Source organism: Halalkalibacter sp. HAAS-P014, assembly GCF_056619965.1.
Genome location: NZ_JBWQTV010000011.1, coordinates 57,672 through 115,342, shown reverse-complemented (window position 1 = coordinate 115,342; position 57,671 = coordinate 57,672). Strand labels below are relative to the sequence as shown.

General features: G+C 36.9%; 51 protein-coding genes and 3 riboswitches (2 of these 54 cut by a window edge). Of the genes, 35 read left to right on the top strand and 16 right to left on the bottom strand.

From position 1 onward, the window contains the following. Positions 1-412, bottom strand: partial view of a LysR family transcriptional regulator gene (locus AC1FXZ_RS09195; protein ID WP_480052793.1) — the 5' portion only. The gene continues 464 nt to the left of window position 1, outside the view; the window shows 412 of its 876 coding nt (coding positions 1-412); the start codon lies at positions 410-412; the stop codon falls past the left edge of the window. Positions 413-549: 137 nt separating this feature from the next. Between AC1FXZ_RS09195 and AC1FXZ_RS09190 the strand changes: the two genes are divergently transcribed. From AC1FXZ_RS09190 to brnQ, 4 genes are all read left to right on the top strand, one after another. Continuing rightward, a complete protein-coding gene (locus AC1FXZ_RS09190; protein ID WP_480052791.1) occupies positions 550-1,737 on the top strand; it encodes an acetyl-CoA C-acetyltransferase in 1,188 nt (395 codons plus the stop codon). A gap of 17 nt (positions 1,738-1,754) precedes the next feature. After that, entirely contained in the window at positions 1,755-2,453 is a 699-nt protein-coding gene (locus AC1FXZ_RS09185; protein WP_480052789.1) for a CoA transferase subunit A, read from the top strand. Between the two features lie 14 nt (positions 2,454-2,467). Beyond that, positions 2,468-3,118 carry a CoA transferase subunit B gene (locus AC1FXZ_RS09180; protein ID WP_480052787.1) on the top strand — a complete coding sequence of 217 codons (651 nt, stop codon included), beginning with the start codon at positions 2,468-2,470 and terminating at the stop codon, positions 3,116-3,118. Positions 3,119-3,485: 367 nt separating this feature from the next. After that, the gene (gene brnQ, locus AC1FXZ_RS09175; RefSeq protein WP_480052785.1) at positions 3,486-4,826 is read left to right on the top strand and encodes a branched-chain amino acid transport system II carrier protein; all 1,341 of its coding nucleotides are present in this window, start codon (positions 3,486-3,488) and stop codon (positions 4,824-4,826) included. 91 nt (positions 4,827-4,917) lie between these two features. Here the strand turns inward: brnQ and AC1FXZ_RS09170 are convergent, their stop codons facing one another. Beyond that, positions 4,918-5,841: a LysR family transcriptional regulator gene (locus AC1FXZ_RS09170; protein ID WP_480052783.1), complete on the bottom strand. Its 924-nt coding sequence runs from the start codon at positions 5,839-5,841 to the stop codon at positions 4,918-4,920. 572 nt (positions 5,842-6,413) lie between these two features. Here AC1FXZ_RS09170 and AC1FXZ_RS09165 point away from each other — a divergent pair. The 8 genes from AC1FXZ_RS09165 (at position 6,414) to AC1FXZ_RS09130 (ending at position 15,956) form a co-directional block, all read left to right on the top strand. Further along, a complete protein-coding gene (locus tag AC1FXZ_RS09165) occupies positions 6,414-7,424 on the top strand; it encodes a tripartite tricarboxylate transporter substrate binding protein (RefSeq protein ID WP_480052781.1) in 1,011 nt (336 codons plus the stop codon). A gap of 165 nt (positions 7,425-7,589) precedes the next feature. After that, the gene (locus tag AC1FXZ_RS09160; RefSeq protein WP_480052779.1) at positions 7,590-9,134 is read left to right on the top strand and encodes a tripartite tricarboxylate transporter permease; all 1,545 of its coding nucleotides are present in this window, start codon (positions 7,590-7,592) and stop codon (positions 9,132-9,134) included. Then, positions 9,131-9,616, top strand: coding sequence for a tripartite tricarboxylate transporter TctB family protein (locus tag AC1FXZ_RS09155; RefSeq protein WP_480052777.1), 486 nt, complete (start codon positions 9,131-9,133; stop codon positions 9,614-9,616). Before AC1FXZ_RS09160 ends, AC1FXZ_RS09155 begins: the two co-directional genes overlap by 4 nt. Before the next feature lie 115 nt (positions 9,617-9,731). Beyond that, a complete protein-coding gene (locus tag AC1FXZ_RS09150) occupies positions 9,732-10,694 on the top strand; it encodes an NAD-dependent epimerase/dehydratase family protein (RefSeq protein ID WP_480052775.1) in 963 nt (320 codons plus the stop codon). A gap of 232 nt (positions 10,695-10,926) precedes the next feature. Continuing rightward, positions 10,927-12,462: a M29 family metallopeptidase gene (locus AC1FXZ_RS09145; protein WP_480052773.1), complete on the top strand. Its 1,536-nt coding sequence runs from the start codon at positions 10,927-10,929 to the stop codon at positions 12,460-12,462. Positions 12,463-12,693: 231 nt separating this feature from the next. Next, positions 12,694-13,293 (top strand): hypothetical protein, encoded by a 600-nt coding sequence (locus tag AC1FXZ_RS09140; protein WP_480052771.1) that lies wholly within the window; start codon positions 12,694-12,696, stop codon positions 13,291-13,293. 445 nt (positions 13,294-13,738) lie between these two features. Beyond that, positions 13,739-14,632 (top strand): acyl-ACP desaturase, encoded by an 894-nt coding sequence (locus AC1FXZ_RS09135; protein ID WP_480052769.1) that lies wholly within the window; start codon positions 13,739-13,741, stop codon positions 14,630-14,632. Positions 14,633-14,993: 361 nt separating this feature from the next. Then, positions 14,994-15,956: an alpha/beta hydrolase gene (locus AC1FXZ_RS09130; protein WP_480052767.1), complete on the top strand. Its 963-nt coding sequence runs from the start codon at positions 14,994-14,996 to the stop codon at positions 15,954-15,956. Between the two features lie 441 nt (positions 15,957-16,397). Here the strand turns inward: AC1FXZ_RS09130 and AC1FXZ_RS09125 are convergent, their stop codons facing one another. Together AC1FXZ_RS09125 and AC1FXZ_RS09120 are read right to left on the bottom strand one after the other, a co-directional pair. Then, complete coding sequence (locus AC1FXZ_RS09125; RefSeq protein WP_480052765.1) at positions 16,398-17,465, bottom strand: SDR family oxidoreductase; 1,068 nt, start codon at positions 17,463-17,465, stop codon at positions 16,398-16,400. 24 nt (positions 17,466-17,489) lie between these two features. Next, a complete protein-coding gene (locus AC1FXZ_RS09120; protein ID WP_480052763.1) occupies positions 17,490-18,287 on the bottom strand; it encodes an alpha/beta fold hydrolase in 798 nt (265 codons plus the stop codon). A 321-nt stretch (positions 18,288-18,608) separates the two neighbouring features. Between AC1FXZ_RS09120 and AC1FXZ_RS09115 the strand changes: the two genes are divergently transcribed. After that, a complete protein-coding gene (locus AC1FXZ_RS09115) occupies positions 18,609-19,295 on the top strand; it encodes a phosphoribosylaminoimidazolesuccinocarboxamide synthase (RefSeq protein WP_480052761.1) in 687 nt (228 codons plus the stop codon). Positions 19,296-19,413: 118 nt separating this feature from the next. Here the strand turns inward: AC1FXZ_RS09115 and AC1FXZ_RS09110 are convergent, their stop codons facing one another. After that, entirely contained in the window at positions 19,414-20,316 is a 903-nt protein-coding gene (locus AC1FXZ_RS09110; protein WP_480052759.1) for a DMT family transporter, read from the bottom strand. A gap of 166 nt (positions 20,317-20,482) precedes the next feature. Here AC1FXZ_RS09110 and pdxR point away from each other — a divergent pair, with 166 nt between their 5' ends. The 3 genes from pdxR (at position 20,483) to AC1FXZ_RS09095 (ending at position 24,564) form a co-directional block, all read left to right on the top strand. Further along, a complete protein-coding gene (gene pdxR, locus AC1FXZ_RS09105; protein WP_480052757.1) occupies positions 20,483-21,895 on the top strand; it encodes a MocR-like pyridoxine biosynthesis transcription factor PdxR in 1,413 nt (470 codons plus the stop codon). 154 nt (positions 21,896-22,049) lie between these two features. Beyond that, positions 22,050-23,879 carry a MotA/TolQ/ExbB proton channel family protein gene (locus AC1FXZ_RS09100; RefSeq protein WP_480052755.1) on the top strand — a complete coding sequence of 610 codons (1,830 nt, stop codon included), beginning with the start codon at positions 22,050-22,052 and terminating at the stop codon, positions 23,877-23,879. Then, a complete protein-coding gene (locus tag AC1FXZ_RS09095) occupies positions 23,869-24,564 on the top strand; it encodes an OmpA family protein (RefSeq protein WP_480052753.1) in 696 nt (231 codons plus the stop codon). The genes AC1FXZ_RS09100 and AC1FXZ_RS09095 overlap by 11 nt, the downstream gene beginning before the upstream one ends. 137 nt (positions 24,565-24,701) lie before the next feature. On the opposite strand, the gene AC1FXZ_RS09090 is transcribed toward AC1FXZ_RS09095, so the two are convergent. Both AC1FXZ_RS09090 and AC1FXZ_RS09085 read right to left on the bottom strand, forming a co-directional pair. After that, positions 24,702-25,913: an MFS transporter gene (locus AC1FXZ_RS09090; RefSeq protein ID WP_480052751.1), complete on the bottom strand. Its 1,212-nt coding sequence runs from the start codon at positions 25,911-25,913 to the stop codon at positions 24,702-24,704. A 171-nt stretch (positions 25,914-26,084) separates the two neighbouring features. Then, the gene (locus AC1FXZ_RS09085; RefSeq protein ID WP_480052749.1) at positions 26,085-26,651 is read right to left on the bottom strand and encodes a thioredoxin family protein; all 567 of its coding nucleotides are present in this window, start codon (positions 26,649-26,651) and stop codon (positions 26,085-26,087) included. Positions 26,652-26,878: 227 nt separating this feature from the next. On the opposite strand from AC1FXZ_RS09085, the gene AC1FXZ_RS09080 reads away from it, so the two are divergent. After that, positions 26,879-27,907: an AbrB family transcriptional regulator gene (locus AC1FXZ_RS09080; protein WP_480052747.1), complete on the top strand. Its 1,029-nt coding sequence runs from the start codon at positions 26,879-26,881 to the stop codon at positions 27,905-27,907. A 140-nt stretch (positions 27,908-28,047) separates the two neighbouring features. Here AC1FXZ_RS09080 and AC1FXZ_RS09075 read toward each other — a convergent pair whose 3' ends face one another. Beyond that, positions 28,048-28,170 carry a hypothetical protein gene (locus AC1FXZ_RS09075; RefSeq protein ID WP_480052745.1) on the bottom strand — a complete coding sequence of 41 codons (123 nt, stop codon included), beginning with the start codon at positions 28,168-28,170 and terminating at the stop codon, positions 28,048-28,050. A 166-nt stretch (positions 28,171-28,336) separates the two neighbouring features. Then, entirely contained in the window at positions 28,337-29,185 is an 849-nt protein-coding gene (locus AC1FXZ_RS09070) for a CsxC family protein (protein ID WP_480053085.1), read from the bottom strand. 180 nt (positions 29,186-29,365) lie between these two features. Here AC1FXZ_RS09070 and AC1FXZ_RS09065 point away from each other — a divergent pair, with 180 nt between their 5' ends. Together AC1FXZ_RS09065 and AC1FXZ_RS09060 are read left to right on the top strand one after the other, a co-directional pair. Further along, positions 29,366-30,280: a cupin domain-containing protein gene (locus AC1FXZ_RS09065; protein WP_480052743.1), complete on the top strand. Its 915-nt coding sequence runs from the start codon at positions 29,366-29,368 to the stop codon at positions 30,278-30,280. 383 nt (positions 30,281-30,663) lie between these two features. Then, positions 30,664-30,990: a hypothetical protein gene (locus tag AC1FXZ_RS09060; protein ID WP_480052741.1), complete on the top strand. Its 327-nt coding sequence runs from the start codon at positions 30,664-30,666 to the stop codon at positions 30,988-30,990. A gap of 206 nt (positions 30,991-31,196) precedes the next feature. Here the strand turns inward: AC1FXZ_RS09060 and AC1FXZ_RS09055 are convergent, their stop codons facing one another. Next, complete coding sequence (locus AC1FXZ_RS09055) at positions 31,197-31,502, bottom strand: monooxygenase (protein ID WP_480052740.1); 306 nt, start codon at positions 31,500-31,502, stop codon at positions 31,197-31,199. Between the two features lie 16 nt (positions 31,503-31,518). Further along, positions 31,519-32,427 carry a DsbA family oxidoreductase gene (locus AC1FXZ_RS09050; RefSeq protein WP_480053083.1) on the bottom strand — a complete coding sequence of 303 codons (909 nt, stop codon included), beginning with the start codon at positions 32,425-32,427 and terminating at the stop codon, positions 31,519-31,521. A gap of 240 nt (positions 32,428-32,667) precedes the next feature. On the opposite strand from AC1FXZ_RS09050, the gene AC1FXZ_RS09045 reads away from it, so the two are divergent. The 3 genes from AC1FXZ_RS09045 to AC1FXZ_RS09035 all read left to right on the top strand — a co-directional run bounded on the left by AC1FXZ_RS09045 (position 32,668) and on the right by AC1FXZ_RS09035 (position 35,958). Continuing rightward, positions 32,668-33,237: a TetR/AcrR family transcriptional regulator gene (locus tag AC1FXZ_RS09045; protein WP_480052738.1), complete on the top strand. Its 570-nt coding sequence runs from the start codon at positions 32,668-32,670 to the stop codon at positions 33,235-33,237. Between the two features lie 139 nt (positions 33,238-33,376). Continuing rightward, a riboswitch (SAM riboswitch) is annotated at positions 33,377-33,487 on the top strand. A gap of 89 nt (positions 33,488-33,576) precedes the next feature. Further along, positions 33,577-33,918, top strand: a complete 342-nt coding sequence (locus tag AC1FXZ_RS09040) for a peptide-methionine (S)-S-oxide reductase (RefSeq protein ID WP_480052736.1) — start codon at positions 33,577-33,579, stop codon at positions 33,916-33,918. Positions 33,919-34,416: 498 nt separating this feature from the next. Continuing rightward, the gene (locus tag AC1FXZ_RS09035) at positions 34,417-35,958 is read left to right on the top strand and encodes a malate:quinone oxidoreductase (protein WP_480052734.1); all 1,542 of its coding nucleotides are present in this window, start codon (positions 34,417-34,419) and stop codon (positions 35,956-35,958) included. Positions 35,959-36,093: 135 nt separating this feature from the next. On the opposite strand, the gene AC1FXZ_RS09030 is transcribed toward AC1FXZ_RS09035, so the two are convergent. Both AC1FXZ_RS09030 and AC1FXZ_RS09025 read right to left on the bottom strand, forming a co-directional pair. Continuing rightward, on the bottom strand, positions 36,094-36,576 hold the full coding sequence (locus AC1FXZ_RS09030; RefSeq protein ID WP_480052732.1) for a DUF2798 domain-containing protein: 483 nt from the start codon (positions 36,574-36,576) through the stop codon (positions 36,094-36,096). Between the two features lie 237 nt (positions 36,577-36,813). Beyond that, positions 36,814-37,230 (bottom strand): DUF1284 domain-containing protein, encoded by a 417-nt coding sequence (locus tag AC1FXZ_RS09025; protein ID WP_480052730.1) that lies wholly within the window; start codon positions 37,228-37,230, stop codon positions 36,814-36,816. Between the two features lie 454 nt (positions 37,231-37,684). On the opposite strand from AC1FXZ_RS09025, the gene AC1FXZ_RS09020 reads away from it, so the two are divergent. Both AC1FXZ_RS09020 and AC1FXZ_RS09015 read left to right on the top strand, forming a co-directional pair. Beyond that, complete coding sequence (locus AC1FXZ_RS09020) at positions 37,685-38,476, top strand: MBL fold metallo-hydrolase (RefSeq protein WP_480052728.1); 792 nt, start codon at positions 37,685-37,687, stop codon at positions 38,474-38,476. A gap of 181 nt (positions 38,477-38,657) precedes the next feature. Next, positions 38,658-38,879 (top strand): hypothetical protein, encoded by a 222-nt coding sequence (locus AC1FXZ_RS09015; RefSeq protein WP_480052726.1) that lies wholly within the window; start codon positions 38,658-38,660, stop codon positions 38,877-38,879. A gap of 76 nt (positions 38,880-38,955) precedes the next feature. Here the strand turns inward: AC1FXZ_RS09015 and AC1FXZ_RS09010 are convergent, their stop codons facing one another. Together AC1FXZ_RS09010 and AC1FXZ_RS09005 are read right to left on the bottom strand one after the other, a co-directional pair. Next, positions 38,956-39,594, bottom strand: a complete 639-nt coding sequence (locus tag AC1FXZ_RS09010) for a trimeric intracellular cation channel family protein (RefSeq protein ID WP_480052724.1) — start codon at positions 39,592-39,594, stop codon at positions 38,956-38,958. Between the two features lie 177 nt (positions 39,595-39,771). Then, positions 39,772-39,857: riboswitch (glycine riboswitch) on the bottom strand. A gap of 1 nt (position 39,858) precedes the next feature. Then, positions 39,859-39,966: riboswitch (glycine riboswitch) on the bottom strand. Positions 39,967-40,167: 201 nt separating this feature from the next. Next, positions 40,168-42,270, bottom strand: a complete 2,103-nt coding sequence (locus AC1FXZ_RS09005; RefSeq protein WP_480052722.1) for a helix-turn-helix domain-containing protein — start codon at positions 42,268-42,270, stop codon at positions 40,168-40,170. 203 nt (positions 42,271-42,473) lie between these two features. Between AC1FXZ_RS09005 and AC1FXZ_RS09000 the strand changes: the two genes are divergently transcribed. The 10 genes from AC1FXZ_RS09000 to AC1FXZ_RS08955 all read left to right on the top strand — a co-directional run bounded on the left by AC1FXZ_RS09000 (position 42,474) and on the right by AC1FXZ_RS08955 (position 55,619). Beyond that, positions 42,474-43,181, top strand: coding sequence for a DUF5058 family protein (locus AC1FXZ_RS09000; RefSeq protein ID WP_480052720.1), 708 nt, complete (start codon positions 42,474-42,476; stop codon positions 43,179-43,181). Between the two features lie 20 nt (positions 43,182-43,201). Beyond that, a complete protein-coding gene (locus tag AC1FXZ_RS08995; protein WP_480052718.1) occupies positions 43,202-43,924 on the top strand; it encodes a small-conductance mechanosensitive channel in 723 nt (240 codons plus the stop codon). 94 nt (positions 43,925-44,018) lie between these two features. Then, positions 44,019-45,428 (top strand): amidohydrolase, encoded by a 1,410-nt coding sequence (locus AC1FXZ_RS08990; RefSeq protein WP_480052716.1) that lies wholly within the window; start codon positions 44,019-44,021, stop codon positions 45,426-45,428. A 272-nt stretch (positions 45,429-45,700) separates the two neighbouring features. Next, positions 45,701-46,873: a 2-hydroxyacyl-CoA dehydratase subunit D gene (locus tag AC1FXZ_RS08985; RefSeq protein ID WP_480052714.1), complete on the top strand. Its 1,173-nt coding sequence runs from the start codon at positions 45,701-45,703 to the stop codon at positions 46,871-46,873. Beyond that, a complete protein-coding gene (locus AC1FXZ_RS08980) occupies positions 46,870-48,174 on the top strand; it encodes a 2-hydroxyacyl-CoA dehydratase subunit D (RefSeq protein WP_480052712.1) in 1,305 nt (434 codons plus the stop codon). Before AC1FXZ_RS08985 ends, AC1FXZ_RS08980 begins: the two co-directional genes overlap by 4 nt. After that, entirely contained in the window at positions 48,171-49,391 is a 1,221-nt protein-coding gene (locus AC1FXZ_RS08975) for a CaiB/BaiF CoA transferase family protein (RefSeq protein ID WP_480052710.1), read from the top strand. Before AC1FXZ_RS08980 ends, AC1FXZ_RS08975 begins: the two co-directional genes overlap by 4 nt. Positions 49,392-49,660: 269 nt before the next feature. Further along, positions 49,661-51,286 (top strand): ABC transporter substrate-binding protein, encoded by a 1,626-nt coding sequence (locus AC1FXZ_RS08970; protein ID WP_480052708.1) that lies wholly within the window; start codon positions 49,661-49,663, stop codon positions 51,284-51,286. Positions 51,287-51,436: 150 nt separating this feature from the next. Beyond that, the gene (locus tag AC1FXZ_RS08965) at positions 51,437-52,552 is read left to right on the top strand and encodes a CapA family protein (protein ID WP_480052706.1); all 1,116 of its coding nucleotides are present in this window, start codon (positions 51,437-51,439) and stop codon (positions 52,550-52,552) included. A gap of 1 nt (position 52,553) precedes the next feature. After that, entirely contained in the window at positions 52,554-53,660 is a 1,107-nt protein-coding gene (locus AC1FXZ_RS08960) for a CapA family protein (RefSeq protein WP_480052704.1), read from the top strand. Positions 53,661-54,005: 345 nt separating this feature from the next. Continuing rightward, positions 54,006-55,619, top strand: coding sequence for an MDR family MFS transporter (locus AC1FXZ_RS08955; RefSeq protein WP_480052702.1), 1,614 nt, complete (start codon positions 54,006-54,008; stop codon positions 55,617-55,619). Positions 55,620-55,671: 52 nt separating this feature from the next. Here the strand turns inward: AC1FXZ_RS08955 and AC1FXZ_RS08950 are convergent, their stop codons facing one another. Further along, a complete protein-coding gene (locus AC1FXZ_RS08950) occupies positions 55,672-56,373 on the bottom strand; it encodes a response regulator transcription factor (protein ID WP_480052700.1) in 702 nt (233 codons plus the stop codon). Between the two features lie 395 nt (positions 56,374-56,768). On the opposite strand from AC1FXZ_RS08950, the gene AC1FXZ_RS08945 reads away from it, so the two are divergent. Next, a protein-coding gene (locus AC1FXZ_RS08945) for an ABC transporter substrate-binding protein (RefSeq protein ID WP_480052698.1) crosses the window boundary here: on the top strand, positions 56,769-57,671 show its 5' portion. 696 nt of this gene lie beyond the right edge of the window; only the first 903 of its 1,599 coding nucleotides appear in the window; it begins with the start codon at positions 56,769-56,771; its stop codon lies beyond the right edge, outside the window.

Below are 57,671 nucleotides of genomic sequence, written 5' to 3'. Positions count from 1 at the left end.
CTTCAACTAAATGCTCAATCCTTTTTGCACCGAGTTCAACTAATTTCAATGATACCAGAGGGTAAAGGGTTCGGAACTTTTTTGCAATCGATGGAAAAAACAGTGTTCCAATTAGAGGAGGTAAGCCTATCTTTATCTCTCCGGTTGGTAAATGCATTAGGTCGTCCAATAATATAGAAAGCTCGTCTGTTGCCCCTAAAATTTTAAGACCTTGTTTGTATACAAGTTCTCCTGCGTCCGTCAGTTTTAAACTCCGAGTAGAGCGCTCGAATAATTCTGCGTTTAATTCTTTTTCTAATTTTTTAATTGATTTGCTCAACGTCGGCTGGCTAATATACGTATTCGTTGCTGCTTTCGTGAAGCTTCCGTAATTTGCTACTTCGATAAAATACCGTAAATCTTTCATTTCCATTTAAATCACCCTTTATTCTGATATCGAATAAAATATATTTCTTTTATTCATTTTACTTATAAATGTTGCTGGTGTAAACTTTAATCAAGAGATGAAAATGAAAATTAAAAATATTCTAAAATAAAGGAGGGGCCAAATTGTTTATAAATGAAGTTGTTATTGTGAGCGCCGTCAGAACAGCGATTGGGAATTTTGGAGGTAGTTTAAAAAATGTTAGTGCTGTTCAATTAGGTGCCAATGTTTTAAAAGCAGTAATAGATAGGGCCGGAATGAATGTTAATCAGGTGGATGAAGTCATCATGGGTAATGTCCTTCAAGCTGGTCTTGGACAAAATCCTGCCAGACAAGCAGCCCTTCAAGCAGGGATGCCTGAGAATATTCCAGCTTTAACAATTAATAAAGTTTGTGGTTCTGGTTTAAAAGCCGTCCATTTAGCTACACAAGCAATCTTAACGGGAGATGCAGAAGTTGTTGTGGCAGGTGGTATGGAAAATATGAGCCAAGCGCCATACCTTTCAATGGGAGCAAGGGACGGTTTCCGGATGGGAGATCAGAAGTTTGTCGATAGTATGATTCATGATGGATTGTGGTGTGCATCTAATGATTATCATATGGGCATTACGGCAGAGAATGTTTGTGATCAATTTAAAATTACCAGAAAAGAACAAGATGAATTTGCTGCTTGGAGTCAGATGAAAGCTGAAAAAGCAATTGCAGATGGGGCATTCAAGGATGAAATCACACCTGTAGAAATACCACAACGTAAAGGGGATCCGATTGTATTTGATACAGATGAATATGTAAAGCCGGGAACCACAGCAGAGAAATTAAATAAATTACGTCCGGCTTTTAAAAAAGATGGAAGTGTAACAGCAGGGAATGCCTCAGGAATAAATGATGGTGCAGCAGCTGTACTTGTTATGAGTCGTAAAAAAGCAGAAGAGCTTGGGATAAAATCATTAGCAACGATTAAAGCGAATGCAAGTGCGGCGCTAGACCCAAGTATTATGGGAATCGGTCCAGTACCTGCAACGAAGAAAGCACTAAAAAAAGCAGGGCTTACTATTGAAGATTTACATTTAATTGAAGCGAATGAAGCATTTGCAGCACAGGCTTTAGCAGTTGGACAGGAACTTGCCTTACCAAAGGATATTTTGAATGTGAATGGGGGAGCAGTGGCATTGGGCCATCCGATTGGTGCAAGTGGGGCTAGAATTCTCGTTACCTTGCTTCATGAATTAAAACGACGTGACCAACAATATGGATTAGCAACTTTATGTATTGGTGGTGGTCAAGGCGTGGCTACCATTATTGAAAGAACATAAAAGAGAGGAGCATGACAATGAAAAAAATCTATAACAGTTTTGAAGATGCAGTTTTAGAAATAAAAGATGGAATGTCACTGATGGTTGGGGGATTCGGGTTAGTAGGAATTCCAGAAAATCTAATCAAAGCTTTAAGGGATAAGAATGTTCAAGATTTAACAGTTATTTCAAATAACTGCGGGGTTGATGATTGGGGTTTAGGTCTTCTATTAAAGAATAAGCAAATTAAAAAGATGATAGCTTCATATGTAGGTGAAAATAAGGAGTTTGAAAGACAGGTATTGAGTGGGGAATTAGAAGTTCAACTAGTACCTCAAGGGTCATTATCGGAGAAAATCCGTGCTGGGGGAGCAGGGATCCCTGCCTTTTATACACCGGCCGGGGTTGGTACACCGATTGCTGAAGGTAGAGAAACGCGAGTATTTAACGGAAAAGAATATTTATTAGAAGAAGCCTTTACTGCTGATATAAGTCTAATCAGAGCTTGGAAAGCTGATAAACATGGAAACTTAATTTATAGAAAAACAGCACAAAACTTTAATCCAATGATGGCAGCTGCCGGAAAAATTACGATTGCCGAAGTTGAAGAGATTGTTGAAAGTGGCGAATTAGATCCTGGTGAAATTCATACTCCGAGCATTTATGTACAAGGTCTTATTGTCGGAAAGCAAGAGAAACGTATCGAACGCTTAACTGTTCAAACGTCAAAACATTAATAGGAGGGAAAAAGATGGCTAATAACGTGCGTGTACAGATTGCCCAAAGAGCAGAAAAAGAAATTCAGGACGGGTTTTATGTAAATTTAGGAATTGGGATGCCAACGATGGTAGCAAATTATATCTCTGAAAACAAAAATGTTGTCTTACAATCAGAAAATGGTCTACTAGGTATCGGGCCTTATCCAGCTGAGGATGAAGTAGATCCGGATTTAATAAACGCTGGAAAAGAAACGGTAACAACGATAAAGGGAGCTAGTTTCTTTAGCAATGCAGAATCCTTTGCAATGATTAGAGGAGGTCATATTGATCTAGCAATTCTAGGTGGAATGGAAGTGGCTGAAAATGGTGACCTCGCTAATTGGATGATTCCAGGAAAGATGATTAAAGGCATGGGAGGTGCAATGGATTTAGTGCACGGAGCAAAGCGTGTCATAGTGATTATGGAACATGTAAATAAGCAAGGAAAACCTAAAATTTTAAAAGAGTGTTCACTTCCACTAACGGGTAAAAAGGTAGTAGATCGCATCATTACTGATAGAGCCGTTATTGATGTTACTGATGAAGGGCTGAAGCTGGTTGAGGTAATAAATGGATATACAGTGGAAGAGGTTGTGAATACGACAGAACCTAACCTGATCATTTCTAAAAGCCTAAATTCTTAAATAAAAACTAGATTCGTTAAGTGTAAGCCAAAGTATGCAGTAGCAAACAGGTGAATCTCTTCTTGAAGAGATTCACCTGTTTTTCTATTTAGGTTTTAATCTTTGATCAAGTTTTTCTTTTATAAAGGTGGTGTTAACAAGAATTGACACTGGTAGATATTTGTCGATTGATTAATTATTCTCATATAACTTTATTTTCAGATAAATATTGATTTAAAATTTTTTATATGATATATTTTGTCGAGACTTGTAAAAAAATAAGGGATTCGCAAAAATATAAAGGTTTTGTGGTATATTTTAAAAATTCAATATAGGTTTATCAAAGGTTATTTTGTGTTTGTTGTTAACAGTAGGAGGAAAAAGGAATATGACATCTAGAGGTTCATTCATTGTAGTAGGGTTTATGTTATTTGCATTATTTTTTGGAGCCGGGAATTTAATTTTTCCTGCAATGCTCGGTCAAATGGCTGGCGAGAATATTTCATTAGCAAATGCCGGATTCATTGTGACAGGAGTTGGATTGCCAATTCTTGCGATTTTAGCTTTGGCTTTCTCTGGTAAAAGTGATTTGCAATCACTAGCAAGTCGAGTGCATCCAATATACGGAATCGTCTTTACCATTGCTCTATATTTAGCAATAGGGCCACTGTTTGCGATACCGAGAACCAATACAGTTTCGTTCGAAATGGGGATAAGGCCGTTTTTAGGAGAACAGGAGAGCTTTTTGCCTTTGATGATTTTTACGGTCTTTTTCTTTGGAGTCACACTCATATTTTCTTTATTATCAAGTAAATTAGTTGATATTGTTGGAAAGGTCTTAACGCCATTATTGCTGATTTTTATCGGGATTTTAGTTGTTGTTGCATTTGTGAATCCAATGGGACAAGTTCAAGCACCGGCTGAGGCGTATATGACCAATAGCTTTTTTAAAGGATTCCAAGAGGGCTACTTAACAATGGATGTTCTAGCGGCATTTGTCTTTGGGATTATTATTATTAATATTCTGAAAGATAGAGGGGCAACAACTAAAAAGGAAATTATGATTACCACTTCTAAAGTTGCTGTGGTTGCTGGAATCTTGCTTGCTTTAATTTATACGTCTCTTTCATATATGGGAGCTACAAGCGTTACTGAGTTCGGGCACTTAGATAATGGAGGTGCGATCTTAGCTGCTGCATCACATTTTTATTTCGGACCATTTGGAAAAGTGTTGCTAGCTATAATCGTGATTGCTGCTTGTTTAACGACAAGCATTGGCCTAATCACATCATGCGCATCTTACTTTAATAAATTAATGCCAACAGTTTCTTATCAAAGATGGGTTATATTGTTTGTATTGTTCAGTGCAGTTATTTCGAACTTTGGGTTATCAACGTTAATTGCAATATCCGTTCCTGTATTATCAATGCTTTATCCATTAGCAATTTGTTTAATGGTTCTGACATTTTTACATCCACTTTTCAAAGGGAAAAAAGAAGTCTATCAAGCTAGTATACTATTTGTATTTATTGTCAGCATTTTTGAAGGATTAAATGCTACAGGAATTCAATTTGAGACATTTCATGAGTTATTTACTGCTTATCTTCCTTTGTATACTGTGGGGTTAGGGTGGATTGTGCCATCTGTTGTAGGTGGAGTCATTGGATACGTGATTAGTTCTGTAAGAAAAGGGAACATGGTTCATTCTCTAGCAGAGGGGAAAGAATAGATTTTTAGAAGCTATCTAACGACCATTGGTGTTAGATAGCTTTTTTAGTATCAATAATATAATAGAAGTTGTAGTTGTCCTATTTTCTCATTTAGGTAATAGAAGATTCATCAAGAGAAAAATATTCCATAAATTTCCTGGAAGTATGGGAGAGGTAACGTCCTTTTAACCAGATTAATGCAGGGGGTCTAGCCATAATGGTGGGGTTTTTAATCTCTTTAAATATTAGATCTGTGTTGGGTATTAAATTTATAGCTGACTTTGGAACTACAGCAATTCCAATATCATGATTGGCCCAAGTTAATAAAGTCATGATATCGCTACTTTCGCAAATGATTCTAGGTTCAAATCCAGTATTGAGACAGGCATTCTGAACCATGTCAACTATGTACATTTCATGGTTATACATTGAAGTTCCTTGTTGTCTTCGAAGCAACATTAATGGCTTTCCTTCTAATTCTGAAAGAGAAATATAGTCTTGGTTGTTTCCGAGATTCCAATTACGGCTCATAGCAACGACTATAGGTTCATCAGGTAAATTAATCATATTAAAAATCTTAGTATCAATTGGTACCCTAACTATTCCTAATTCAATAATTCTATTTTCAACCAACTCCATAATTCGGTTAGGATCGCCTTCCCACACTTGGAATTGAACATCGGGATAATGTTGTTGAAAATCATGAATTTTATTAGGTAAAAGTTTAGCTCCGAGTGAAGCTACTGTACCTATAGCTAATGTTCCTTTAGTCCCTTCAGAAAATTCTTTCACTTCGTCTAAGGTACCAGATAGTAATTCCATTATTTCTTTTGCTCGTTGATATAATAACTTTCCTTCTTCGGTAATGATTAATTTTCGGGTATGTCTCTCAAATAACGTTACACCTAATTCATTTTCGAGTAATTTCAGTTGCTGGCTTAATGGTGGTTGAGCAATATTTAATCGTTTGGCTGCTTGTGAAATTTTCCCTTCTTCAACAATAGTTATGAAGTATTTAAGGTGTCTAATTTCCATATTGCACATCCTTTTTTGATTAGGTTAATCTGGCTAAGACAAGGGTAATATGCTACTTGTTAAAGTTCTTTCAGTAAATTACTTTCAAGCATGGCAGTTTCTCTACGAATATATAGACATTATAATAAACCCCATTTAGTAAGTAAAGTATATTCAGAATTGTCGAAAATGTATGTGAGCACAAGGTTGACCAGGGTAATGCATTGTAAGAATAGTATCTTTTTTACCGAATAATAATAATATGACTTGTCTTCTATGTTCTATAAGTAAAATGATTAAAGGTAAGAAGCTGGGCCGAAAATGTTGTTATCCGTATCTTAAGTTTGCTTTCTAAACTATTCATATATTTTTCATATAAATGATGCATTGAATTTGTATTTTTCAGAAAATTGAGATTGTGGTAAGATTTCAAATATAAATACTATGAATATTTGAAAGGAGGCAATGGGATTAAGCCTTATGAGAGTTTTTTTATAATTTGATAACGCTTTCATTCTATTAGAGATTTGGCATTTTCAAAATTGAAATTATTGAGAACTAAACTAATTCAATCACGGAAGGGTGAAAATAATTTGAGAAAATTACTAACATCTCCATTACTAATTCTTTTAGTAAGTTTATTGGCATTAGTCGGCTGTAATCAAAGTACATCTGGAACGACAGAAGGGCAACAGCCTCAAGAAACTGGAGAGGAAGTTGATTTTCCTAAAAAACCTATTAATTGGACCGTACCATTTGGCCCTGGTTCTGTAACAGATTTGAGTACTAGACTAATAGCTGAAGAAATGTCTAAAAAATTGGGGGTGCCTATTGTAATTGATAACTTACCAGGAGGAGGAACGGTTCCTGGGCACGTAAAAGTTGCGCAAGCTGACCCGGATGGTTATACAGTTGGTACAGGAGCTTTGGCTGTAGAGATTACATTAGCTCAAACCGAAGCGGCCATTTCAGGTTTAGAAGACTTAGATGTCCTTGCTCAAATGGGGGAGTATATTAATGCAATCAGTGTAAGTGCAGATAGCGAATGGGAAACGTTAGAAGACTTAGGCGAATGGGGAGAAGCGAATCCAGGTGAACTAGTAGTTGCGCCATCAGGAACAGGTAGTATCACACACCTTTGGTGGGAATTGGTAGCAGACCATTATGGTATTGAAGATGTCGGATTATTAAGTGCTACTGGTGGTAACGATGCTATGTTGCGCCTTTTAGCTGGTGATGCCGATGTAGTAGTGACACCGTTAAATGATGCCAGGGAGCATGAAGAAGCAGGGACAGTGCGGGTTCTGTCTCTTACGACCTCAGAAGAAGTTGACCATTTAGATAATCTTCCAATACTATCTGATTTTGGGATAGATAATCCTCTAATTCATAATTATTTATTTATCGCTCCATCAGGTCTTCCGGATGAAGTGCGTGAGATATTAATGTCAACTCTTGAAGAGGTATTAACAGATCCAAATGTAGTTAACAAGATAGAGGAACTAATGTTAAGCAATGTTTTCTTAAAAGACGAAGAACTTGAGTATCAACATAAAGTAGGTAAAGAAGTAATTACAAACATTATGGAAGACAGAACTGAATAGGTGCTTAGAATTTAAACTTATTTTAGGCGCTCTCATATGGGAGCGTCTGTAATTTGTTTTTTTAATTAATTATGGATAGTTATTAAATATTTAATAAAGATAAAGAGATTGCAGGCGATAGGAGGATTTACTAATTGAGAATCTTATGATTGAAGGGGGAGAAAAATGGTCGATTTACTAGTCAGTTCATTACTCTCATTGTTTGATTGGGCACATTTATTGGCCCTTGTTGCCGGAGTAACAATCGGCATGTTTTTAGGTTCTATTCCGGGGTTGTCAGGAACACTCGGTTTAGCCTTAATGGTTCCGTTTACTTATAATATGCCTCTTACAGTTGCAATTGTTTTGCTAACAGCTACTTATAAAGCTAGTACATTCTCTGGAAGTTTAGGCTCAATCATGTTAGGGACACCGGGTACTCCGGCCGCTGCTGCTACCTTGTTTGATGGCTATAAGTTGTTTAAAAAAGGTAAGGGTGGAAAGGCAGTGCAAATGTCCATATATTCAAGTGCTACAGCAGATCTATTAACAGATATCTTATTGTTAATAGCCGTTGCTCCAATGGCGCTACTGGCGTTAATGTTTGGCCCACCAGAATTTTTAATTCTTGTTGCTTTAGCATTAATATCAGTGGCAAGTATTTCAGAAAGTAAAAGGGGTAGCTTAATTAAGAATATTATAAGTGGGTTAATTGGACTATTTATCGCGATGATAGGGATGGAGACTTTGACCGGTTCGCCACGATATACTTTTGGAAGTACCGGACTATTAAACGGAATTGATATTATGATTGCAGTGTTAGGTTTACTATGCCTTCCTGAGGTCTTTATGCAAATAACGAAAAAAATTAAAGGGAGTAAACCAGTTAAGGTGAAGCAAGTAGGGAACAAGGAAGAAAGATTAACACTTGTTGAATATATGAAAGCTCTGCCTGCAATTTTAAGAGGAACAATCATAGGTGCAATTATTGGGATTTTACCTGGAGCAGGACCTTCCATGGGGGCATTTATGAATTACCAATTGGAACATTCCCGTTCAAGAAGCAGGAAGGATAAAGTGAAAGTAGGAGATGGTTCTTTACAAGGAGTTGCAGCTGCGGAATCAGGTAATTCATCAGTTGGTGGTGCGAACTTAATACCAATGTTTTCATTCGGAATTCCTGGGGATGCAGCCGCAGCTATTTTAATTGGGGCTTTTGTTATACATGGAGTAACACCGGGACCGATGATTATGGAGCGCTCACCTGGCATCGTTTATACGGCTATAATCGGTTTGATTCTTGCAAACCTTATATTAATTCCTTTAGCGTTAATTTATAGTAAAATGTTTAAATCGATTGTTACAAAAGTGGATTCATCCATTATCTATCCAATTATTTTAGTGATTTGTTTAGCAGCTGCTTATACAGTTCGCCAGTCAATGTTAGACCTAGTTATCATTGTCGTATTAGGTTTATTAGGTATATTGATAATAAAAGCTGGATTCTCCAGAGTAGCTATTATTATTGGGCTAATATTAGGTGGGCTTACCGAGCAGTCATTCGGTCAATCGCTAATGATTGGGCAAGGTTCATTAATGGTTGTATTTGAAAGACCGATCTCGGTAGTATTGCTTTCAATAATTATACTGTTTCTACTATGGTCTTTGGTATCTAAAGCTATCAAGGCTCGTAAAAGACGGATTAAAAAGGCGGGTGAGATGGAGCTATGAGGGATGTCGTTGCATATACAATTATGGCAATATTGGCTGTTATTTTCATTTTAGTAACTCCTCATCAAACATTAGCCATGAAAGCTCAGTTTGGGATAACGCCTAGTACATTTCCTTACCTTGTATTATGGTCTATATTTGGTTTGTCCATGATAGGGCTTTTATTAAGTATTACTCGTATCATTACAGCTAAAAAGCAACAAAACAAGGTGGATAATGTAGAAGAGGATGAAAAAGATGAGAGTCATATAAACTTTAGCAAACTATTACTTTTATTTGCTATTTCAATGTTATCACTTTATTTTATTAATTGGATTGGCTTTTATCTATCAGTAGGTATATTGCTAATTATTGTATTTAATTTATCTGGAGTAAAGAAATGGAGTAAAAATATAGTTTTTTCAGTCATCACAATGGGAGTAATTTGGATGTTTTTTGAAAAGGTAATGAACATTTATCTTCCAAGTGGAATGTTGTTCTAGACGGGGTTAAGCTGATAATTAAATGACTTATCGATTAAGGTTCTTTTAATGCCTAGCTTATCTTGTTGTATTAATTCAAGAGATCAATCCTCTCTTAATAAAAAGGAGAATAATCATGTCGATTTTAGTAACAGGAGGAACCGGAGTAATTGGTTCTCATGTCCTTAGGGAACTAGTCAATTTAGGTGAACGTCCGGTTGCTTTAACGAATGTAGTTGATGTTTCATTGATTAGAGATATTGAAGATAAGGTGGATCTTGTAAAAGGTGACATATTAGACTTAGAGCAGCTTTATCCTATCTTTAAAGAATATAAGATTCGCGCGGTTGTACATTTAGCAGCTTTAATGTCGAGAGCTTGCCAAGCGAATCCCCCGTTGGCAGTTGAAGTGAATGTGAAAGGAACTTTGAATCTTTTGGAAGTATCGAGATATTATCGAATAAATCGGTTTGTTTATTCTTGTTCTAAGGGTATTTATGGGAAGATAGACTCTCTCTCAAGTGACAGAAGAATTTCAGAAGCTGACCCAGTTTGTCCGATATCTGTATATGATACTACAAAATACACTGGTGAATTATTAGGAAAGAATTATGAAAGGAAATACGGTATTCAATTTTTATCATTACGTTTTGGATCAATATATGGGCCGGGTAAACTTATAAGACATGGGCCAATGGCTGTAACGAGCAGTTTAATTGAAAATGCGATGTGTCAAACGCCAACTACAGTTACACAGTCTTCTGAAAAAGTTGATGATATGGTTTACGTTAAGGATGCTGCTCAAGGTATTATTTGCGCTTTGTTTGCTAAGAACCCAGTTTCCCGGGTATATAATATCGGGACAGGAACAGGCGTCACATTAAAAGAGTTTTCAGAAGTTGTGAAAAGTTATTATCCGGACACAGAAATAAACTTTGTCACTATTGAAAAAAGTACTCCTTCTTATGATTATGTATTTAATATTGAGTTGGCTGAAAAGGAACTTAAGTATAAACCGAGATACGATTTAAAACAGGGAATAGCAGATTATTTGTATGTAATGAGGCATTTAAATATTGACCCAACATCTACGAACTAGCTATGAAAGTTGCATATCCGAAGTTGATATTGGGAGGATCCTCCTGACCAACTGTATTTATATGTTCGTCCCTCCAAAGTGTTTTGTTGGAGGGCTTTTTATCCGTTGATAAAAAGGTAACAGGGGGAATATTTATATTTAAAACATATAAATAACTAACGAAATATATATTTTATAAATAAACAGATTATTGTTAAAATTTAAATAGAACATAATTAAAGGAGAGAGTGCTATGAGCAAAGGACAACAAATGAACACGAGTCTAAAAGGGAAACCTAATTTTACCAGTCCACCACTTATCGAAAAACAAAAACCTCGCTGCCCTCCAATGGTAGATATAAAAAGTGCCGATGAATTAGTACCATATTTAGATGCTGTTGCAAAACGTCCATATAACCACGGTTTACATGCGGGATGGGATTTACAACCAGGTGAGCGCGTCATTCTTCGCGTAGACAACTGGCATGATCCTTTGGTTATCGAAGCATGTAAGAAAGTTCTTGAGAAATATGAGACAAAATATGAAATCAAATATGTCGATAAAGGACCGATTGTCACATGGAAAGGGCATAATGAAGTAGAGTATTACTTAGCTCGTACAAAAGAACTTGCTGAGTGGATGGACGAATGGGAAGAAATGGAAAAAGAAGGGAAGTACGATAAAATCCTTCAGGGTTATGGTGGTCCGGTACTAAGAGCAGAAAATATAAAAATTCAACGGATGCCCTTCATCACACCTGAGCTTACAGCAACACCTGCTCATACGATTGCCTATGAGATTATTGAAGCAATAGATAACTGGACATGGGATAAGATCAGAAACTCTCGTAGAGTTCATATTACAGATCCAGAAGGTACGGATTTAAGTTATACCAATTTTGATGAGTATTGGGATGAAAACCGAGAATTTTTCAATCCAGAGTTAGTGAAGAGATTCTGGGGTGGAAATGAAGAGTTTGGAAAAACGAACTTACCTGGACACGTATTGGGAAGACCTTGGTTATACATCCCTAAAGAGGATGCAACTGGTTATATCGCTGGAACAAACAACCACATCGGACCTGTGCCTTGGATTGGCATGTCAGTTGAAAACGGAAAGATTACTGAGATCCATGAGGGTGGAGAGTTCGGGGATAAACTTCGTAAGGTGAAAGCGGAAACAGATCACCTGCAATATCCTGGATTCCCTGATAAAGGATTGTTCCGTTGGTGGGAAGCATCGATTGGTACGAATCCTCATATTCACCGTCCAAGAAAAGATTTCTTAAAAGGATGGTTGAATTGTCTATATGAGCGTATGCGAAGTGGTGTAATTCATATCGGGTTTGGAACGATTATCTCAAGTTCGGCTGAACGTGAGGCTGCCAACATGGGCTTACCTGTAGGACATTGGCATGTGCATCTTTATTTTCCAACGGTGACTTTGGAAATGCTTGATGGAAGTACAGAAACACTGATAAAAGACGGACATTTACTGGCATTGGATGATCCTAAGATTCGCAAAATTGCTGAAAAATTCGGAGATCCGGATCTATTATTAGGGGAGTCTTGGATTCCGGCTGTACCAGGCTTAAACATGACTGGTGACTATTGGAAGAACTATGCGGAAGATCCTGAAAAATGGGTACTTACGGAACTAAACATTTGTGAAAACTATCATCCTATGTTTATGACAATGGTAGGTGCAGATCCGAAGTATTGTAATAACCCACTTTGGAAAGTACCAAATACAAATGATTCTTGTTCTTGTGGAGGGCATCACGATTAAGAAGATAGTTCTCTAATAGTTAGTTTATTAAAGGGATGATAGGAAAGCGCTTGCAAGCATTTTTAGTAATACTGAAAACAAAAATTAAGATGGTAGTCTAAGTGCTTTCTATCATCCTTTATTTTCAAGGTTGTTTAGGAAAAGTGTAAAGAAGTAAAAGGGGAATTCTATTTGGTATGAGGGGACTAAGAATATTTAGTAGGAAATGAGATTAAAGAGGGGGCGATAATAATGTACATAATCATACAAATGGTTATTTTTGCAATTATTTTCTTTTTAACGATTAGAACATTCCAGTTAACTTTTCCAATAAGAAAGAAATTATCCTGTAAAACCGGTATGATGGCGGCGATGACAATTGGCTCGATGTCAGGTTTATTAGCAGGTACCATTCTTGCACTAAACCAAAATTACACTATTAATACTATCCTTTCAATAATTATTGGTATTGCTACTGGTGTGATTATTGGACTACTTTTTAATAAGATGACTATACTTGAAGGGTTAATGGGAGGTGTAATGGGGGGATTGATGGGAGCGATGCTTGGAGAGATGCTACCTGTTAACTCAATATTTATTGTAAGTTCTTTCCTTACAGTGATTGCATTCCTTTCACTCTTTTTCCTCATTAAAATAATCAGAGAGGAAGCAGGGATAATAAAATCTCGTGAACCTAGTGGGAATCAAATTAAACATGCCTCCATCCTTATTACATGTGCCACTGTTGGTATGTTTATGATTGTAATGGCAGGGGCATTTTACGGTAATAATACTATTAATATAGATCATTCCGATCATCATAGCCATATCGGTCATCATATCTCAAATTAAATACTTTCATTTCACTTAAATAAAAATTGAGTAATCAAGCATTGTTATTAGAAATTTGTTTTACTTTTTTAAGAAAATACCGGTGACGACTTCCTCTATTCTCTCACCCTACTAATGTGAGCCCTGCTAAGCGTTTCAATCTGGTTCTGATTTTATCAATAAAAAGGCGTCCCTCGATGGACGTCTTTTTTTATGCGTATTGTAGCTAGAGATAGCACTTGACTACACATTTATGCATTGATAAAAGGCGAGTTAATCTCATCTTATACAAATTAGCTCACTATGTATGTCTCTGTTCGGCTGTGTTATAGGTTGATAAGTTACGAAAGTCCCATGAAACTCAGAAAAATTTTTCTTGATATTTTTCGAATTATCACAAAAATATGTCTTTCGAAGAAGATTGCTGATATCCTTAAATAGAGAAAAAAGCAAGGGAGTTTTTAAATTGTTAACAAACCACTTAGATTTCCGATTAGAAGCTAAGATTAAAGAAATATATGAAGAGCACAAAGTTCGCTCTGCTAAAATAGATTGGGGTTATTATGAGTTTTTACCGTGGGATAAAGCTCAAGATTTTAGGAGGGTACCGTGGGATAAAAGCCAAGTTACTCTCCCGAGTGGGGTTATTGTCGCTGTTGAGACAGCGTTACTTACTGAAGTTAATTTGCCTTGGTTTACCTCTCACTTGGAACAAACATTTAAAGGCAGCCTTTCTGTTATTACAGACTTTGTTCGAACTTGGACAGCTGAAGAAGATCAACATTCTAACCTTTTAGAAAATTATTTGCTCATTACTCGAAACGTAGACCCGAAGAGATTACACGAGCTTCATAAACTAACCGTTGAGGGTGGTTGGTCACCTGATTTCCATACACCATTTGAAACAATGGTGTATACAACACTTCAAGAACTTGCAACAATGGTGTTTTATAACAATGTAGCCAAAGTTGCTGGTGCACACGATAAGGATCTATCTACTCTTTTAAGAAGATTAGCTAAAGATGAAATTTTACACTATGCATTCTACCGAGACGTAGTAAAGTTCCATTTGCAACTAGAGCCGAATTATTGTTATTATCTAGGCCACGTCATTAGAAACTTCCAAATGCCAGGTACGGTTATGCCGGATTTTGAAGATAGAATGAGCATTATCGCAAAAAAAGCAAATTATGGTCCCCTTGAATACTTTGATCAAGTTTTGGATGTTATTGTTGAGTATTGGGAGTTAGAAAAGTTAAGACCGATTGCCCCTGAAGCTGAAAAAGCACGTGTTGATATTATTTCTTATCGTGACCGATTGAAAAAGGTAAGAGATCGTATTGCTAGAAATAAAAATTAATTATAAGGGACAAGTAACACGAGCTTTTTCCATATCGAACAGACCGTGTGACATTAAAGCAAGATAAACAATTTGTTGAACATGAAATTCGTGCCCCTAAGCCAAGTGAAGTTGAAATTAATGAATAGCTTTTACGTAAACAAAGTGAAAAGAAGAAATTGCTTGGAAGGATCATATTGAGGGAAATAAATTTTCTGAGTTTTATTTCTTTGCTCGAACGAAAGAGCATATTAATGAATGGAAAGAAGAACTAGAAATATTAAAGTGAAAAATCAATAAAGAATATTACTTAATAAAGAAATTTGGATTGCGAGTCCATTCATTAGAGAATGCAAGATAAATAAACTGTTGGAGTGAGAATATGAAAAAGCTATTCATTCTTGGTGGATCACTCATTGTTGTCCTTCTTGTTGTGGCATATGGCTTGGTCGGGAACTATTTTTATAATTTTGCATTAAACGCCGAACGAGAAAAGCAATTTATGGTTGATAACCCTCACTTAGAGGAAAGTGAGGCCGTTGTAAAAGTTGTCGCAGAGCAGGCTGAAATAGAAGATGTGGTATTTAAGGAGGAGAATCAACCAAACAAGCAAACTATTGTATCATCTGATCAGTTACAACTAAATGCCTATTTATATGAAAATCAGTCTTCTGACCATAAATGGGTTATTGTTGTTCATGGTTATAACAGTGATGCGACATCAATGACCAGATATGCTCGGAATTTTCACGAAAGAGGATATCATGTTTTGACACCAGATCTTAGAGGACATGGTGAAAGTGAAGGGCATTATATTGGCATGGGGTGGCCTGACCGTAAAGATATGCTTCAATGGATCGATCTAATTATTGAAAGAGATCCAAACGCTGAAATTGTATTATTCGGAAAGTCGATGGGAGGAGCGACGGTAATGATGACTTCCGGAGAAGAGGATTTACCACCAAACGTAAAAGTGATTGTTGGTGCTTCTAGTTATACTTCTGTTAGTGATGTGTTTGTTTATCAACTCGATGACCTCTTTGGTTTGCCTGAATTTCCAATTATTAATGCAGCAAATACAGTAACAAATATTCGTGCAGGGTATGATTTGTACGAAGCATCTACAGTAGGCCAAGTTGCTAAAAGTGAAACACCAATATTGTTTATTCATGGAGATGGGGACACGTTCGTACCTTATGAAATGTTAGGTGAACTATACGAAGCAGCAAACGTAGACAAGGATAAACTCATCATTCCCGGCGCAGGGCATGCAGATCCAGAAAAAGTAGATCCGGTTACTTATTGGAACAGCGTATGGAATTTTGTTGAGAAGTATGTTGAATAAGCTTCCTTAATACCACAAGTGCTATTAAGAAACGATTCTGTAGGTATAATCCAAGAATCGTTTTTTTTTTGGTAGATGGCTTTCCGTTCTGACGGAAAGCCATCGTGCCATCATTTTTTCATTTTCATGAAGTTAATTATGTTTCTTTTTTCTCTGTTTCGTATTCTTCAAACCTATACCTTCCTAAGCCTTCACTTTTGGTGTATAAGACGGCGCAATATTCAAAGCTTTCTTTGAAAGTGGTAATTAGTTTTCTGAGCTTAATTATTCTGAATTCCCCCAGTCATAATCATTTAGTGAATTGTTATAAAGATATGCACGCAGCCGATAAACATATTCCTCATTTGTATGTGTTACAGTTTACGTTTAGCATTTATGCATTAATGATCTGCTGGGGTGAAATTTAAAAATCGCCAGGTGCTCAGCACCTGGCGATTTTGTTTACACTGTCTCTAATTCCGTGGCAAAATATGCATTCATAATCATTTGGATCATGTCAGGAGTTAACTGTAAATGGTTTACATGAGTTCCATTTAGCAGTTCTTGTGTGTGATCATCATCGAACTGAATCGAACCTGAAAGGTAAACTTGGAACACATCAACCATTTCATTTAATTTTCTCTCTGCCGGGTTTAATTCCACTAGTTCTACATCTTCGACTATCGAGAGTTGCTCGAATGCAAGAGCATTCTTTAACATAGCTAGTAACTCGATGTTTTTAGGAGGAGCTGGATTCGTAATGTTATAGATTTTATTCTTTTCAGCCTTTAATGAGGCTATGCTTAGTACGTCTGCTACATAGTCGACAGGGACAAGGTTGGATGTACCGTTTTTATTGGCTATCAAGCGATACATAGCATTACTCATCTCGGCTTTTCTAGACACTCTTCGTTTAAACAGATCAATTCCTCTCATAAAACCATACAACGTGAAATCGGAGTCTGCTTCTCCTGTTTTAGAATCGCCGACGATAATAGACGGTCTGAAGATAGAAACATTCATATCGTCAGAGTAGGAAAAGACTAAATGTTCGGATTTGACTTTGCTTTCTTCGTAAGGGTTATGGTATTCGTCTGCAGGCGAATAGAGAGCTTCTAAGCCATGTTGTTTTTTACCAACTGTATATGCAGTGCTCACGTATAAAAATTTATCTACTTTAATATTTTTCGCTAAATGGAGCGCATTTTGTGTGCCGTCATAATTCACTGAAAACAATTCATCACGCTTGTCTTGGTCAAATTTCACTAAAGCAGCTAGATGATAGAAGACGTCAATGCGATCCTGTAATTGCATGATTTCAACTTCCGTTAAACCACAATTCGGAAGCGTGATATCTCCTTTTATAAAATGGATCCTTTGCTGTTCTTCAACTTGAAATTTCCCTTGTAAACGCATTGCTTTATCCATGTTTCTGACAAGTACAAATAACTCATTTTTTGTTCCTTTGATTAAATTTTTAATTAATTTCCCACCTAAAAATCCTGTAGAACCGGTTAAAAATATATTCAAATTCGACACTCCTGTTTGTTTGTCTTAGTTTGCTTGTCTCATCGGCTCTTGCTGCTCAAGTAAAAAGCCGAGCGATATCTCGTTAAACTCTTCCGGTCTTTCAATATTACAAACGTGACCACATTTTTCAATCACGACTAAGTTTGCTTGTTGATCGTGTTCAATATCCTCCGTTAGCGTATCAATAAAAAGATGATCTTCTTGTCCTGATATATAAAGCTTAGGAATAGTTGATGTTTGATCTTGAAGGTATGGAGGACTTTGTTCAAGAGTCAAAAAAATGTTATACCAACCAAGAAAATTTCTTCGTTTCATTTTCATAGCTTCTCTGATAAAGATACTTCGCGACTTACGATGGTTCGCTTTCGGCATCATAATATGTGCGAAGAGGTTGTATATCCATAAGTGAGGAGTGAAGCCTTTTATAGTCTTACCTAATAAAAGCAAAGCCTTGGAAGAACGGTTAAATCTAGTAACAGCTCCGGCTAAAACGACACTTCGAATACGCTCAGGAGCATCTTGTAGGATGCGATGGATGACGATCGTACCAAGCGAAACGCCAACAAAGTGAGCTTTCCTTATTCCTAAACTGTTCAACGTTTTGAGAACTTCTATTGCTACAACTTTTACAGAAAACCCTTCCAAATAGGATGTCAAATCAGGCGAGTTCCCATGGCCAGGTAAGTTGATCGTAATAACATTGAACCATTGTTTGTAAGGTTCAATTTGCTTGTGAAAAATATTTGAGTTTCCACCAAGGCCGTGTAGAAGAACTACATACTCTTGACCGTCAGCTTTACTATGAATTGTATAATCTAGCATGGAATCTCCACCTTGTTATAAAAGCTTTTTTTAAGTATAGGCATAACTAATGGAGCCTGTCATTATTAGATTGCTGACGTTTTTTGGAAGCTCTTTTAAAAGATACTGTCATCCCCTAGTACAAAGGCACTGAAATACTGATAAATAAATGTGTCCAGATTTCGAAATCTTAAATCTTAAATGTGAAAATACATTTGAGATTTGAAAAAAAGTGAGAAAGTTACAAATATTTTTCGATATTTTCCGTCAACTTATTGGCTTATTAGACAGTTTAGTGCATACTTATTTTTGTAAAGTAGTTAAAGAGAAAGGATGAATATGATGAAGCTTACATACACAGGTAAGACGAAAGATGTTTATAGCTTAGAGGATGGAAATTATTTGTTGAAGTTTAAGGATGATGTGACGGGAGAAAATGGGGTATTTGATCCTGGGGCCAATACAGTCGGACTTTCAATTGAGGGAGCAGGGAAGGCTGGCCTTAGGTTAACGGCATTCTTTTTCGAAGCTTTAAAAGCAAAACAAATCCCAACCCACTATATAGATGCGAATATAAATGAAGGAACAATGACAGTAAAACCAGCTGAGGTGTTTGGTAGTGGCCTTGAAGTTATTTGCCGTTATAGAGCAGTAGGAAGCTTCTTGCGTCGTTACGGGATGTATGCAGAGGAAGGACAAAGTCTAGATGCATTTGTAGAAGTAACGTTAAAAGACGATGATCGTCAAGATCCTCCGATTTCTGAGGATGCTCTTGATATGTTAGGCATCCTTTCAAAAGATGAATACAAAGTGTTAAAAGATCTGACACAGAAAATAGGGAACGTTGTAAAGGAAGAATTAGAGAAAAAAGGTATTGAGTTGTATGATATTAAGTTTGAATTTGGTCGTGTTGGAGAAAGCAAAGAAATTGTTCTGATCGATGAGATCTCTGGTGGTAATATGAGAGCTTATAAAGATGGCGAATACATCGAACCTTTGCAGTTAGAAAAGTTAATGTTATCTGAATAATGGATAAAATCGACAGGTGCTAGCTACCTGTCGATTTTTCGTGCGCTTAGGATGAAAGCCCGAACTGATTAACATCAAAAAATCGGGAGGGTCTACTGACGTATCACATATAAACTACTTAAATTCCTTCCCCAATAGAGGAACTTCGAGCTTTTTTGCCTAACACTTGAATAATGAATACCCCAAAAAGGGCAATAATTCCTCCAAGCAGGGAGAAAGGCGCAGGCCACTCATTTAGCCACATCCACGCAACTAAGACAGCAATCACTGGTTCTAGGTACATCATGCTTGATACTGAACTGGCATTTCCATGTGATAAGGCAATCGCCCATGTGACGTACGCTATTCCTGCAGGGAAAATACCTGTGTATAATGCCGCTAGATGCGCCTCAAGACTTGCCTGTTGGAGCGACGTAAGAAGACCCGGTGTAAAAAGAAAAAATGGGATTGTTCCAGCCCAAGTAAAATAGGCTGTTAATTCAATTGGATGATAGCGAGCTAACAACGGCTTTTGGAAAACGAAGAAGATAGACGTAGCAACTGCCGCTATTAACACAAAAAATGCACCTCCAGAAATTGAGAAGGTTGAACCAGAAGTTCCGAGTGTTATGAAAATAATTCCGATAAATCCAGTCCCGAGACCAAGCCAACCGGCAGTACTTGGCCGTTCACGCAAGGCAACAAGAGCAATAATGGTCGTGAAGATCGGTGCGGAGCCAATAATCATGCCGGCCGTACCTGCTGCGACATCTCGCATTCCAAACGTAACTCCAATATGATACAGACTAATCCCAACCCATCCTAGAATAACAATGCGAAGTAAGTCCCTTTTAGTCGGGAGTTTGAATTTTACTCTAGGTGATAAGGCAAATAGAAGAAACAAGCCTGATGCAATCAAGTAACGTATCAGCACTAAATGTCCGGCTTCGTATCCTCCTTGTAAACTAGCGCGAATGGCAGCAAAGGTAGATCCCCATATGATAATCGTGATCAGTGCCATAACAAAAGCTTTCTTATTCATGACTCTCCTCTCCTCTCCCTTTTATTTGGCGAACAAAAACCAACCAATTAATAAGCATTCCTATAACTGATTTCAATTGTATTGGGGAAGTGATACAATGTCTCCAACCAGTTAGAATAAATATAACCCAACCAATTAAGCAAGGATAAGGGGGAGGAGGTTACCTTTGAACCAACCAAAATATAAACAAATTATTCAAGCAATTACAGAAAAAATTACAAGGGGAGAATGGGTAATCGGCAGCCGGATTCCAAGCCAGCGTGAATTGGCAAAGCTGTTTCATGTTAATCGCAGTACGGTGATTACAGCAATTGATGAATTAAAGGCATGTGGGCTCCTTGAAGCGAGGATGGGACAAGGAACGATCGTGGCGAATAATACGTGGACGTTAATGAATGCTGCAAAACCAGTGAATTGGAATGAAAACATTGCTTTAGGTATACATAAAGAAAGCATGAAAACTGTAAGAGAAATTAATGAATTTGAGGCAAAAAATGAGCATATTCAGTTAGGTAAAAGTGAACTAGCACAAGATATATTTCCATTAGAAGAAATGAAGCAAGTGATGAAGAAGGTTTCGGATGAATTATCGCCACTTATGTATGAAGAGCCAAAGGGGAATAGTCATTTACGCGAAGAAATTTGCCGTTATTTAGAAACGAAAAGGATTTACACTTCTCCTTCTGCGATTTTGATCGTATCCGGTGCGTTGCAAGCGTTACAATTGATTTCGATCGGTCTTTTAAGCAAGGGTTCGACAGTTTATTTAGAGCGTCCATCTTACCTTTTATCACTCTCTCTTTTTCAAGCGGGAGGAATGAAGCTAACAGCACTTCCTGCAGATGAAGAGGGGATAATTGTTGAGAAGATAAGGGATGGTCACCAACAAAAAGAAAATTCGGTATTATACACGATCCCGACGTTTCATAACCCTACTGGAGTATTAATGGGGAAACAGCGACGCAGGCAGTTAATAGAGGAATGTGAGCAAAAGCAGATCCCGATTATTGAAGATGATGTGTACGGAGATTTATGGATCGATGAAGAGCCACCTCCTCCGTTAAAGGCGAACGACAAATTCGGGAATGTGTTATACCTAGGGAGCCTGTCGAAAACGTTAGCCCCTGGTTTAAGAATCGGCTGGATGGTAGGACCGGAATCGGTAATTGAAAGATTAGCCGATTTAAAAATGCAAACAGATTACGGTTCAAGTTCGCTCTCCCAACGGGTGGCAGCAGAATGGTTATCAAGTGGGCTTTATGAACAACACTTGATAAACGTAAGGGAGCAACTCAGGATTCGTAGAGACGTTGCCTTAAAAGCCCTAGCTGAATACCTAAAAGGAGTCGCTTCTTGGAAAGTGCCAAAAGGTGGGTTCTTCATTTGGGTGAAAGTGCACTCTCGCATTCAGAACAAGCATCTATTTGAGAAAACCTTAGCTACAGGAGTACTCATTAATCCTGGGAATATTTATGATAAACACTCCACTCAATATATTAGGTTGTCTTACGCTTTCGCCACACTTGAAGAAATAAAAGAAGGAATTCATAGACTTGGAGAAATAATAAAGTCAATGTGAAAGCAAGCTTTATAAGTGTGATGTTTTCACCTATTGTTTCAAACAAGGCATTCTCTTATTAGAAACATAATCTCTTGCATGATTTGTCCCACTTTTGAATAGTTATAACAAAGATAAAAGTATAATTATTGAAAATGGGCTAGGGGGATTTATCATGGTGGAAGCGATTTTGGCATTTTTTACGACTGAACAGCAAGCCCAATCAATTGTATCGAATCCGTTTATAGAACTTATTTTCATGGTATTATTTGTTACATTTGTCGCAGCCGTTTTCGTTCACTTTATTTTATATAGCAAGTTGAGAAGAATTCGAAATTTCATCAACGATACTAATTCATTGGACATCGCACCGGTTAATACGTTTCAAGGGGAATACGAGTATAAAACGAAAAAAGAACCGGTGAAAGTCGAGACCTTTGTACAAAAGAAATTTTCTAGTTGGCGTGTGTTTAATGTGCCGATCATAAGCTTGATTAAAATGATTCAAATGACGGTCTCTGTTTTTATTCTCGTTGGTGTATTAGGAACATTTATTGGACTTGCTATGTCCCTCGGCAGCATTGATTCAACTGGAGATCAGCTCGTTGAAAATGTAGCATTGGTGCTTGCCGGAATCGATGTAGCATTCTATACAAGTATTGCCGGTATGGGGTTATCGCTTGTCATGACAGTTGTGACCCGTGTGGCGAATACAGAATTTTTGTTAACTGATATTATGTTAAAAACGGAATCTTTCTTAGATGAACGGGAACAAGATCCAATGAGTCATCTTATTGATGTATCGGAAACCATTCATTCTTCTATTGTTGAGCTTAGGGAAACGAATCAACAATCTTTGCAAAGCATTGTTCAATCGTTTGCAGGATTTCAAGAATATACGGTCGGTTTGCAACAATCTGCGAAGGATTTAGCAAAGTTTAATGAGGGATTGTCCGAAAACTTAAAGGATTTCACGGTTATTTTTGATAATGTCAAAGAAGTTACTGACGGATTTGATAGTGGCGTAAAAAAGCTTAATAAAAATTTTGATCAATTATTTTCTTATTTTTATAAAATGGATCAAAGAAATGAAAAGATGACAAGTGCATTTACCGAAACATATAAAAAAATTGATGAACTATCAACCTCTCAAATTGAAACAATGAATCAATTCCAATACTCAGTTACTGATTTAAAGGACTATTTTTCTTCAATCTCCCAAAAACAGGAATCAATGTATGCTGCATTTGAGCGAATGAATGCTCAAAGTGATCAGCTTGTAATTATGATGAGAGACAACAATCAGCAATTTGAACGTATTCTTGGCAGTGATGTTAGCTCAAAGTTAGCTGGGATTACGACGTATTTAGGTGAACTGAGAAATGACTTTCATACACTAGGAAGCTCTATCGCCCGTTTGCCTAATGAGCTTGAAACTATTAATAGAGCACAAGGAGAATATCAAAACCTGTTGTCCTACCGTTTTGACGAATTGAAGCAATTTAACTATGAATTTACCAATCATATCAAAGCTCAATCAACTAATTCTCAAGCCTTTGAAAAATACTTGAACGATGCAGTTAGGTATTCAGAACAACAAGGACGGAACCACCAACAATTGTTACATGAGATGAATCGTACTGTTACGCAAATGTCTGACTCGATAATACAGAGAGAGAATCAGATTGAGCAGAGTGTCGATGTGTTAAAAGAGACACTATCGAGGTATGTCGCTAATTTAGAAGGGACGCTTGGCGATAAATTGGAAAAGACAAGCAGAAATATAGGCGAATATGTAATCGATATTAATGAAGCAATGAAGAAAGAATTGAAGCAAATAGGGGACATCACGGAAGATAATCATGTAAGAAATGCTCGTGTAATCCAGCAAATGCTACAGGAGTTGAGTCAAGAGTTTCAACAATTAAATCGCCAGCTTCAGTCGTTTTCACAAGATGTGGGAAGACAAAGCTACCGTGTAAGGGTGGAAGCAAATGATCAATAAATACAAACGGTTATTTCACCGAGAAGAGGAGGAAGGTCATTTTTGGCCGTCATTCACGGATTTATTAACGGCGATTTTGCTTTGTTTTATTCTTATCTTTATCATCATGATGGTCATTAAATCATTTCAAATTGAAGAGATGAAACGGACGATCGATCAAATTATGGGAGTTAGGGTTAATATCATTGAGGATTTGAATGAAGAATTTAGCGACTCTTCTCTCAGTATTGAAATTGATGAGAAGACGGGTGCACTAATCTTTAACACCGATATTTTGTTTGAATTTGATGAGGCTGTGCTAAAACCAGAGGCGTTTGAATTTTTAGATGAGTTTGTTCCGGCTTATTTAGATGTATTACTTGAAAATGGTTATGAGGATTATATTTCAGAAATCATCATAGAAGGCCACGCAGACAGAAACGGCAGCTATTTATATAACCTAGAGCTATCTCAACAAAGAGCATTTAGTGTAGCAGAATATATCCTAAGTGGGGATTTTCCTTATCAAAATATTCAAGAGCATTTAAAGACGAAATTAACGGTCAATGGAAGGTCCTATACTGAAGGGCGCACCGACGAAGAAGGAAACTATAGTAATCAAGCTTCTAGAAGAGTAGAGTTTAAATTTCGTTTGAAGGATGAAGAGATACTGGAGAAGACAAGGGAGTTGCTTGATGGAACGTAATTGGGGATGGATGGAAAATTAGGTTCTGCATAGGAGGAAATATCCTACGGGAAGAGATGAAGGACAAAATCTGCTTTGCACAGTAGAATTTGTCCTTTTAATGTTAAATAATGATCAAGCTATTTCTTGGCGAATTGCTATTGTTTTAGACTTGCATGGCTAATATGTTTATGATCAGATCTCTTTTTAACATGCACAAAATAGTATATACACGTACAAGCCAATACGACAATCGCTAATGTCAAATACAGGCTTCGGTAGCCGATAAACGGAACAAGAAAGCCCAGCAAGAAAGGTCCTATCCCTATTCCTAAATCATAACAAATCCAGAAAGTTGACGTTGCTAGTCCAACCCGGTGTTGAGGTACCCTTTTTAATGCGAAAGCTTGTGTCGCTGTTTGTAAATTACCAAATCCGAACCCTGCTAATGCTCCGGCAATAAGTAGCATGATCCCATGTTCGGCTTGGCTAAGAACAAGCAAGCCTGCTGCAAAAAGAAAAAACGCAGGGAACATAACAATATGAATTCCTTTTGAATCTAGTACTCTGCCAGTGAAAGGTCTAGATACGAGAACACAGACTGAATAGACAATAAAAAAGTAACTTGCTGCAGTCATAAGATTGATCTCCATTGAATAGGAAGCGAGAAAAGATAAAATACCTGCATAACAGATTGATAAGACCCCGATCATAGCAGTGATCGGAAGAGCTCGTTTTTCTATGAAATTGCTGAACTTAAAGCCTTTCATTTCTTCGAGTTGTTTACTTGTTATTTCTCTTTTAGGAATGACAATAAATAGGGATAATAAAAGACAGCAAAACGCCAAAAACGTACAAACGATAAAGATCATATTCATATTGCCTAATTGCATTATGAAAACGCCAATAAATGGTCCTAATGCTGTGGCGAGGATTAAACTTAGTGAATAATAACTGATTCCTTCACCTTGCCGTTGAACGGGGATAATGTTCATAACAGATATTTGCATAACGGAAAGAGCAACACCCAGTACAGCCCCTTGAACAAAACGGACAACAATTAATACGTTTAAGTTCTCAATTGGAAAGAAAAGTAATGAGACCAAAAAGGTTAAAATGAGCCCAATATAAAATAGTTTTTGACCACCTATGATGTCAAGGTACTTTCCAGTAAAGAATCGCGCTGCAAGAACACCAATAACGAAAATGCTTGCAGCTAGCCCTGCCTTACTTTGTGAGGCAGAGAACGTATCGATTACATATCCCGTTATCGTTGTCATCGTTAAAAAGTACATTAAAGCAAGTAAAAACGTTACAAGCCAAATAATAATAAAATCTTTTGTCCACAATCGTGGTCGAGAAATTTGCATACTAATTACCTCATTGCTGTTGTTTTATAAAAACGAATTTAATCACGTTTCAGCCTGAAATAAATGAAAACCTTGAGAGAAACTCAAGGCAACATCAATAGAATATTTCGAATATACAAATTATAGCACAAAAAGGCAAGGGAACTTTATTCAATCATCCTAGTCGTAGGCTTACTTAATCAAATCAACTTCAAACTTTTTTCGGATATCCTGGATCACAGATTGCCAAAAGGAAGAATTAGTTGTGATCGTTTTTTTAAAAGCAGCAAACATTTCCTTTTGTTTTTCTGGAAAACTGGGGGCATCATTAGACGGCAATTTTGCTCTTTGTTCCGTCACCCATTGCTGCACCTCAGGTGAACGTGGTCCCCATACAGTAAGCTCTTCTCCTGATTCATTTGTGATAATAAAAATGGGAATAGACCTAGATGTCCCATTCGTTAAATACTGATCCATCAGTTCTAGGTTCTCATCACGGATGAGAAATCTGATTTCAGCTGTAGCGATATCTGCAATCTGTTTCATAATTGGTACACATAATGCTGCATCCCCACACCAATCAGCAGATAGCGTAATAATACGCAAATTCTTCTCTTTTAATGTTGAAAAATATGTAACATCATCGGGTGTTAGTTCTACAGATTTGTAAACCCCTTCTAATTCTGTGCGATTGACAGTCATATTCTCTAAGTATTCAGAATAGGTCATTCCTTTAGAAAACCAATCATTCAATGACATAAGAGTGTCTCCTTTTAATCTAACTTTTTAAAGTGATTTTTCTAGTTTTGTCTCATTCTAGCACATTATCCATTTGTTTCCAAATGGGGATCTCACCATTTGAAGCTTGCCATTCATTTAGTATGGTAAACTTTAACATAGTGGGAAGGCAGGACCATATATTATATATCGACAATAATAGCATTATTACCTCCTTTAAATTTTAACCATAGAAGAAGGCGATCACTATGATCAAAAAAATAATCTATATTATCATCGCAGTTACAGTAGGAGGGGTCTTTTCATGGCTTCACATTCCGGCGGGGTGGCTGCTTGGATCTATATTAACAGGGATTGTAAGTGCGTTTTTCGTTGTGAAAATTCATCTTCCAAATAACCTATTTAAATTATCCTTAGCAATGATAGGTGGAAGTATTGGTTTAATGCTACGACCAGAACAATTTCTAGATTATCAATCATTATTAGTTCCGTTTTTATTTATCCTTATCCTTACATTAATTGGGGGTATTGCACTAGGGAAATTTCTAAAAAAGTATTCTAATTTAAACAGCAATACTGCCTTCTTTTGCTGTCTTCCAGGTGGAGCTTCAGAAGTTATTGCGCTAAGCGATCAATACGGAGCAAATCAACAAATTGTTGCGGCTTTTCATACCACGAGAATTACTTTGTTCGTATTAGTAATCCCTTTAGTGGTTGGTTTAAATGCACCGGTAATTACTCAAGGGTTACAAAAAAATAGCTTTTCTGTAAATCAATACGCGTTCTCTCTTACTTTATTAACTGCAGTTATGTTCTTTACGATAATCCTAAGCAAAAAATTTGCATTCCCTGGTTCATCCTTATTCTTCGCGATTGGAATAGGCTTTTTTGCTCATTTGCTGTTTCCTACAGTAGAAATGCCAGGGTTTATTACAGGGATTGCACAAGGAGTGATGGGAGCCATTATCGGAATGCGATTTGACCGAGAGACATTTAAACAAATTAAAAGCATTGGTGTTATAAGTGGAGCTACATTATCGATGTATTTCATAATGAGCCTTGGTTTAGCGACGATCTTCTTTCTAGTAACTCCAATAGATTGGTTTACGAGCCTTTTAAGTATTGTTCCTGCAGGGGCAGCGGAGATGGCGTCTACAGCATCAGCATTAAATATTGAACCGGCGATGGTAGCGACCTTGCAAATGGCTAGAGTCTTAGCATTATTTATTGCTTTGCCTTTTTTAATTAAGTTATTTGCTAAGACAACGGAAAAGTAGATCGATTTTGGTGATGTGAGTGTATGAAAAACAGGGGGGATGGGTGTCTAGAAGAACAGTGAGAGAGATCGTTTGTTCATACAAGTTTCAGTTCTTTAATTGATTCATTAACAGACAATGTCTAAATCCATATCGAAAAATTATAAGCCCATAAACTCGTGAATGCACCAACCTAAATAAAATACTAAAATTACCCCTAACAATCCGATAAAGCTATACCGATCGAATAATGGTGTGTCATCTTTATTCTTTTTATCATCCAATGAAATCACCTTTTTTATTTTACTATATCCAAAATTTCAACAAATAAAATAGAAAAAGATACAGAGATGGATAAGGGGCTTGAAGAATTATTGCGATGGTGAAAACTTAAATGAAATAGAAAAAGGGCTGGTGAGAATACGTTAACCAGCCCAATCTTCTTCCTACTTAGTGTCCATGCTTGTCGTGCTTATCATGTTTACCTTTAACTTGTTGCTTTTGTAAAACCTTTAATTTCATTTCTACTACCATTTTTTCTTCAATTTCTCTAAATGTTCCTTCTTCAAATGGAGCATCGATGGCATTTCCTTTTTCGTCATGAACTCTACCCATCTTACGGTCTAATGCCTCATCATATTCAAAGAAACGGCTAGATACTAATTCACAATAAGGGATTTCATTAAATTCTTCTCCACTAAATTGGTCAAATTGAGCCAAGTCTGCAGATAGTAGATGGTCTTTAGATGCAAACCCATCACCAAGGTGAGATTTCATAGAGTAAGTTGAACTTTGAGTAGGTGGTGCAAAGCTGAATTTTGGTTTGTTAATATAATCTACTTCTGTGACAGCTTTAAATGGAACATCGACCGTTAAGGAACGAATGTTAGATACGACAGCTTCTTTTGAACCGAAACGTGGTGTAGCATACTGAATGTTTTTGCGAACAAATCCAGTAATAAATAATTTGTTCGTTGGTAATAGTAGACGACATTGCGTGATTTTAAGGTTTTTCTTAATCTCTTTGATTTCCAAAACAGGCTCTGGGAACTTAATTGTTGGGTTTAAATCTAGTTGAATCACTGTTTCAGCTAGAACTACAGGAACCTGAAAAGCTGTTGGTTCTATTGTTAATTCTGGTTCCGTTGGGTGATTACTTACCTTAGGGGAGACAGCATTCTTATCCCTTATTGGCTTATAGTTAAAATACGGTGGTGCCGGTTCTTGCGCTTTAGAGTTTTTTTGGTTGTCTTTTTTGTCAGACAATTTAATACACCTCCTTATATTTTCTAATAACATGGTATGTAAATAATCGCTAACAGTGTGGACGAACTCCTCAATAGAATCAACCATTTTTTCCTGCTAAAGAAATGGTGTAGGCTAACACAATGAATGAATTTAATTCCTTTATGTAAACGAAGTACATTCTCTAAACTTAGGCATAAGATGGTTTATAACCTAATGAAGGGAATGAATCATATGTATTATCGTTCTAAAAATACGTATCCTTATTACACTCATAACACCAGTCCTGTCTATAATCCAAACTATATGCCAAGAAACCAATACAGAAATGAACAACAAGAAGCTGAAATGGTATTGGCAGGAATAACAAGAGAAGCTAGATGTATGGATCTTTATAGTCGATTAGCAAACGTGGCACCAAATCAACAACATCAAAATGACATCCTTAATGCTTTAGAAAACAAAAAAAATCATTTAAACCAATTTATAAGTCTTTATACTGCTCTTACGGGAAGTCAACCTGTGTATGAAGTAGAACAAGTACCATTTCAAAGTTATAGAGAGGGTTTACAAAAGGCTTATGAAGCAGAAGTTGAGGGGTATGAAGCTTATCGAAAGAGTTGTTCACTAACTCAACACCCACAAATTCGAAATGTATTCTCATGGGCTCTAACGGGTGAACAAGAAAATGCTACAAGGATGAGTTCATTAAATGAGCAAGCTATTCAATCAATGGATTATGGATCAGAACCGTTTGTCGTTAATATTGAAGAGGCGACAAAGCAAAACAATACGTACCGTACGGCTCTATGGACAGGTAGCCATTTGCAAGTAACTTTAATGAGTATCAATGTTGGAGAAGACATTGGTTTAGAAGTTCATCCAAACCTAGATCAATTCATCCGTATTGAAGAAGGGCAAGGAATTGTCCAAATGGGGGACAGCAGAGATAATTTATATTTTCAGGAAGAAGTTTATGATGACTATGCGTTCGTCATTCCTGCTGGGAAATGGCATAATCTTACCAATACGGGGACTACACCTATTAAACTCTACTCGATCTATGCACCACCTGAGCATCCATACGGAACTGTTCATGAAACGAAAGCCGTTGCAATAGCAGCAGAAGAGCACCACCACAATCATTAAGAATTAGCGCTGCTCAATAATGAGTAGCGCTAATTCTCTTTGCTAATAAACATCTTAAATGAAGAAACTTTTCTGAAGAAAATTCGTAAAGTGAAGGTCGATGTATTTTTAAGAAGTGTTTTCATAATAAATTTCAACAAAAGTTATTTCAAAAAAGGAGGTACCCGTGTTATTAATTCAAAATATAGAATAGTCGGTACTGCAAATAGTCTAAAAGGGAGCTTTAAAGTCACATGGAACATAGATGAACCTTGATTAAGCATGATATACATAATGTAACGGTAAAATCAGTTGAACGGAAAAAAAGTTTGTTCTCATAATTGTGTGAGAAAGATTAATACTAAGTTTTAAGGTGGTTATTAATGAAAGGGAGTGCTCTATTGATGAATTCAATGATTAATCATATTCGTTGGATCAGAGCTGTATTTAATTGGGGGAGACGAGCACAGCAATTATTTGGGGCTAATCGTAAAACCAACGGAGGTATGTTACTAACTGTAGTAGGAATGGGAGTTGCAGTATTTAGTTTTTTGAAAGGTCGTGGTAATGAATTGCCACAAATGAAACAATTTATTACTAATTTTCTTAGGGACAGTCAAGTAAAAGCATTTGAAAATTCCAACCAAACTGCTATGGCAGAGTTCTCAGAAGAGCTCTCTGCTGAAGCGAAGAAAACGGTTGAGAAAATTGATTACGAAGATCTTTTCTAAGTTATGGAACACCTTTTAATCAACAGCTTTTAAAAGACAATGAGCAAGGCACATAGCCAACCAACGGAACTGCTGTCTGTTACCGATTACTGTGACACCTAATAATTTTCTGTAATTATAGTCTATCCTGACTCTGTTGCCAAAAAGAAGTAAGTTCAAGCTCAAGAATGCAGGTGTGTTACCTCACACACCTGCATTCTTATAGTTTATTTTAGTGGACCATTAGTAATCGCAGTAAGTTTAGAATTTATGGAAAAAATCTTTGCGTTAACATCTGTTATTCCAAAGCTAGCTAACCTTTTAGAGTGCATTTCTAAATATGCTTCAGCCGTTTCTTTTGTTTCAAAAATATAAATTCCTCCTGCTTCATTGTTTTCGGGATTTTCTGTCCAAATCTTCCACATGAAGCCATCTTCTTCATTGATACTTTTCGCTAAGCTAGAGAACTCCTCTGCCATTTCATCTCCAAAAGGTCCGTTCATTTTGAAATCAACTTGTAATACGTAAGCCATTTATTATTCTCCTTTGTTATTTAGTAGTAAAGTATAACTCCCCTAAAATTTCCTTCTTTTGATAACTGTTTGTTGGAAGTTTTCCAGTAACAAAATCATTTATATCTGTTTTTTCGACATCATACATAACTTCGATTTCTTTTGAGAATAAAAGTTTTTCCTTTTCGAGTAAGCTAGAAAGGGATGGTTGTTGTTTTGGCTGAAGTTCTTCAATGGCTAGGACTTGTTTTAATCCACGAACATACTCCTCAAAAGAGCGCGCGCCAACTAGTTTTATCCCTTTATTATCCTCATTAATCATGATAATGGTTGGAAATCCTCTAACGCCTAAGTTTTTGGCTAGCTCAAAATCTTCACTTAATAATTTTTGTCCGTTAGGTTGTTCAGCTTCAGTTACAACGGTTTCTCCGTCAAGTCCAATAGAATTGACGATATTGATCATTACGGATTTATCTGCAATATTTTGATTAAATGCAAAAACTGCTTCTCTGGCACGCCGTAAAAATTCATTTGCAGATGTATCATTATGATTTTTTTGAATCACTTTAAATACACGGGAAGGGGGAAAAGATGATTGGATTGGATTATCATACCAAAGTGATCCATCAATTGGCATCCTCGAATATTCTCCGACTTCCCTCCAGTGACCTGCCACGTCTTGGGGTCTTGAGATCCCATTACCTGGATCAACTGGACCATCACCCCATTTCTCCAGTAGTCCTCCCATAACCGTATGAACATTAAAATAATCCCCATATTGCTCGGTGAAACGGCGAAGTACGGGTTCAATTGCCCAACAATGAGAGCAAATAGGGTCTGTTACATAATAAAGATCAATCACTTTCTTTGGTTGATTCAGGTCAATTAATTCCATCTTTTCCTCATTGACTTCCCCACACACACCTGTTTCTAAATCACATATCATCTTTTTGTTGCTCGTCAATTAAGTTTCCTCCTTTGCTGTAACTTATTCAATACGAAGTGTAGAACAGACTGTATAAGTCATACTCTATATTTCATTACCATAATTTTATACGGAAGCATCAAATTTGCTTATAATCTTATTTTAGTAAATAATGAGAACCGACAATACCAATAGTTCATTTGATTTGTTGTTTATACAACACATTCGTGAAATTGTTTAAAAAGTAGGGGTGACAACAAAATGACACAATCAAAGACGGACCCCCGGGTTCTTCGTACTCGTAAATTGATCATGGATTCTTTCATTGAACTGTCTAGTAAAAAGGAATTTAAGGACATTACCATTAAGGATATTACAACAGAAGCGATGATTAATCGTGCAACATTCTATTATCATTTTGAAGACATATATGATTTATTAGAAAAGGTACTATCAGAAGTATTATCGATTAATTTGAATGGTAATATTTTTGAGGAAAACGAATTAAATGAAGAATCGGTACGTAGTGTCTTCATAGCAATAACGGACTTTCAAAAATCTTTATCCTTCCGTTGTTATAGAGGATACGAAGAAACGATTGCCCGTATTATTAGAGAACAGCTCGAAATTATTTTTTACAATATGTTAGTAAGACAAAATAAGGATGAAGAGGATGAGACCTTAAAAATAACAGCTGTCATTTTGAGCTGGGGAATTTACGGTGCTTCTGTAGAATGGAGAAGAACTAACAAGAAGACACCTCCAGAAGAATTTATCAAGTCGGCAATTCCTTATATAATGTCTGGAGTTAATTTTGGTTCGGGAGCTTAGTTTTAAATACTAGTCCACAACTATTGTTAGTTCGTGAATCGTACTTTGTTCAGTGTTTTCAAAATAGTACTTGAATTTTAGGTTAGTGATTGATACTATTAGTAGCAAGTTGTTAATATAAAAAAATATAGCGATAAACTTCTTATCCAGAGTGGTAGAGGGACAGGCCCTATGAAACCCGGCAACCATCAGTCAAAGTGACTGAACGGTGCTAATTCCTGCAAAGGTGTTAACCTTTGAAAGATGAGAGGATTGTATGTAATGATACTAACCTCTCTTTAAATTAAAGAGGGGTTTTTTTAATGGATAGAAGGCTTATCGCTCAAAGGAGCGAACATAATGGAAAGAGCAGTGTTTGGTGCAAGTGAGTTTTTTAGTGAAGAGGCATTTGTTACCGTTTTTCGTGGTATTGAAAATGTTCAAATCAGACATTTAAAAGAGGCAAATATTGATATAGTAGATATTTTATTTGATCCCTGGAAAGTATCTTATAAGGAAGTAGTAGAATTATTTTTTGACTTACACGACCCCACTACGAAAGGAAGCCAACAAGTTAAAAATAAATCATTTATTTTCTTTTCTACTATTCATCAACTAACGGTAGCTAAACAAAAGAAAAACGAACTTAAACATCTAATTAAAGATGAAGTTATTACAGAAATTACTCCAGTAAGGCGATAACTTAATAGCTTGAATAGAAAATGGGCAAGGAAAATGGAAATAAATGGTTTACTACATTTGAGAACACTCCACACATGCACGATTTTATTTGATACAATTAGTTGTGAGGGGTTTCTTTATCACAAAGCTAATGTAAAAACGTTAAGGAAAGTATTGATTTAGTTTCACAGAGTCCGACTGGGTAAGATCAATAAGAACGGGCTGTCTACTATATGTTAAAGCTAAAAAAATTCTTTTTAACAAACAACCATTACAAGAAGAATAACCTTTTCCAAGTGAAAATAAATTATAGCTATGGTAAAAATGTGGGCGTCACACTTTTTACCAGCTTTTAAATAATTTAAAATTATCATATAATAGTAGATATGTTAATCTATAATTAAATGTATACACTATGATATTGTAATTGAGACAGAAAAGGTGTGTTCTAAGGTCGCGCTTAGTATGGTGTGACGCCTACATCTTTTCTGCAAATCTTAGGGGAAAAGGTTGGTAAAAATGAGCAATCGAGAAACTAAAACAGACATCATTTTAATTGGCTCCGGAATCATGAGTGCGACTTTAGGGACACTTTTGAAAGAGTTGGTACCGGAATGGAAAATTACAGTATTCGAGAAGCTTGAAAACGCAGGAGAGGAAAGTTCTAACGAGTGGAATAATGCAGGGACGGGGCATGCCGCGCTGTGTGAACTTAACTACACGGACGAAAAGCCGGATGGATCTGTAGATATTAGTAAAGCTATAAAAGTTAATGAACAGTTTCAGGTTTCAATGCAGTTTTGGTCTTACCTTGTAAAGAGTAATTTGTTACATAACCCACAGGACTTTATCATGCCATTGCCTCATATGAGTTTTGTACAGGGGGAGAAAAATGTCTCTTTTTTAAAGAAACGTTTTGAAGCGCTAACAAACAACCCTCTATTTAAAGGGATGGAATTTTCTGATAATCCAGAAAAGCTAAAGGAATGGGTCCCACTTATTATGCAGGATCGCCCAACAAGTGAACCTATAGCTGCAACAAAAATTGACTCTGGAACGGATGTCAATTTTGGCGCGTTAACGCGTATGTTGTTTGAACACTTAGAGAATAAAGGTGTTGAGATAAACTACAAACGTAGTGTGAATGATATTAAACGCACTAGCGATGGTATGTGGGAACTGAAAGTAAGGAATCTTGATAATGATACTGTTGAACGGCATGCTGCAAAATTCGTCTTTATCGGGGGCGGGGGAGGAAGCCTACATTTACTTCAAAAATCGGGTATTCCTGAAGGAAAACATATTGGAGGATTTCCGGTAAGTGGATTATTTATGGTTTGTAATAATCCGGATGTTGTAGCGCAGCATCACGCAAAAGTATATGGTAAAGCTAAAGTTGGTGCGCCTCCAATGTCTGTTCCACATCTTGATACACGATTTATTGACAATAAAGAATCATTGTTATTTGGTCCTTTTGCTGGTTTTACACCTAAGTTTTTAAAATACGGTTCAGTTTTTGATTTACTAACTTCTGTAAAACCTAATAATCTCTTAACTATGTTGGCGGCGGGTGCTAAAAACATTCCTTTGACAAAATACTTAATTGGTCAAGTTATGTTATCAAAAGAAAAGCGTATGGAAGAGTTACGTGAGTTTATTCCAAACGCTAAAAGCGAGGATTGGGATTTATTAGTTGCAGGACAACGTGTGCAAGTTATTAAAGATACTGAAGCAGGAAAAGGCACGCTTCAATTTGGTACGGAAGTTGTTACTGGTGCTGATGGTTCGATAGCAGCTTTATTAGGAGCTTCTCCAGGAGCTTCTACCGCCGTTCATGTCATGCTTGAAGTTATTTCAAAGTGCTTCCCTGAACGTATGGAAGAGTGGGAACCGAAAATTAAAGAAATGATTCCATCTTATGGCATGTCACTAATGGAAAATCCAGAGCTCCTGGACGAAGTTCATTCTTCAACAGCGCAGACGCTTGGATTTGAGGAAAATAGTAGGTCTTTAGGTGATTCTTTAAATGTAGAAACTAGGCTATTGAACGAAAAAATTTAGGCAACAATTTCTCATAAACAGACTGGGAAGTTTGTAAAAACAAAGAGAAAATAAAAATTTACCTAAAGAGGCAAGGACTTAAAATCCCACTATATCAGAAAAGCAAACTACTAAAAAGGTAGTTTGCTTTTTCTTTTAAACGATAAATTCAGATTTTTGTGTAGATGGTTTAATGTACTTTGTTAATAAGAAACGGGAGATTGGTCCGACAATTAGTAACTGTGATGGGAGCGCCACGATAAAGTTTAGACCAACTAATTTCAGGTACGCTATGAGAAGTGAACCTTTAACACCTGTCACAAACGCCGTTAAAATAAGTCCGTATGCTGACATAATTAGAACCATCATAGGGACCATACAAAAAGCAAACGCTAAAATAACGTTGATTTCTTTTGCCTTATCATAAGGAAGTGAGAATGCGAGCTTTCGCGCTTTTGGTTCAACTAATGATTCTACGATAAAAGCAACGATAAATGTTATGATAAATTGAATCATCATACTCCTGACTGTAAATGATGAAAAACCGTTCAAAGCTGTGTTGTAAACAGACATAATCAAAACCATTCCTAAACACATAAATAGTCCAAAAATAATGCCTTCTTTTTTATTAGTAGGCAAACAAAACATCCTTTCTTTTTTAGAGCATAAGGTTGATTATATCTGTCTGAAAATCTTTTCATAAGTGACGAATTTGTGAAGGTTTATTGCAAGTTTTAATTAAGCTTTGTTAACTCGTACTTTTTAAAAGATTCTTTTCCTCGTTCCGTTGCAAAGCTGTTAGATAAGTTAATCTGAAGTTTTTAACCAATTTTTAGTAATGTTAAAGTGGTTCGAGATACAATCATATAAAAGGACTTATTTAATCTCTCTTAAGCCTTTTCCTTCAAGAATTTCCTGAACTCCCTCTTCACAAACTCCGTAAGAACGCCAAGAACAAGTTTCACAGAGGATTTCAATATCCGAAGAGGTGACGTGTTCTTGGATACGTGATTCAATGTCCTTCCACTGCAAGAGTTGTCCAATCTTAAGTTCCATCTTCTCTAAAATAGCAGCATCTCTTTCGTAGATTATGCTGTGTTGGCAGTGGTGCTCACCTGAATGGGGGTACTTTTCACACAACTGATCAGGTCCCATTACAAGTTGAATCCACGTTTTGGGGTCATTTTTCAACGTTTGATGCAAGCGCGTCATATTTTCCACATATTCTTTAGAGTACCCCATTCCTCGGTAACCAAGAAGGCAAAACAGATGATGACCTCGCAAGTTAAACATTAAACGTCCTCCTAACTTTAGGTTTGAATGATTGTTAACATATTTTATTAATAAGTTAACATTTTAGTTTATTTTAACATCCCAAACAGATTATGTATTATTTTATTGGGAATTAATAAAAAATTAGCAGATAGGAAATTAGGGAATCATTAGCTAAAACCATACAGGTTCAAACTTTTGTAAAAGGAGAATGTAAATGGAAGAAAAGATTGGAAAGTGTACTAGTTGTGGCAGAACAATTTATTGTAGGGATGTGCCATTACCTGAGCATTTTAGTAAACAGTGAAAGTGAGTATCAAGTCGGTTATTCTATTTTCTGTCAATGCGTATATCCAATGAAAAGTATGGAAGGTTTCCCTTGGATTCAATATAGTAGATAGGTGGAAAAAACACTATAATTTATGCTATATGTTTGAATGTTTAATCAAATCATGGAATGAGAGAGGAGACAGCAATGATCGAAATTAGTTCTCACTCGGATGTTACATGCTTGAAAGGGTCGGTAACTTATCAAAACGTGCCAATGACAATATACTCTTTTCTTGTTGATCATATGCTTGTTGACACAGGTCCCGTTTCATTACTAGATAGCTTTACTCCTTTTTATCAGGAAGCAGATATTGATTTAGTGGCCTTAACCCATCACCATGAAGATCATACAGGGGGAGCGAAGTGGGTAGGTGAACATAAGAATGTCCCCATTTATGTTAATGAAAAATCAATTGATGAATGTTTGATTGGGAGTGAGTATCCAAAGTTTCGACAAGGATTTTGGGGATTACGAGAGGGGTTTCTCGCAAAACCTTTTGAACAAACGGTGATGTCAAGAAATCAGGTATGGGAAGTCATTGAAACTCCAGGACATGCTTATGATCATGTTGTTTTTTTTAATTCGAATACGGGGATATTGTTTTCGGGTGATCTTTTTGTAAGTCGCAAAGTAAAAGCTGTCTCTCACGATGAATCGATTCCTGAATTGATTTTATCCATTCGCAGAGTTCTTCAGCATGACTTCAACGAAATGTTCTGTTGTCATGCAGGTTATTTACCTGATGGAAAGCAGTTATTACAAGAGAAACTAGAATTTCTCGAGAATCTCCAGGGAGAGGTTAAATATTTGTATGAAAAAGGCTTGTCGGTAGAAGAAATTGATGCCAAATTATTTACGAATCCACCAGTTCTAATTAAGATATCAGATAATGAGTGGAACTCGGCCAATATTATCCAATCAATTATTAGAAAATAGAAAGATAGGCGAGATGATGCGTCGTTAATAGAGCCTAAAGGAGCGTTTCTGCCAAAAAGCAGAAACGCTTTTTCGCTGAAAAGACAAGCAGTTAGAGGGTAAGGAAACTCACTTTGCAATTTTTTACATTTTTTGTATGGTAAGATTAAGTGAGGTTATTTAATGTAAAGGAGAGTGGGGTATGGACAAAGTTAAAACTCATCCATTAATACAATTAACGTTAATACTGAGTTCCATCTCAATGGCAATGTATGCTTATAGAAACTATACGAATCAAGAAATCGCTTACGGAATCTTCTTTACATTCTTATTTGTTTTTTTATTCGGATTGGTGATTGGGGCTTTATTAGAAATAGAAAAATTGATTATGAAAGAAGAGACAGTAAGAGGATCTAATTTTTAGAAAAATTGTCTACCATTGAATTGCGACTTGAGGGCATGAGAAAACGCATTTAATTACGTTTTCTCATATTGATTGATTACTGTTTACCACTGTAACTCGAAGTTTCATTTAATGAGACAGCTAGCTTTCTTCGAGGTAAGGTCCAATTAAATTGAACAGAAAGCATTCGAAACGTAACAATTAAAATAAATAATAGTATGGTTCCAACAGTTCCTGTAATGATGTTTAGCCCAATTCCAAATCCAGCTAACATTGTCCAAGCTATATAAACTTCCTTTTGCAATACCAATGGTTTTCTTCCTGCTAAAAGGTCCCTTATCATACCTCCTCCGGTACCAGTCAAAGCGGCAGCTACAATAACAGCACTTAAAGGGTGTCCCATATCAGATGCGTACATGGCTCCTTGGATAGCAAATGCAGCTAAGCCTAAGGCGTCGAAAAATACCCCACATTTTTTCCAATGATTAAACCATAACTTTGGAAGAAAAAATGCTAATGTCATAACAATAATTGCAACGGTAAATAATGAGCCTTGCGCCCATAAACTTGAAACAGGAACTCCTATAAGAAGATTACGTATCGCTCCTCCTCCAAAGGCTGTAACTAAACCTAATATGTACACCCCCATCAAATCATAATCTTCTTCCATAGCTACGATAACTCCACTTAATGCAAAAGCAATCGTTCCAATAATATTAAGAATATCCCAAACCATACTATGTTCTCCTAACTGTGGTAATCTATAAAAATCAAGTTCTTAATGATAAAAGCTAATAATGTATATTGTGTTTTCTTTTCGTATTAAATGGGTTATTTTATCAACTCATCCTTTCTTTTTAAACTATTGAACACAAAAAGGACAGGGGAAAGATAAGACTTATCATCTTACCTTTCCCCTGTCCTTTTTACCTGAGAGATTCTCTACTTCTTAAATTCAGTAGAATTCCCCGTGGGTGGCTAATAGCTCTCTCCAGAGGAGCGTCCAATTGCAGTTCTTTTACCTGAGAGTTTATATCCCTAGGTTTTTTAGGGCCTTGCTCCTTCGGTGCCGTGCTAAAAACTCTACGGTCTCTCCTACAATCATCATCCGCCAATATGCATTTTATTTTGTACAGATAACATCATAACAAATTATCAAACTATCTTTCAATAATATTCAGAAAAAAGCTGTCTTATTACTTAATTTTATATAATTTAATGCCCTTTCTAAAGCCTTAAAGACTACTTTCTTATAAGTCTTTACTAGTAAGAGAGGGAGATTCCCCCAATTGCATTACCATTACTATGGTTAATAATAAGTCGATCTAAGGTAGCAAGCCAATTGTAATTTTAAAGCATCTTCATTATTACTTAAGTCAAGTTGGATTAATTCTTCAATTTTTTTAACACGTTGGTATAACGTATTAATATGGATATGAAGTTGTTCAGCTGTTTTAGCAGCAGATCGGTTGTTTTCAATGTATGTTAAAAGAGTCTTTTCTAATTCTTTGCTTTTTTCATTCTCGGACCATAGTGGTACAAAGACTTCATTGATAAATTGTTTCATTTCTTGAGAAGGTTGGTTGAGAAAAAGACGGTTTAATCCAATATCTTTGAAACTTATAATATCAGTCCGATTTCGAGCAGTTAGGTAAGAGATTGTCTTATTGGCTTCATCGTAACACTTACGAATCTTTTCAAGCCCTTGATAAGCGAAACTTACCCCACCTCGGAAATTCGATCCGTTGTTTTGTTCCCAATCCGTCTGTATTGAATGAAACTTATGCTGGATTTCCATAAAGTTATCACTGTGTTCACTTGTGAGAAGTAATATAATCTTATTGTGAAATCCATATATTAACTTTTCTAGAGAAGGTAGTTCCGTCTTTATCTTTACTACTAGTTGATGTATCTCAATCTCTAATAGTTGTAAATCAGAGTAGTTAGGTATCTCAAAAATAGTAACTAAGTAGTAAGAGGAGGGGTTTAACCCGATTTCTTGTGCTTGTTTTAAATATTGATCAGAATCTTGAGAGCTAAGAAGACCTTGGAATTGTTCGTGCATTTTTTGGTAAAAAATTTCCGTAATGGTTTGGGTTTTCATTAGTTCTAACGTTAAAACAGAGCTGCTTTGTTCAAGTGTCATTCGGTCATTGTTAGAAAGATTTTTCACGGCTATCATAAAACATCCAAGAAAGACGACTCCGTTATAAATAGGGTATAGATAATAGGTACCAACAGAATTGATAATTATATCCAAGTATAAAGGTTGGCGTTTTCTATTAGAGAATAGCATTTTAATTTCAAAGGTACTTATAGGAGCAGGGCTTCTTAAATCACTAGAGTGAAATTTATTTTCAAGCATACTAAAAAAAGAAAACGAAGGTTCGATCATTTGATTAATTTCATGAATGATGGTTTCTACGCCTTTGTTTTGGAGAGAAATGTTTATTAAAGCTTCATGGACCTCTTGTCTTTTTTGCAGTTGTGCATTTCTTTCTTTTAGTTGTTTACTTAACTCTTCACTTTCTAATAATCTTTTATTTGCCTCAATATAATATTGTGCATTTTGAATGGCAATTGCAGCCTGTACAGCAAACCCTTGCAACAATTTTAGGTCATATGCGACCCATACTTTCTTCTTGTACCGTTGATGGATAATCATCACACCAATTTTTTTGTGTTCGATAAATATAGGTACGCACATTGCCGCTTCAGGTTTCATGCCTGCAGAATTAATATGATAATAGTTTTCGGGTGAAATACTGTAAAGGTCCATTTCCTCATAAAGCTTTATCTTAGAATTGAATATTCTGCCATGCCCATCTTCAAATACTTTTCCAGTAATGGATTCCCCGACTTTTACTTTAAAGTTATAAATATTTTGATTAAATCCTACTGGAGCTTTAGGTAATAATCTATCGGTTTCTTGGTCATACAGGAGTAAATAACCAGCGTCTGCAGCCGGTATTACTTTAAGGGCATTACGGACGATCTGTTCAAGTACTTCATCAAGGTCGAGACTAGATGTTATCGAACGAATACTATCAACTAAATTGTTTAGTTCAATGTCTTTTTTTTGTATGGTTTCCTTTGTTTGAGAAAGGGCAAAAAAGTAATATAAATATTCAATTTCGTCTTTTGACAGATTTAGAGAATGGTGAAAAATACACACGTTAATTTGATTTCCTTCACTGTAGTAAAAATATAATAATATTTTACCTTGTTGTTTTTTTATGATAAATGGCAGGTCATTGTCAGAAACGTGGAACGATGGAGATAAACTTTCTTCATTTCCTTGATTATAAATTAAAACGGTTGTATTTTTGTGAAAGTTATAACTCCACACTTGAAATGGAGTCTGTTTTAACTTTCTTTTTAAAAATAAGAGACTAAAATCAACTTCGTACACTTTAGGTTCCACTCCTTCTCTGAATGTAAAAATATATATATAATATTCGTTCTTTATGTAAAAAACTACATTGTAAATCCTTAATGTTAAGTGTAAAATAAAATCCACAGAATGAAAAGACGGAAAATTCAAAAAGTAGGAGGGGGATTGAATAAATTTTCTTTTTAATAAACAAATACTATAAAAGGAAGTAGGGATGAAAAATGGAGCAAGTGATGCAGGTAGCAAATAGTTTCCCGATTTGGATTTTGGCCTCACTCATCGTTTTCGTTGTTATGTTTCAAGCCATTACATTTATTAGACTGGCCACAAAAACGAGTTCCTCTATAGGAATGACTCCTGCAGAGGTGAAAATAGCGATTAGAACAGGAGCAATTAGTTCTTTAGGGCCTTCTTTAGCCATCATATTTGTCGCTATATCCCTCATTACGCTAATTGGTGATCCTGTTACGTTAATTCGGATTGGAATTATTGGATCAGCGGCAATTGAAACAGTAGGTGCGAGTATTGGTTCACAAGCAGCTGGTGCTGATTTAGGTGCTGCTAATTATACTGCACAGGCTTTCACAGCTGCCGTATGGGTCATGTGCCTTGGAGGAATGGGTTGGCTATTATTTACCGCAATTTTCACTAAGTCGTTAGGGAAAATTCAAGATAAAGCTGTTGGCAAAAGCAAAAATGTAAACGCTTTAAATTCTATTGCGTTTGCAGCCATGATAGGGGCCTTTAGTTACCTTGGTGGAGCAGAGATGGTGAAAGGTGTGGCTGAAACGATTGTATTAATTGTTGGATTTATTTGCATGCCGATCATTATGACTATCTCAAATAAATATAAACTTAATTGGTTAAAAGAATGGTCGCTCGGGCTAGTTATACTTATTGGGGTAATGGTGGGTTACATCTTATCTTAACATAGGAGGCGAGAAAAAAGATGTCAATGAACAATGAAGTAAGAAACGTAAATGTTAGTGAAAGTAATGGGATAGAAAATTCAAGTTTTGATTTCAATAGTTTTCAAGAGAGATCTCATTTTTGGGGAAGGCTAACACTTTGGTCAGTTATCATTTTAACATTAATGGTACCCCTTTATCTTTCATTTGTTCTAGGCTTTCATCCTGGCTGGACGGTCATTATTTCTGGCTTCTTAGCTTATGCATCTATTATTATGTTTGTATGGGTCATTGAACCAATCAGTTATTATCCTGTTTTAGGTGTTTCGGGAACCTATCTTGCTTTCTTAACTGGAAATATAGGAAATATGTGTCTCCCTTGTGCGTCGATGGCTCAAAGTGCTGTTGGAGCTCAACCTGGAACTAAGAAAGGGGAGCTTACTTCTACTTTAGCTATAGCAACTGCTTCATTGGTTAATATGTCCATTCTGATTTTTGTTATATTAGGTGGTTCCTATTTAATCTCATTAATGCCGGGTTCTGTAGTAGAGGCCTTTCGCTTTGTTCTTCCTGCTATATTTGGGGGCGCAATTGCACAATTTGCAATTAAAAAGCCGTCTTGGGGAGTAGTTGGGATAGCCTTTGGGTTATTTGTGAACCTCGGTCCTGTACCTCGTCCATTACAGACGTTCTTGTGTATCCTAGGAACAGTAGTGGTTTGCATGCTTTTAGCCAAATTAAAAAAACAGAAGGAAGCAGAATAAAAGGATTCGGTGACTTAAAAAGATTTCTAGATTGTCACACAACGGCGAGAAACTACAATTTTAAAAAATTACTATTTTGATAGGGTGATTAGATTTGAGTAAACAAACGATTTTACAATATATAAAAGAAAATCAAGCTGAGTTCACAAGTATGGCTCGAAAGATTTGGGAACATCCACAGCTAGCATATGAGGAAGAGTACGCTTCTAATCTGCAAACAACAAAGTTAGAAGCAGAGGGGTTTAGCATTCAAACCCCAATAACTGGGATTGACACAGCATTTGTAGCAGAATATGGTACTGGTAATCCAGTGATTGGAATATTAGGAGAATACGATGCGTTGCCTGGTCTTTCTCAACAAGTAGCTACAACTCAAAGTGAGGTTGTTCCGGATGGTCCAGGTCATGGGTGTGGGCATAACCTGCTTGGAACAGCAGGGGTAGAAGCTGTCATAGCGTTAAAGAAAGTAATGGTTGAGCAAGGACTGGGCGGTACGATCCGTTATTACGGTTGTCCAGCAGAAGAGGTTCTCTCTGGAAAAACATTTATGGCAAGAGAAGGGGTCTTTCATGATTTAGATTGTGCTCTAACATGGCACCCGGGTGATGCGAATATCGTCATGAATAAAAGTATGCAAGCGATGGCATCGGTGAAATTTCATTTTAAAGGAATTACCGCTCATGCTGCAGCCGCTCCACATGCAGGCCGAAGTGCATTAGATGCCGTTGAACTTATGAATATAGGTGCCAATTATATGAGAGAGCATGTGTTAGATGGCACTCGGATTCATTATGTTATAACAAATGGAGGATTAGCTCCTAATATTGTTCCAGAGTTTGCGAGTGTTTGGTACTACTTAAGAGCTGCCACCAAAAAACAAGTAGAAGAAATGTTAGAGAGGATAGAGAAAATAGCGAAAGGTGCTGCTCTGATGACGGAAACTGAAGTAAAGTCAGAAATAACAGCTTTTGCCTATGAAACCCTTCCAAATGAGAAATTAAATGACTTACTTTATGAAAATATGCTTCTATTAGATAAACCGGTTTTTGAAAATGAAGAGAAAGAGTTTGCTATGCAACTTGTAAACAGTACCGGTGTCAAAGCCGACGAAGTGAAAAGTCTATTTAGCGATAATGTTACTGAACTTCTTCCAACAAATTTCGCTTATAATAAGCAACAACATGGATCATCGATGGGGGGATCAACTGATGTAGGAGACGTTAGCTGGATCACCCCTGTGGGAACAGTCGTTACGACCTGTGCTCCTGTTGGTGTTCAGCTTCATTCATGGCAAGCAACGGCTTCTTTTGGATCTTCCATTGGATTTAAGGGGATGCATACAGCTGCAGAAGCTATGGCTTTAACTTCCTATGATTTATTAATGAATAAAGAAAACGTACTCGAAGACATAAAGGAAGAATTTATGGAAAGTACAAAAGGAAGGGAATATGTAAGTGGGATACCAAAACAGGTTATGCCTCCGATTGGAAAAAAGAGCAGTTAAATAAGTAGAAGAAGTAGAGGTGCCTATCATTTGTCGATTCGACAAGTTACAGGCACCTCTTTTTTTAACGGCTCAATTATATATGTTGGGGTTATCAAACAATTCGGGGAATAGATTTTGAGCATAAAAAAACACGCAAACTCTCCCCCAAAAATGGGGGAAGGGCATAGATTTACGGGGGTGTTTTATCCCTAAAAAATTCCGTAACATAATGATAAGAGGTAAAGGTTACATAAAAACCTTTTAAATTCTTATTAAGGAGGGGAAGCTGCGTGAGTCTTGAACAAATGTTAGCAAATAATATATTGGATAAAATTTCAAGTGTATATCTTGCCCCTGACCAAATTGTATCCAATGCGAAACAAAAGGGTAAAAAAATAATAGGTGTTCTAGGTAATGATGTACCGATAGAGTTATTAATTGCAGCGGGCTGTTTACCTGCTCCCATTAGAGGACAGCAGGATAAGGATCCAAACATTGCAAATCAATATCTTGAAAGTGGCTTTGACCCACGTGTAAAAATGCAAATGGGGCAGATTATTGATGGATCCTATGGCTTTCTGGACCACCTCATCGTATCCAATTCATCGGATGCAGTTATCCGTATCTACTATTACTTGCGGGCATTAAAACAGACAGAGCCTAATAGAAAGTTACCAGAATTACACTTTTATGACTTCTTACATTCTAAGTTAAGGAGTACTAGTTTATATAATTTAGACAGAACCCATGAATTAGTAAGGGTACTAGAACGATGGTGTGATCACTCAATAAGTAGTCGTGAATTAGAAAGTGCCATCGAATTGTGTAATCAGACCCGCAGTCTTCTGGAACGTTTTTCAGAATTAAGGGGGCCTGAGGCAGCCTGTATAAGTGGAGTTCAAGCACTGCAGATTATTAGTGCAGCTTACCTTTACCCACGCGCAGAATACAACTCTCTCTTACAATCATTTTTAGATAATGTACAGCATCTAAAACCGTTAGAGGGACCACGTGTTTTTGTTACAGGCAGTACTCATGAGCACACAGAGTTTTATGAATTGGTTGAGTCTAACGGAGCAGTGATTGTCGGCGAAGATCATGATGTCAGCCTCAGAAATTTTGCAGGGAGAATTGATACTACTGTAGATCCATTAGAGGCGATCGTTGACTATTATCACCTTGATCGTTCACTCCCTTCCTCACAATCTACTGTGTCAGAAAGAGTTACGTCACTTGTTGAAAATGTAAGCGTAACCAATTCAGAGGGAGTTATCTTTTTTATTCACCATGCAGATGATGCACCTTCATGGGATTTTCCAGAACAGAAAAATGCCTTAGAAAAACTAGGGATACCCGTTCTGTTAATCGATCGTCAGCAGTATAAACTTGATAACAAAGCAGAAGTTGATCAGAAAATAAAGGAATATATAAATTTATTGAAGAGCAGGAGGGATATGAGATGAGTGAAGGCAAGGGAACAATTAAAGAAAAAGGGAATGCAAGTGTTAAGAGATTAAAGACGCCTAGTGTAGCAACGGCCTACCAACGCGAATGGTTCAAAGGTTTAAAAGAGAAAGTGGAGAAAGGAGAACCTTTTGCTTTTGTTAATGCAGACGTTCCACAAGAAATATTCCGTGCAATGGACATACCTTATGTTGTGAATCAATGGTGGTCGTCCGTTTGTTCAGCCAAACAAATGTCCCCATACTATTTAGACTTACTAAATGAGCACGGTTATCGCCAAGATTTATGCCGATATTGTTCACTCTCTCTAGCAACATCTTTTGATCCGACACCGGAAAATGGCCCTTGGGGCGGTCTTCCTCAACCCTCAATCGCAGTAACGAGGTTAACATGTGACTCTCAGGCAAAGATTTTTGAACTATGGTCAAAAAAGTTAGATGTACCTTTTTATCCACTAGAGAATACGGTGCCTCGAACAATCCCTAATAATTGGTGGGACAAAGCAAGTGATCAATGGGAGGATTTGTTTGAATCACATCGACTAGATTATATGATTGAAGATTTTAAAGGACTGATTCGTTTCCTCGAAAATCACACAGGTAAAACATTTAGTGAAGTGAAATTCAAAAAAGTCATGAAGCTTGCGAATGAACAGGCTGAGTACAATCGAAAAACACGTGATCTCATTGCACAAACAGTACCTTCGCCTGTAAGTATAACCGATACAGTTCCTGCTGTTATGGTGCCGCAATGGCAGCGTGGGACCGAGTGGGCGGTAGATATGGCAAAAGCATTGTATGAAGAGGTTAAAGAACTTGTTGATCAGAGGAAAGCTGTGTGCGAAAGAGAAAACGTGCGATTGATGTGGCTCGGTCGGGGATTATGGTTTAATTTAGGTTTTTACCAATATTTCGAAAAAAAGTATGGCGCTGCATTTATCTGGTCCATCTATCTAGGACTTGCAGCAGATGGCTATGCAAGGTATGGGGAGGACCCATTAAGAACGTTAGTAAGCCGAACTGTAGGGATGGAGGATATGCTTCATATGCCACCATGGAATAGTGATTGGTATGTAAATGAAGCAAAGCGAAATGGGATTGATGGTGTTGTGCATTTAATTTCTGACAGTTGTACACAATCAGCTGGAGGAACCTATTTTGTAAAGAAAGCTTTTGAAGACGCTGGAATTCCTATTTTGCAATTACGTGCTGATCCTGTTGATTCACGTGGGTGGGATAATTCTAACATGACTACTCAATTAGAAGAATTTATAGAGAACGAAATAGGGGTGAATCAATGATGAATAAAGGTGCTTTAGACGGTGTAGTTGTTTTGGATTTGACACAATTTGAATCAGGAACAGTTTGTACACAAACATTAGCTTGGCTTGGTGCAACCGTGATTAAATTGGAGAGACCAGGTACGGGTGAGCAAGGAAGAGGAGCGTCGAGGGATCGCCCGAATGAAGATTCGTATGGATTTCTTATATTAAATAATAATAAAAAGTCTGTAACAGTCGATGTGAAAAAGCCAGAAGGAAGAGATTTAGTATTAAAAATGGTCGAAAAAGCAGATGTTTTTATCGAAAATTTCTCACCGGGTGTGATTGAACGATTAGGGTTTGATTACGAAACGCTTCGTAGTCTTAACCCAGGAATTATCTATGCGCAAATTAAAGGTTTTGGTACCGATGGACCATATGCGAAATTTCCTGCTTTTGATGCAATCGGTCAAGCGGCTGGGGGAGTCATGAGTATAACAGGGGAGAATGACGGACCTCCGATGCATGCAGGAGCAAACATTGCTGATAGCGGGGCTGGTTACCATTGTGCAATCGCTGTTCTTGGCGCGCTCTACCAACGTACAGTTACAGGTGAAGGGCAAAAAGTTGAGGTTACAATGCAAGATGTGATGATTAATTTTAGCCGTTCTGCATGGGGACGTCAATTGATGACAGGAAAGGAAGCTCCACGGGTAGGAAATGAAATGCCAATGGCTGGAGTGGCTCCTTGTAATGTATATCCCTGTCATCCTGGTGAGCAAAATGATTATGTATTTATTTATACTTCGAGACATCCGGGTAGCCGGCAATGGCAAAATTTACTAGAAGTAATTGGCAGAGAAGATTTACTAGATGACCCGCGATTTGCAACACCGGAGAGTCGGTATGAGCATAAGGAAGAAGTTGATCGATTAATAAGTTCTTGGACGATTCAACGAACAAAGTACGAGGCAATGGAAGCTTTGGGCAATGCGACTGTACCAGCAAGTGCCGTTTTATCTACTATAGATATAAGTAACGATCCTTATTTACGAGAGCGCGGCATGATCGTTGAAGTCGATCATCCTATTCGTGGAAAGCTAGTTATTCCAGGGAATTCTATTAAACTATCAGCTTCTGATGTTCCGATAGAGCCTGCGCCATTACTCGGCCAACATAATGAGGAATTGTATATCGAATTATTCAAATTATCTAATAAACGATTAAATGACTTACGTGAAAAGGGGGTGATTTAATTCGCTGTAAACACCTTAGTGACAAGTAAGAAATCTTAAATAAAAGCGTTTAAATAAAATCTGTACATTTTCATCTTTGTATTTGTATTAAATGTGGTTAGAGCATTGTCCTTTAAGCAAGTAGTTATTCCCTCTCCATTAAGGAGAACTAACCGACAGAGAAAAGACATAACAGCAGATGGTTATGATCATCGGTATTCATATGGCTAAGGCGCTTAAAGAGGGGGCCAATATTTTATTTTAAAAATAATTTGATTTAGGGGGCTAATATGGATAATAAAAAGCTTAAAAAGGTTAGTTTAATGTTTTTGGCACTTCCATTTATTTTGATATTGCTACTTGCAGCTTGTAGTAATGAAACTAATTCTCTGTCGGAACCAACCGACCAAAACGATTCATCTGGCATTTCAGACCAAAAAGCAGAGGATACGTATGGAGGAGAACTTAAGCTTGCTTTATCAAGGGGAGGGCAGGCTTTGGCTCCGGCATCTGAATTGAGACAGATTGCTGATGTTATTATTTCGGGTACAGCTTTAGAAAAGTTAGGAAAGTATGATTCGGAAGGCCAGATGCAACCATTGTTGGCGAAAAGCTGGGAGGAAAATGCAGAGGATTTAACAATCACATTTGAACTTAATGAGGGAATTCAATTTCATGATGGAACAGAATTTAACGCAGAGGCCGTTAAGTGGAATATTGATGAATTTGTTGATTCAGGAAGAGCTGAACTAAATGGTATTCAAGCTGTGGAGGTAATAGGAGATTATACAGTCCAAGTTCAATTAGATGCTTGGAATAGCAGTATGTTAAATAACATTTGCCACTTTATTCCAATGACATCACCTCAAGCTTACGAGGAGAATGGTATGGATTGGATAAAAGATAATCCGGTTGGGACTGGGCCATACAAATTTGTGAGTTGGGCGAAAGATGAGTCGGTCATGTTTGAGAAAAATACTGACTATTGGCAGGAGGGGAAACCATATCTTGAAGGTGTGACGTTTTATTTCATAGCCGATCCAACAACGGCCACAGCGGCACTGCAAGCCGGCGATGTTCATGGTTTTATAGATGCACCAGCCCTTTCAGCTAACGAAATGAATAATTTAGCTGAACTCAACGTTGAAATATTAACTACAGGGTTAGGAAGTTTAGGCAGAGGAATTATTAGTGATAGTGCTGATCCACAATCTCCATTTGCTGATCCATTAGTTCGAAGAGCATTATCATACGCAATTGATAGGGAAGCCATTGTTGATACGCTTTACTATGGTTATGCAAATGCTACTAATCAGTGGGGGGTACCTGGGTCACCAACCTTTAATAATGATCTTGAAATCACTTATGATCCGGAAAAAGCACAGGAGCTGTTAAATGAAGCAGGGTATCCAAATGGATTTAATACAACTCTCACTACCAGTAATGAGGACGCGGACGTAAGCCTAGCAACAGCTATTCAAGGTTATTTGTCAGAGGTTGGAATTGATATTGAGTTAAATACAGTTGATAATGCCTTCTTTAGAGAGTTGACAACTTCAGCTAATAATCAGCCTTGGGATGGCCTGGTTATGTATAATCATAGAGGTGATCACGACTTAGGTACTTATATGCCAAGAAATTTTAGTTCACAAGCTACGACATATGGTCATCACCTTACTGAAGTAGATGAAATCGTAACTTTATTTAACGAAGTGAGAAGTGCGAATGATTCGAACGAAATATTGGAAATTTCTAATGATTTACAACAATTAGTTGCTAACGATCATGCTTTGGCTACATTTATCTTAGTAGAGGGATTACCTTTTATTGTACATGAGTCGGTTCAAGATATTGGAATCAATTTTGGTCACGGTTCAGAGTGGACTCCTGAAAATGCAAAGATTAAAAGTAAATAAACTCGTTCTTATCTCATAGGGGCAGGAGCACCCTGTCCCTATTTATTAGGAGTGATTTGTTCACAACATAGTGAACGTTAGTTTTTACTGTAGATTAGTTACTAAAGAATCGATTTGTGAAAAGATGAACTTACTGGGAGAGGTGAAAAAGTGAGTAAAATAAGTTTGTTAAATGTAGCAGATATTATCCTCGCATCTAATTCAGAGCCGTTATTTTCAGATGTAAAACCAATACTGCATACAGGAGATGTTGTTGTCGGACAACTTGAAGTGCCTTACACGACCCGTCATCCAAACGCGGTATCATTAGACCGTGCGCCTGAAAGCTTGCAGCCACTTGAAAATTGCGGTTTTGACATGGTTACACTTGCTGGTAATCATTTAATGGATGCAGGAATAGAGGGGCTTGAAGATACAACGCAATGGCTGCGTAATCACAATATTAAGTATGTTGGTGCGGGAATGAATATACAGGAAGCAAAACAACCGTCTATTATTGAACGGAAAGGAACTAGAATAGGCTACCTAAATTATAACTGTGTTGGTCCAGAGGAAACGTGGGCACAACCGGATAGGCCTGGGGGTGCTTTTGTAAAAATCATAACGCATTATGAACTTGATCACGCGACTCCTGGAGGTCCTCCAAGTGTGTATACGTGGGCGGAAAGTAGTACATTAGAGTCTATGAAAACTGACATTCATAATCTTCGAGAAAATTGCGATGTTCTCGTTGTATCCCTTCATAAAGGTTTAGGTCATACTCCGGCTAAAATAGCAGATTACGAGAAGGAAGTTTCATATGCAGCAATTGATGCCGGTGCAGACCTAATTATCGGACACCATGCTCATATATTAAGAGGGATAGAATTTTATAAAGGAAAACCAATTTTTCACGGGTTATGTAATTTTGTTGCATACGCACCGATTTTAGCAGCTAAATCAGATGATGCATGGGCAAAAAGAAGAAGGGAATTATTTGGATTTGAACCAGATCCAGAATACCCGACCTATCCTTTCCATCCGGATGCCATCTATACAATGATCGCCCAATGTGAAATTGATAATGGGAAAATTACAGAAGTAAGTTATGTACCATTAATTGTCGATCGAGAATCAAGGCCACTTGTCATGAAAAAAGATACGGACGGACAACGTGTGTTTGATTACGTTGAAAGGATAACGCGAGAAGCTGAATTAAATGCAAAATATGAGTGGGCTGAAGATAAAGTTCTAGTTTATGAAAATCTAAACGGAAGGGGTGAATAGTTTGACATCTAGTAACGTGAATATATCAATAGTGGGAGATATTATCGTAGGCAATGACGCTGAATATTATTTTGAACATATTAATGAAGAACTCGCAACAAAAGATGTATTAATTGGACAATTAGAAGTTCCCTATTCGACTAAACATCGTGAATCGGAAGAGTTGGAACGAGACCCTGTTCATTTACATTCTTTAGTTTCTGCTGGGTTTGATGTTCTTTCGCTGGCAGGGAATCATCTTGCTGATTTTGGAGATAGAGGAATTGAGGACACGATTTCTTGGTTAAAAGAGCAAAACATCGAATATGTAGGAGCCGGACAAAATCTAAAAGAAGCTAGAAAGCCTGTTGTTATGGAACGAAACGGAACTAAAATAGGGATTCTAAAGTACAACTGCGTTGGTCCGAAAGAAACATGGGCAGCGCCAAATAAGCCGGGCTGTGCTTATGTCAATATCCTTACACATTATGAACTTCAACACGCCAATCCTGGAGGTCCTCCAAGCATTTACACGAGAGCAGAACCAACTTCTTTACAATTGATGAAAGAAGATATTAAACAGCTACGGTCACAATGTGATATTTTAATTGCTTCTTTTCATAAAGGGCTTGTTCATCAACCCGTGAAAGTTGCCGATTATGAAAAAGAAATTTCATATGCAGCGATTGATGCCGGCGCTGATTTGGTTGTTGGAGAACATGCACATTTGTTAAAAGGGATTGAAATTTATAAAGGAAAAACGATTTTTCATGGATTATGTAATCTGGTTGCTTACGTGCCTAGTTTATTTCCTAAACCGGGTCAAGATCAGGAGGCATGGTCTAATAAACGAATGGAGCTATTTGGTTTTGTACCTGACATAGAGTATCCAACGTATCCGTTTCATCCAGAAGCGATTTATACAATGATAGCCAAGGTAAAAGTTAAAAATGGAGAAATTGTTCAAACGAGTTTTATTCCATGTATTGTCAATAAAAAAGGCCAGCCTGTAGTAGTGAAACAAGATGATGACGGACAGAAAGTTTTCGATTATATGGAAATGATTACGGAAAAGGCGAATTTAAATGCTCGATACCGTTGGGATGAAAATGAAATAGTGGTTGAATAAAATGGAGTAAGAGGTGTTATGGCTTGTCAAGAAGATATTTAGTGCCGAGATTTCTCTATTGGCGGCCTAGTCAGCTCCACGAGCAAAAGCAATCTTTTATAAGATCATAGTCACGTGATAGCAAGTGAAATTCCTGAAGTGATTGTCTATGGTTTATATTTAAAGCAATTATAAAAGATTCAATAGGTTATATATATGTCTGACAAAAAACGGGACCATTGTAGCTAGTATGAGGACAACTGACCAAATAGTGGATAATAGGAACATACATCATGAGTGTGTTATGAGATAAAGAGAAAAGAGTATGTAGTTTAATGGATTGTGTATAATCTGGAGTGATGCTCAATGGAACAATTGAATACGAAGCAGAAGGTTGTCATTATGCTTGCTATTGTGTCTGCCATGTTTTTTGCAGCGGTTAACCAAACAATAGTAGGAACCGCATTGCCTCGAATTGTCGCTGATTTAGGAGGAGTAGAGTACTTTAACTGGGTTTATACCATTTTTATGCTTGCGTCTAGTATTTCAGGGATTTTAGTAGGAAAACTGTCAGATATTTATGGGCGTAAAGTCTTTTTATTAACGGGAATTACAATTTTTCTCATAGGTTCTTTCTTATGTGGTTGGTCTAATTCAATCATTCAATTAATCATATTTCGTGCGTTACAAGGCTTAGGTGGAGGGATGATCATATCTACAGCTCACGCTTCTGTAGGCGATCTGTTTTCACCGAGAGAGAGAGGGAAATGGCAGGGTTTCTTGGCTTCTGGATTTGGTCTTGCTAGTGTTTCCGGTCCTACTTTAGGTGGTTTCATTGTCGACAGTTTTAGCTGGAATTGGGTATTTTGGGCATTCCTTCCATTCGGTGCCATTTCTTTTATTTTGATATTCTGGCTACTACCACAAATGGCTCCAAAAGAGAAAGAACCGATTGATTTCTTAGGATCTGGAACACTTACGATTGTTTTAGTTTCTATGTTACTTACTTTCTCTTGGGGAGGCGTCCGTTACAATTGGCTGTCACTTGAAATAATGGCTTTAGTAGTGATCACGTTCCTTTCCTTTTTGTTATTTATTAAGATTGAACGTACTGTTAAAAGCCCTGTTGTTCCACTAAATTTATTTAAGAATAAAGTTTTTACAGTCTCTAATTTGGCCTCCTTTTTTACGGGGGCTGGTATGTTTGGCATGATGATGTATGTACCTTTCTTTCTTCAAGGCGTAATGGGGTTGTCAGCTACTGTTTCCGGATTTGTCATCATGCCGAAAATGATTTTTATGGTGATCTCGAGTACAATCTGTGGGGTGATAATTAGTAGATTTGGAAAGTATAAGATGATTGCGTTAATGGGAATCGGTGCTATTGCCGCAGGAATGCTTTCGATATCGATGATGAATTCTGAATCGTCCATTACGGGAATTATTGTTAGTTTAATCATAATAGGGTTTGGAATGGGAGCGGCATTTCCAGTATTTACCCTTATTGTTCAAAATGCCGTTGACCATAAAGTGTTAGGCGTTGCAACATCCACTGCTCAACTAGCTAGACATTTAGGAGCAACCGTTGGTGTGTCTGTAGTCGGAATCGTGATGAACGCACGATTAATTCAAGGTTATCGTTCAGAGAATGTATCAGAACTCTTATTAAAAACACCGGATGCTGAAGGGGCAATTGAGCAGCAAATTGAAAAATTAAAGGATCCGCAAACGTTAGTTGATCCACAATCGGTTACCGAAATTCAATCATCACTTCCATTTGAGTTACACGAGCTTTATGGAACAATTATTATTGAATTAAGAGAAATATTAGGATATTCCATATCAGGAGCGTTGTTAACTGGAACATTCTTAGTCATTTGCGGGTTTATCATTGCTCTATTTTTAAAGGAAACACCACTTAAGTCGTCAATTGAACAAACAGCTAATAATAAAATCAGTAGTACCGATACAAATCTATGACCGATAAATTAATTTCAGGAGTCAAGTTCTTATGCATTCTTGACTCCTGAAATTACATGATTATGCCTTTTCGTAACAAGACAACCGTTGCATGCAGCCTATTACTAGCCCCTGATTTCTTTACGGCAGATTTAATATAATCCTTCACGGTATGTTCACTGATATTCATTCTTTCGGACATTTCTTTAACACTATTACCGTGGGCTAACCTTTGCATGACTTCTCTCTCTCTTTTACTTAAAGGAATTACGTGGTGATAATGGTAATTGCTTTCTAAAATTTTACCGAATAATTTCCCATATAACGTTACAGATTGTAAAAGATTCTCGGTGTTTGTAGAGATATTTCGACTAAATAAAGTAGAAATTGTATAACCTACTACATTTGCGCTCATACAAATAGGAATAATTAACATTGAAGGAGCTAAAGTAGGAATTGAATTATTGGAGGTGCGCGTCAGGTAGGACTCTGTTGCAATAAATTCAGCTTCACGATTGCGAATGGAAGAAAGGATTAATGGCAATGACCTCAGATCGTCTCGAACATCGTAAATGGTATTTATTTTACTGTGTTGATCTAAATGGATTACACCTTCAGCTGTAAAACCAATGGGAGAGTATCTAAATAGATAAACATTACGCAAGGGGAACATTTCTACTAAACCACGGATATATAAAATATGTTGATCTTCATTGGTTACTGCTTTTTCGATTTGTTTTACGTAATCTTGGAGGGTAATATTATCAGTCAACATAACCCAACTCCTTTTGTTGAAATTGGAAAATTCGATAAATTATATATATTAATTTAATTATATACTAGAAATCAAAAATAGTGAAGGTAAGGTACAGGAATATCGCACTCCCTCAAAAAAGGGGGGAGGTCGCATTTTCAAGGGAGTGTTCAGTATAAAAAAAATTATGTACATTTATCTACAAAAGTAAATAGTTTCATTTTATTTAAGGAGCATTGTCCTATGCGAAAAATGGATACGCATTTATGGTCATTCATTTAGATTTCTTACTATATGTCTGATTGTTTCGCAACAAATGGAAACGCTTACAGTTTTAAGGTTTTAAAGGAGGGATGTTATAAAATAGTTTTCTGTTTGTTGTTTTACAAATAAAAAAATGAAAAGGGAGAGTAACGATGAAAATGAAACGAAATGTGGCTGCTTTAACGGCCATGCTTTTATTGGCTATTATTCTTGCAGGGTGTATTTCTAGTAATAGTAAGACAACAACTGAAGAGGATATCCCATCACAGGGAGAAAATGGTGAACCCACTTTAGATGATAAATATGGAGGAACAATGAAAGTTGTTTTTGGAGAATCAGTCGTTAATATTGGTTTGCCACCACTTATTCGATCAAGAGGTGATTCCGTATTATCAATGACATTTTATGAGAATCTTGCTCGATATAATGAGAAGGGTGAAGTAGAACCGTGGTTAGCTGAAGGTTGGGAGGCAGATCCAAGTTCTAACACCATTACAGTTGAGTTAAAACAAGGAATAGAATTCCATGATGGAACTCCTTTTAATGCAGAGGCTGTGAAATGGAACTTAGAATTTTATCGTGATAGTGGTCGTGTTGAGGGATCTGCTATCGATACAATTGATACAGTGGATGAGAACAACCTTATAATCAACCTAACGCATTGGGATAATAGTATTTTTGATAATTTATTTGGGTTTGCACAAATGGCTTCTCCTACAGCTTATGAAGAAAACGGTGAGGAATGGTTACAAGATAATCCAGTAGGGACAGGTGCATTTGTGTTTAAAGAATGGGTTAGAGATGAAAAAGTGGTTGCTGAGCGAAACGAGAATTATTGGGTAGATGGTTTACCGTATTTAGATAGTGTGGAGTTCCATACGATTAGTGAATCTTCTACTGCTGAAGCAGCAATGATCGCCGGAGAATATGATCTTTACTTATTTACGAGCCCTCTAGTTACGTACAATCTAGAGAATGATTTTAAAATTGAGTCTATTGAAAATGGGATGGGGACAATTGGTAACAGTCTAGCTCCTGATAGCGAGGATCCAAAC

Bases quoted from the DNA above. Each gene is read 5' to 3' on its own strand.
- AC1FXZ_RS09055 (WP_480052740.1), bottom strand. From the start codon at position 31,502: ATGGCTTACGTATTACAAGTTGATTTCAAAATGAACGGACCTTTTGGA.
- AC1FXZ_RS09160 (WP_480052779.1), top strand. From the start codon at position 7,590: ATGGTCGATTTACTAGTCAGTTCATTACTCTCATTGTTTGATTGGGCA.
- AC1FXZ_RS08970 (WP_480052708.1), top strand. From the start codon at position 49,661: ATGGATAATAAAAAGCTTAAAAAGGTTAGTTTAATGTTTTTGGCACTT.
- AC1FXZ_RS09020 (WP_480052728.1), top strand. From the start codon at position 37,685: ATGATCGAAATTAGTTCTCACTCGGATGTTACATGCTTGAAAGGGTCG.
- AC1FXZ_RS09180 (WP_480052787.1), top strand. From the start codon at position 2,468: ATGGCTAATAACGTGCGTGTACAGATTGCCCAAAGAGCAGAAAAAGAA.
- AC1FXZ_RS09185 (WP_480052789.1), top strand. From the start codon at position 1,755: ATGAAAAAAATCTATAACAGTTTTGAAGATGCAGTTTTAGAAATAAAA.
- AC1FXZ_RS09120 (WP_480052763.1), bottom strand. From the start codon at position 18,287: ATGCTAGATTATACAATTCATAGTAAAGCTGACGGTCAAGAGTATGTA.
- AC1FXZ_RS09035 (WP_480052734.1), top strand. From the start codon at position 34,417: ATGAGCAATCGAGAAACTAAAACAGACATCATTTTAATTGGCTCCGGA.
- brnQ (WP_480052785.1), top strand. From the start codon at position 3,486: ATGACATCTAGAGGTTCATTCATTGTAGTAGGGTTTATGTTATTTGCA.
- AC1FXZ_RS09090 (WP_480052751.1), bottom strand. From the start codon at position 25,913: ATGCAAATTTCTCGACCACGATTGTGGACAAAAGATTTTATTATTATT.
- AC1FXZ_RS09040 (WP_480052736.1), top strand. From the start codon at position 33,577: ATGGAAAGAGCAGTGTTTGGTGCAAGTGAGTTTTTTAGTGAAGAGGCA.
- AC1FXZ_RS09155 (WP_480052777.1), top strand. From the start codon at position 9,131: ATGAGGGATGTCGTTGCATATACAATTATGGCAATATTGGCTGTTATT.
- AC1FXZ_RS09015 (WP_480052726.1), top strand. From the start codon at position 38,658: ATGGACAAAGTTAAAACTCATCCATTAATACAATTAACGTTAATACTG.
- AC1FXZ_RS09095 (WP_480052753.1), top strand. From the start codon at position 23,869: ATGATCAATAAATACAAACGGTTATTTCACCGAGAAGAGGAGGAAGGT.
- AC1FXZ_RS09050 (WP_480053083.1), bottom strand. From the start codon at position 32,427: ATGATATGTGATTTAGAAACAGGTGTGTGTGGGGAAGTCAATGAGGAA.
- AC1FXZ_RS08980 (WP_480052712.1), top strand. From the start codon at position 46,870: ATGAGTGAAGGCAAGGGAACAATTAAAGAAAAAGGGAATGCAAGTGTT.
- AC1FXZ_RS08995 (WP_480052718.1), top strand. From the start codon at position 43,202: ATGTCAATGAACAATGAAGTAAGAAACGTAAATGTTAGTGAAAGTAAT.
- AC1FXZ_RS09115 (WP_480052761.1), top strand. From the start codon at position 18,609: ATGAAGCTTACATACACAGGTAAGACGAAAGATGTTTATAGCTTAGAG.
- AC1FXZ_RS09140 (WP_480052771.1), top strand. From the start codon at position 12,694: ATGTACATAATCATACAAATGGTTATTTTTGCAATTATTTTCTTTTTA.
- AC1FXZ_RS09130 (WP_480052767.1), top strand. From the start codon at position 14,994: ATGAAAAAGCTATTCATTCTTGGTGGATCACTCATTGTTGTCCTTCTT.
- AC1FXZ_RS09065 (WP_480052743.1), top strand. From the start codon at position 29,366: ATGTATTATCGTTCTAAAAATACGTATCCTTATTACACTCATAACACC.
- AC1FXZ_RS09110 (WP_480052759.1), bottom strand. From the start codon at position 20,316: ATGAATAAGAAAGCTTTTGTTATGGCACTGATCACGATTATCATATGG.
- AC1FXZ_RS09010 (WP_480052724.1), bottom strand. From the start codon at position 39,594: ATGGTTTGGGATATTCTTAATATTATTGGAACGATTGCTTTTGCATTA.
- AC1FXZ_RS09085 (WP_480052749.1), bottom strand. From the start codon at position 26,651: ATGTCATTGAATGATTGGTTTTCTAAAGGAATGACCTATTCTGAATAC.
- AC1FXZ_RS09100 (WP_480052755.1), top strand. From the start codon at position 22,050: ATGGTGGAAGCGATTTTGGCATTTTTTACGACTGAACAGCAAGCCCAA.
- AC1FXZ_RS08955 (WP_480052702.1), top strand. From the start codon at position 54,006: ATGGAACAATTGAATACGAAGCAGAAGGTTGTCATTATGCTTGCTATT.
- AC1FXZ_RS09170 (WP_480052783.1), bottom strand. From the start codon at position 5,841: ATGGAAATTAGACACCTTAAATACTTCATAACTATTGTTGAAGAAGGG.
- AC1FXZ_RS08975 (WP_480052710.1), top strand. From the start codon at position 48,171: ATGATGAATAAAGGTGCTTTAGACGGTGTAGTTGTTTTGGATTTGACA.
- AC1FXZ_RS09070 (WP_480053085.1), bottom strand. From the start codon at position 29,185: ATGTTATTAGAAAATATAAGGAGGTGTATTAAATTGTCTGACAAAAAA.
- AC1FXZ_RS09145 (WP_480052773.1), top strand. From the start codon at position 10,927: ATGAGCAAAGGACAACAAATGAACACGAGTCTAAAAGGGAAACCTAAT.
- AC1FXZ_RS09080 (WP_480052747.1), top strand. From the start codon at position 26,879: ATGATCAAAAAAATAATCTATATTATCATCGCAGTTACAGTAGGAGGG.
- AC1FXZ_RS09000 (WP_480052720.1), top strand. From the start codon at position 42,474: ATGGAGCAAGTGATGCAGGTAGCAAATAGTTTCCCGATTTGGATTTTG.
- AC1FXZ_RS09025 (WP_480052730.1), bottom strand. From the start codon at position 37,230: ATGTTTAACTTGCGAGGTCATCATCTGTTTTGCCTTCTTGGTTACCGA.
- AC1FXZ_RS09060 (WP_480052741.1), top strand. From the start codon at position 30,664: ATGAATTCAATGATTAATCATATTCGTTGGATCAGAGCTGTATTTAAT.
- AC1FXZ_RS09045 (WP_480052738.1), top strand. From the start codon at position 32,668: ATGACACAATCAAAGACGGACCCCCGGGTTCTTCGTACTCGTAAATTG.
- AC1FXZ_RS08950 (WP_480052700.1), bottom strand. From the start codon at position 56,373: ATGTTGACTGATAATATTACCCTCCAAGATTACGTAAAACAAATCGAA.
- AC1FXZ_RS09150 (WP_480052775.1), top strand. From the start codon at position 9,732: ATGTCGATTTTAGTAACAGGAGGAACCGGAGTAATTGGTTCTCATGTC.